Here is a 54,773-nt window from a genome sequence, read left to right as displayed (position 1 = left end):
GCGAACGAAAAGAACCCGATAACCTGAATAATGACGATCCCGCTGGTCTGCAGGGACTTGGCGCCCTCGGATACATTTTTTCCCATATCCGCTAAGTCACCGTCGGCCATGGCCACCGGCGAGATAAGGGCAAGCCAGGCGCAGAGTGCGCGTAAAGTCATGCGGCGCAGGGTTTCAGACAGCATCAGGACGCGTGCGTATGCCGCGCAGTAAAAGCGAGTAATCATGGTGTTTTCCTTAATGAATAAGAGTGGCCGGATGGCCGGGTGAATCGTCCATGAGGACGGAAGTCTTTGAATCTGCCTCAGCGCATACCGAGGGTTTTCTGTAAGGCGTCGAGCAGGTAGGGGTTACAGATGAGCAACACCCCAAGGATAAATCTCACGGTACCTTTGTTGACGTCGTCGCCCGCCGTCAGGCCCGAGTGGCCATCTTTACGGGAACGGCGCCACAGCATCACGCCCGCCAGTGCGAACCAGACACCGACCATACGAAGCAGGCTCAGCAGGGCGTTGGCCGCGACCGCGCCCTGCCCGAACGTCCCCTGGTCCACATAGCTGATGGCGTCAAACGAAACCTGCCAGCCCACCTGTCGCGCCCCCGCGCCGATAAGCTGGTCCAGCCCCACCAGGCAGCCCGACAGCAGCAGACAGGCCACCATGGCCCCGCCGCTCGCCGACTGACCGGGCGACTTGCGGGCAAGCCACGACTGACGGATCAGAAAGCCGCCGGCACAGAGCACGCCGAACAGCGACCCCAGCGTCAGGGCCAGGGTGATGAACGAGCTCTGCAGCCCGGATGCCAGGTTAGACAGCATGGTGATGCCGTCAAGCGATCCTCCCATGACGCCTCCCTAGCGCAGCACGCCGGCGCTGGTTGTGACGCTGCGCTCCGGTGCGTTAATGTCGCGCACGGTGACGCCGCCAAGTGTGTCGCCCGCCTGCACCGCCCACGTCCTGCCCTGCCAGCTGACCCACGCCATCCCCTCCTGCAGGCTTTCCAGCCGCATGCCGGCGAGCGCCGATCGCGGCGCGCGTTTACCGGCGGCGTGTCCGCCTCCCTCGGGGTAAGGCCGCGCGGCCAGCACGGTCAGCTGATTACCCAGGCGGGCGTTTTCCTGCGCGATGCCGGTAAGCTGCTGCTGCAGGGTGGCCAGCGCCTTCGTCTGCGCGCGCACCGTGTCCGACAGGCGGGTGATCGCCTCGCGGTTGGCCGCCTCAAACTCGCGCCCCTCGCGGATGAGCTTCACCACGTCGTCCGGCACGCTGCCGGCCGGTTCCGCCACGCTGAGCGCGGCGGCAGGGACGCTGAGTCCGCCCGTCTGCAGCGGCGCCGGCGCGGATGCCGGAGAGGCGGGCTGTACCGCCTCAAGCCCGGCGTCCTGCCCGAACGCGCGCTGGCTGGCATCCTGTGAGGAGCCTGCGGGCCAGAACAGATACCAGCCGAGGAAGCCCATCACCAGCCCTATACCCGCCAGCCAGGGCAGGGAGTAGCCCAGCAGCAGCGGGCGCGTCAGAAAGCTCTGCTGCTGCGGGGCGGGCGGTGAAGCGGCGGGGGTGACCGGCGCGATGACCGCCGGCTGCGGATCGAATTCATTCACGGGGCATACCTCTCTGTTCGGCGGCGCGGATGCGCGCCTGGGTTTCTTCGCGCAGGTCCGCGGCGCTCGGGGTCGGGTTGCTGCTCAGTGCCGCCGGCGACGCGTTGCCACCGGTCGCCTGCGATACGCCCTGCGGCGACTCGGCGTCGGTGCTGTAGACGCCGCGCATAAACTGGATGGCCACTACCTCGCCGTTTTTCACCGTAACGGTGCGGTCCGGCAGGCGGGCCGCATCGCTGTTCAGCACCTGCGCCGCCTGCTCCGCCGTGCCGCCGGCAATCACCCCGGCCACCGCCGTGCCGTCAGGCGTGGACGGGCGAGTGGTGACGGTGTTGAAGCCATTGCTCAGCAGCTGCGTGTTGGCCTGCGCATAAAGCTGGCCCGCGCTGCCGATGCCCTTGAAGATGGACGGCAGCACGATGCGGCGGAAGTAGTGATGGTCGACGTCGGTGGCAATGTTGGCCACGAGCGTATCGTCCTGCAGCGCATAAGCGTCCACCTTGTAGTTCTGCCCGTTCAGCGCCATCGTGGTGAAGTGGATGATGACCCCGTCACCGGACAGCTTCGCCCCTTCAGGCGCCTGCAGTACGGCGCCCGCATACTGGCCCGTGGTGATGCGGCCCAGCACCGGCGTGGTGCCGTTATCCGAGTTCACGCCGGTGTAAATTTCACCCGGCCCGCGCCAGTAAGGCGCCACCACGACGGTGGCCGGCGGGGTATTCGCGGCGAGCTGACGGCTGCGCGCGGCGGCCTGCTGCACGTAGCTGCCCGGCTGCGAGTCGCGCCATGCGGCCCAGCCGCCGTCCTTTCCGCCCAGCAGCTGCGCGGCGGGAAGATCGGTCTGTGGCTCCGCCTGGATTTTTGCAAGCAGCGCGGTCAGCGACTTCTGCCGCGCCTCGCTGAGCGCCTTCTCCTGCTCCTGCGTGCGCCCGTTACCCTGCGGGCGGGGCAGCTCGCGCGGCGTCACGGCCGGGGCGACCTTTGGCGTTTCTTTTGGCGTGACCACGTCCTGCTGCAGCGGGATGCTGGCGATAAAGCTGCCGTTCGAGGCGGCGGCGGTCTGCGCGCCCCGGGCGTTGTTTTCGCGCAGGAGCTCGCGGTAGGCCGCCTGCTCCTGTGCGCTCACCTGCGTGCTGCCGCCTACCCGCGTCAGGTTCACGCGCGAGGGTTCAGGCGGCGGTGCGGCAAAGTAGCTGTACAGCGCGTAGCCGCCCCCCGCCACCACCACGATGCCGCCAAGGATAAGGCCCATCATCAGGCGGATGTTGCCGCCGCCGGTGTTCTGTTGATCGCTCATGATTACTCCAGGGCAATGCTGAGGGCTTCGGTGCGCCCGTCAACCGAGAAGGCCACGCGCGGCGTCACCGGCAGCTTCCACAGGTGGGTGCCGTCGGCCGACGAAAGCGTGGTGTCGAACTCGTCGCGGATGTCCGCGCGCGAGCGGATGTAGAGGTCGTCGCCCTGCTGCCACACCGCCGTGTCCGGCACGCTGCCGGTGGTCTTCAGGCGCTTCGCGCCCGACGGCGGCACGCCGTCCAGAAACGCCTGCAGCACGTCGTCATGCAGCCCGATGCGCGAAGGACCCGGTGCGTCAGGCGCCGTGCCCGGCCCACGGCGGGGAATGCGCAGGTCAAGGCGCGCGTCCACCGTCCAGGTCTTTTTCGCCGTGTCGGCCTCGCCGCTCATCACGCTTATCTGCAGCGGCACCGGCAGGCCCTCAAGCCCCACGGTCACCAGCGTGTTCACGAAGTCGCGCTTTGCGGTGATGACCATAAAGGACATGCCCGGGATCCACTTCACGTCGATGTCCGGGGAGCCGCTCACCGGGTCGCCGAGAATTTTCCAGGGCGCGCCGGTGCTGTCGATAAAGCTCACGGTCGCCGGCCAGTTCACCGCGGTACGCACCAGCGGCAGACTCGCGCCCGGCTGCAGGCTCACCGTCTGCGCGGTGATACGCGGTACCGCCGTAATACCCGGCGTGGCCAGCGCCCGGTTCTGCTCGGTCTGCTGCGCACGCAGCTGGCGGATTTCATCGGGCGTCAGCGGGGCAATGGTCGCCTGCGCCTGGTCATACGTGACCGAGGTGGGCGGCGGCAGCGCCTGCCCGGGAAGCGGGCCGGCCGCAGCCGGCGCGGCGGGCGTGCCCGTACCGCCACCGGTCTGGCCTGTCGCGGCAGCACCGCCGGCGGAAGCGGTCGAGCGCCAGCTGCCGTCGGTGCCGGGTGCCGGGGCGGTCCCCGTTGCCGTGGCGGCGCCCGCGCTGCCGCACAGCGCCAGCCACAGGGCCAGCGTGCGAAAGTTGCTCATAGCATTATCCTGCGTTGTTGGTGATGGTCTGCGTGACCTCAAGGCCGCGCGGTTTGAGGCGCGGATCGGCCTGCTGAATGCGCAGCGTGAAGATGTAGCGCAGCGGCGGCGTACTGGTGTTCTGGCCCTGCAGGCGCAGCGTTACGGGGTACTGGAACTCCCACGTGTAGCGCCCGCCCACCACGCCGCGGCGGGTGATGACGCCCGGCTCGACGGTGTTGGTCAGGTTCATGCGCTTATCCTTCACCAGCGACAGGGTGTTGGAGTCGGTGCTCAGCGCCCTGTTGTAGCCGGTGAAGCCCTCCTCCGAGAAGTCAGCGGCCGCGGCGGTCATCTGGTCGCGGTAGTGCACGAAGTCGAGCGTAAACGCCTTGCTGATGGTGTCCGCACCAAACTGCCGCACGTCGCTCTCGCTCCAGACCGGCTTATCCGTCGGGTAAAGCGGCGTGATGCGCCCCGCTTCGGTAGCAAAGTACTCGCGCGGGAGAAACACGATGTAAATGGCAAGGGCGCCGATGACGATGGCCTGAATGACGTTGACGCTGAGGCTCCAGCCCAGCCTCTTCAGGCAGGTGCGCGCAAACTCTGCGCCGAGCGTGCGCTCGTGCTGCGCGTGCAGGGCGTGTTCATAGGCGTCCGGGTCGGTCAGGACCACGGCCGCCTCCTGAGACGGCGCGACGTGTTGGGGGTTCTGCATGCTGTACTCCTTACATTCCGTAGGACTGCCACGGATCGATGCTGGTCGGCAGGTTGCTGTTGATTTTGTCCGTCAGCGCCCCGCAGACCTTCTCTGACGCCTGGTTCATGATGTCCTGCAGGCTCGGCAGGTTCGGCAGGCTGATAGAAATGTTGCGGATGCCGGAGAGGCAGTTCTGCAGCTGATCGGACGTCTGGCTTTCACGAGCCGCCCACGCATCGTTAGCCTTTTTGGCGGCGTTGTAGCCCGCCTCGCTGCCGGTCTGCGCGGCGCTGCCGGCGCGACAGGTCGCGGCGCCGGCGGCAAAGGCGGTGCAGCAGAAAAAGACCGCCACGAGGGCGGTCAGGTGTTGTTTCATGTCAGTTCTCCTGTCAGGAAGTGGCTTACACCGGGCGGGGTGGGGTGACCGGCGCTGCCTGTGGTGCCACCGCCGGCCGGTCCTTTGGGGCGGCAGCTTCTGCCTTGTAGCGCTCGTCGTAACCAAGACGGGCGTGCAGCGCGGCGGGCACGTCTGCCGGAGCGTCGAGCTTCGCGATGCGCGGCTCAGCGTCACCGGTGAGGCGCACCACCACGTGCTCGCGCGGCACGGGCTGACCGTTTGAGCGGTTGATACCGTTGCCGCTGCCGATGGGCTGCGCCCCTTCCGGCGTCAGCAGGTTGACCACCATCGGCGGTGCGTCAGCGCTGCCCGGCAGGCTTACCAGCACGTGCTGATAGGTGCCGCCCTGACGTACCACGCCCTGCAGGTAGTCCCCGTCGCCCTGCACCAGGTGCAGGTCGAGCCGGCCGTCATCGCCCCACGCGGACATCACCGGGATGCCGGCGCGATCGTTGTGCGCCGGGCGCGGCGCCGAGAGCGCATCGCCCGCCTGCGCGCTGCCCTGCCCGTCAGGCTTCAGCCAGTACAGGCCGTCGGCCGGCTTCGGCGGGGCGTCGACGTCCAGTCCGAGGCGACTCACCAGCGTGTGCTGGATCTGGGTGTAGCGGTTCACGTCCACGGCCGCGAGCGGCACCATATCGTCTGCTCCGGTCTGTACCCGGGCTCCACCCACCGGGGCCAGTGACCACTGATTGCGTCGGGTCTGAACCTTTTCGTACTGGCCGGTAAAGTTACCCTGCAGGTCCTTAACGGGCTTGTTAACGGTGACCGGCTGTTCGCCCTGCCACTGCAGCGTGACCATGCGCCCGGGCTTCAGGTTGGTTTCGCGCAGCAGGCCGGCAAGCTCCTTGCCCCAGAAGGTCTGCGGCCCCTCTTTAGTGCGCAGGGTAATAAAGGTGCTTTCGCTCTGATCCGCTTCGAAACGGAACGGGGCCTGCCCGCAGGCGGTGACCTTGCCGGTCACCGGCTCCCGCGCCTTTTCCGCTGGCGTATGAACCGCCGGTGACACCTTCGGCGCGGCGGGCTCAGGCGCCGGTGCAGAAGCGGGCTGCTGTGACGCTGTCACGGGCGCTGCGCTTTGTGCGTGAGCCTGCGCCTCCGGCGTTACGGGCGGCGTCTCAGTGGCCCGCGGTGCCTGCGGGTCTCCGCGTACAGCATCAGCTGGGGCGGCCGGCGCCACGGGCTGACCCGCTGCGCGGCGCGCGGCGTCCAGGTCCGCCTGCTGGCTGGCGTTTTTCATGCTCACGTCAAGCTTATTGGCCACGATGACGCCGATCGCAAACGCCTTAAACTCGTCGCTGCCGGTAAGCTCAATGCGCCCCTGATAGTGATTGGCAGCGGTCAGCAGCGCGGCGAGCACTTTCTCCTGATGCGCGCTGGCGCCCTCTGCCATGACCAGGCGATTACCGCGGTCAATGAAGGCCGCCTCGCCGTCCAGCTTGTACAGCACGCTTTTGCCGTCCGGGTGCTTCTCGTGCGTGACGCGGCTCAGCAGCTTATCGGCATCGATGCGTGCCTGTTTTGACCCTGATGAGGCTGGTGCATCTTCATCCTGCGCCGCCACGCGCGGTGCGCCGACCAGGATGGCATTTTCTGCACCAAATGCGGAGGTCCGCGGGTTGACCGGCGGCACGGCTGGCTGCGGAACAGCCTCCGCCATGGGTGCTGCTGCTTCATGCGCAGGCTCCGGCGCGCGGGCTACGGGTTCAGGTCGGGCGTCCGCTGCTGCCGTCTGCCAGGAGACATCCGGCACAGCAGAAGCAGCGGGAGCTGAGACCGATGGGGCCGGTGGTGTCTGCTCAGCTGCCGTGGCGGGCACCGCAGACGGTTGGGATGCCGTTGCAGCTGGCGCCGCATTAGCCGGCGGAGCCGTCACACTGGCGTCTGTCACCGGTGTCGCTGGTTCAGGCACGCCGGCCACGGGCGGTGTGGCAACGGGTGTGGCCGCAGCGGCTGGTAGCGGCGGTGCGCCCAGGTTCGCAAATGCCCCTTCTGCGGCTGACAGTGCCGCCGGCGTGACGTTGCCGGTCTCTGAGAGCCGCACGACCTCATTGCGCAGCACCGCCAGGTTATCCTCAAACTGAGCGCGCGTGACCTCACCGCGAACGAGCAGACCAATCTGCGCCTCAATGCGTGAAGGGACGCTGGCAACGTCGGGCGAGGCGGATCCGGGATTGCGGGAGAGGTAGTCTCCGCGGGGAGCCGGTGCGTCCGGCGAGGGCATACCCGCAAGTCCACCCTGCGTGACGCGGTCAAACGCGCCCTGCACTTCTTTCAGGTGGCCGCCAGCATAGACGCCCAGCGCCTTTGCATCATCAAGCTGCGCCTGCAGTCGCGTCACGTTTTCCATCAGCGCCGGCGCCGCCGTTTCACCGCGGGCCAGCGACACAAATTCATCGCGCAGGGCCGTCTGAATACGATCAAGCGCCGTGGCGTTCGGGTCAGCGGCGGACGCCGGCGGCAACTGAGCCGCGAGCACCGCCGCGCCAGCCGAGTACTGCGCGGCGCGCTCAGGGCTCTCCAGTGATGCCATGCGATCAAAGACCGCGCGCGTTTCCGCCTGACGACCGGGCGTAAAGCTCCCCGGGTCGGCGCGGGTAAACTCGCCATAAAGCATCCGCACCTCACGATCAAACTGCGCTCGCGTCACGTCCCCGCGCGCCAGCAGCGCGTACTGCTGACCCACCCTGTCTGGCACGGTATTAATATCAAGCGTGCCGCCGGTCGGGTGCAGTGAACTCCAGGTATCGCGCTGCCCCAGCAGGCCACGCAGGCGGCTGAACCCGCCCACCTCCATGACGTTTGCCCCTGCCATTCCGCCCTGCGTCACCCGGTCGAAGACCTGCTGCATCTCCTTCACGTGCTCACGGGTGTACACGCCGGATATCGCCGCGCTCTCGACGCGTGAACGCAGCGTGCTGATGTCCTGCAGCAGCGCCGCCGGTGAGACCTGACCGCTGGCCAGCGCGGCCAGCCTGTCGCGCAGTTCGGCGCCGGTGCCGTAGAGCCCGGTGAATCCGTCATAGGTGCCCGGTGAAGCCGGCGCCGGCGTCACCGGTGCTTCGGGTGCTGGCTGCGCTGCCGCGACGTTATCAGCCGCCGGCGCGGTGGCAGGTTGCGCTTCGGCAGTCGATGTCACGCCGGCCGCCGGCAACGGGACATCAGGTTCGCTGACGTTAACGGCAGGCACCTCTGCAGGCACAGGGTTGTCTGCCGGGATAACCGGCTCGCTCACAGTGGCTGCAGACGGAGTGCTGTCCGCCGCCGGCGCGTCTGTCTGCTGCGCCTTCAGAATGCGATACACGCTGGTCTGCCCGATGCCGAGCTGCTCAGCAATCTTCGCGGGCGTCAGCCCTTCATCACGCAGCTTCAGGATTTCACCCGTTTTCTCTTTTGCCGCCCCGGGGCGACGGACAGGTGTGGATTCGGCTGCGGCGTCCGGGGACGCGGCGGGAAGAGTGTCCGGCGCTGGCTGTGCGTCGTCGGGTGTGGCCATGGCGATTTCCTTATAGTTAAGCCCCTCAAGGGCCCGGGTAATGTCAGGTAGCAGCGACTCGCGAAGGCGGTCGGCGCCGCGGGACTGGTGCAGATCGTTAAAGTCCTTGAGACCGCTCTCGATTTCAGCGGCACTCAGGTCTGGCAGCACAACGGTGCCGCCGGTGGCGGTGGCGGCACGTTCTGCCGAGAGCACGCCCTTATTGATGTCCTTCTTATGATCAACGTCGGCCATAAACAGGTGCGGGCTGCCGGGGTAGCGCGCCTTCAGCACGTTCCCCACCGCCTCCATGTTGCCGGCATCAATGGCCATAACCACTGGTCGGCCCGTCACCATGTTCAGGCTGCGCGCTGTGGCGTACCCCTCGGCGTACAACACGGGCTCGCCGTCCTTCAGTTCGCCGCCCACCACCAGAAAGTGGCCGGACTTGGGCGCATCCTTAAACAGGTATTTTTCACCGTCCGGCGGAATGTACTGCAGCGTGCGAAACTGCCCGCCGGCGTCATAAAAGGGTACGACCAGCGCACCGTTGCGGGTCTGACGCAGCTCCGGTGTGGCCGTGATGCCCTTACGCACCAGGTAGCCATGCGCCGGATCGACCGCCGGCAGCCGGTTGTACAGCGCCTGTGCGCTGGCGGTCCGGTTTGCGTATAGAGTGGCCTGTGCGCGGGCCGTATCGTCCTGCGACTGGCGCATGACGGCGCGGATGTGCACGCGTGCAACCGGGTCTGCTTCGCCTGAGCCACCGCTCGCCTTCCAACGCGTAATGTCTTTATCGTTGTCGGCACGGTGGTAGTTGATGAACCAGCCAGCGGGCTTAACGCCATCGAGAAATCCGCGATAGACGCCGTCTTTATTGCCCTTTTTCCCGTCAGCAACCGGAACCCTGTGACGACGGCCATCCATCACCGGCAGGCCGTCGAGCACCAGACCGCCGCTGGTCAGCGCGTCCAGAAACTCGGACTGCGGGTCACCGCCGCCGCTGCTGCGTATGCTGCGATCCGGCAGCCACTTCTGAATCAGGCTCAGGTCAGCCCCCGGGCGGGCGTACCAGAGCTGCGCCTCCTTATCCCATGCGATCGCGTTGCCACCGTCCGGATGTTTACCGGCGTCGGCGCGCGCGGCGTCGCGCTGGTCCGGCATGACGGCAAGCCACACCGGGTAGTCCGCTGTCTTCATAAAGCCTCCTGTGCTGCTGTGTCAGGACGGCTACTCGCCGTCGGTAAACCGGCGGTACCACCACGGGCGGCCGCTCAGGGATTTGCCGCGCGCCCAGCGAGCCAGGCGCGTAAGCAGTTCGGTGACGCCCCAGCCAAACATCCTCAGCACGCGGAACACGGCGATGATGCCGCTCACGACGTAAATCGTGTTCATGGCGGGAAAGCGGAACCAGAAGAGGTAGAGCAGGAACAGCCAGGCGGGGATGCCGACAAAGTTCAGGGCGCTGCCGGCCCGCCGCCAGAACCCCGGCGGATAGTTCTCTTTATTCAGCGTACTCACGCGGAACCCTCCTCAAACTCGCGGCGCTGGCGCGGCGACATCACCACGGCCAGCTCGGATTCGGCAATGCGGCGCTCCCGGTACAGCTGCCAGGCCTGGTCGACAATGCGCCGCTTTTCCAGCCGAATAAGGGTGTTAATGTGCTGGCCCCACTGCGACCACGGCATGCCGCCCAGCTTTTCGCGCAGGTAATAGTCAAAAAGGATGAACTCACGGACCGCGATGCGCTTACCGTCGGTCGTGCGCAGCAGCGTCTGCACCACCACGTACTGCAGCACGCCCAGCAGCGACCACGCCATGGCCTCACGGCTTTCGTGCGGAAACTCGTTAATCAGGCGCGGGAACACCTCGCCCGGCGAGTCGATGTGCGTGGTGGAGAGGCACAGGTGACCGAGTTGCCCCGCAAGAATGCCGGCAGCGATGGTCTCCCTGTCGCGCATCTCGCCAACACCAATCAGCGCAGGCGCGCGGCGTAAATCGGCGCGAATGCCGGTCGCAAAGTCAGGAATGTCTTTGCCCAACTGAGACTGCAGCGGCGGGAGCACATCGCCCGGACGGCCGAGGATGAACTCAATCGGGTCCTCTTTAGTGGTGACTTTGCGATCAGGATCGTTGTCCAGGCAGTAGCGATAGGTCGAGGCGAGCGAGGTGCTTTTGCCTGAGCCTGTGATACCACCCCACAGCCCCATCCCCTTTCCTGGCAGGAGGTTCGCCATCAGCTCCGGCTCCAGCCCCAGACTTTCCAGCGGCGGAATGTCGGAAGGAATGACGCGCATTGTCCAGCCAATAGTGCTGTCCTGACGCCCCGCCGTGCCCTGCAGGAGGTTCACGCGAAAACGGATGCGCTCCCCACGGTTCAGGCCCCAGCGGCCGGTCATGTCGCCGTCGAGCTGCATCGCCCGGTCAACCGACACGCCGCCGCGCACCTGCGGGCGGAGCTCCGGGGAAAACACCTCGTCCATCAGTTTGGCCATGGTGTCGTCCGCCACCGCAAACGGGCTTGCCCTGAGCAGGCGGCCGTAGCGGCCGACCACAAAGTGGTTGTCGCCCTGCAGGTGAATGTCGCTCACGTTGTTGCGCGCGCACCACACCATAAAGCCGCGCAGCGTATCGGCGCTGAGTCCGCCGCTGAAGTCATAAAGTTCCAGGTCTGAGGCTGCCATTAACGCTTCTCCGTATTGATGACCGGCTTCCACTTCGCCTTGTCGGTGACGAAGCCCGCGCGGGATTCAAGACGTCGCTCGCGGTCGCCGGTGGTGAGTTTGTTGTTGTCGCCGGTGACCGTCTGCTGGCGCTCGGTCACCACCGGCGCGGTGATAAGGTTCTGACGGCGCAGCAGCACGTACTGCAGCATGCCGTTGTAGTCGCGCGTCAGGCGGTTGACGTTGGCCTCCAGCGTCTCGTCGGCGCTCTGGCGCCCTTCCGCCCAGCCTTCGTTGACCGCCGCCTGCCAGATGTCGCGCTGCACGCCGTTCTCCGGGATGAGCCCGCCTGCCGGCTCGTCCGGCGGCACGGTGCTGAGCCCGGCCATCAGCCAGCCGCGCCACGTCGGCGGGTTGCTGACGAAGCGCTCGGGCTGGATGATTTCGTACACGTGGCTCGCGGTGCGTATCTGGTCGGGCGTGACGTGCGCCACGTCCACCGCCTCGGTGATAACCGGCGGCAGCCAGCCGCGGCTGCTGATGAGCGGGCGGAAGTCATAGGTGGCATCGAGCTGCTTAGCCCGCGCCTCCAGGTCGCGGCGCAGTTCCCACGCCCGCTGCGCCTTGCCGCCGCGAAAGCCGGTGGTGCGCCCGCCCTCGGTCAGCATCTGCCGGCGGTTGTCGGAAACGTCAGCGGTGTCGCGCTTTTGCGGTGACAGGTAGGCCTCCGGCCCCGGCGGCGGCGCGCCGTCAGGCCCGGGCGCAGGAGCCGCTCTCGTGAAGTGAAATCCCGCGCAGCCCGCCAGCAGCGCGGGCAGCAGCAGGACGCAGAGTCGGGCTTTCATCGGCGGCCTCCCTTATGGTTACGTCCCGGCTCAGCCGGCAGCGAGGGCATAAACTGCAGCACCATCTGCCCGGGGTACGTCACGAACGTGGCGCGCCAGGCGGTCTGCATCTCAATCATGCGCAGGACGTTTGCATAGGTGACGTCCTGCACCTCAATGTCCACGGGCAGTGGCAGGCGCACGCCTGTGTAGCTGAACTTCAGGCCGCGGGCGCGGGCCAGCGCGCTCAGCAGCTCCACCGCGTCGCCGTTCCAGCTGAAAGTGACGCGATCGCTGTCTGCGCGGATGACCGCCACGGGCAACGTCGTGTTGTCACGAAGGCCACCCTCCATCCACAGCTGCGTCAGCTGCTGCGACGCTTTTGGCTTTGAGGTGACAGCGTGTGCAGGCGCGGCGACGTGGGGTTGAGGATGCAGCTGACAGCCGCACAGCAGCAGCGCCGGCAGCGCGGTAAGAATGCGTTTTTTCATGGTGTCTCCGGGAGTTGCCGGTCTTCAGTAGGAATTAGCAGGCGGCGCCGTTCAGCGGCTGGCCAGCCAGATGGAATAGACTTTTCGTGCATACAGCATGCGGCGGGCCTGATTGCCGTCGGCAAAGCCGGCGTTGTAGCTGCCGAGACACTGCCAGGTCAGGCCACACACCTGCAGGTGCTGCGCGAGGATCCACGCGCCGGTCTGTACGTTCAGGCAGGGCTGCGTCAGGAGGTCGCGTTCATCGCTGATAACGCCCATGGCTTTGAGCTTTGCCAGATGCGTGGAGTTAATCTGCATAAGGCCAAAATCGCGGCTGATCACCCGGCCCTGTTTATCACGGTTGTAGCCGACTGCGTGCGGGTTCATGCCGCTTTCGACCTGGGCGATGGCCCGCAGCAGCTGCGGCGAGACGTGATAGCGTGCGCCGGCCTCACGAAAACAATAAGCCTGCGCAGATACGGAAAAAAACAGCGCGGCCGCCAGCAACAGCAGCGTGCGCCAGAAGTGTATGGTCAGCATGGGGAGAATCTCCGGCTCCGGGGACCCGGGCCTGTAAACAATCGGGGAGCTGCTCTGCGGGCTCAGTTACCCGTCAGTTCGATGTAGCGTGCGTACACCTTGCGGGCATAGCGCATGCGGAATGATTCGTTCGCATTTCTGAAACCGGCGTTGTAGGCCCCGACCGACGTCCAGTTCACGCCGTTCTGCGCGATATTTTTCGCCAGTATCCAGGCACCAACGTGAATGTTTTGGCAGGCGTTACCAAGCAGCACCTCGCGCGTAATACCCATGGGACGCAGCACCGGGAGCCAGGACGAGTTAATCTGCATCATGCCGAGGTCTTCGCTCAGTACCCGCCCGTTTTTTTTGTTCAGCCCGATGGCGCTGGGGTTAAGCCCGCTTTCAACTTCGGCGATGGCCTGCAGCAGACGCCAGTCGACGCTGAAACGCACGCCGGCTTCACGAAAACAGCGAGCGGTTTCCGGCGGCGCTTTCGCCGCGTAAGATGCGCCTGCCGCGACCAGCAGCAGGCAGATAATTACAGGGCGCCACATAGCGAGACCGCCACAAAGACCGGGTAAAGCACGGTGATGAACGGCACGCCGCGCACGAATCGTCCCGCAATTGCGGTCAGCATCAGGCTCAGGGCCAGACATGCCCCGGACCAGGTTGGCGTGAGCCAGGCCCCAATGGCCGGCAGCACGTACAAGTCGCCCGAGGCCAGCGCCGGCGGCTGCGATCGCAGCCAGGTGATAAGGTTCAGCAGCAGCGCCGGCAGCAGCATCACCGCTGCCCCGGTCAGGGCGGGTGTAGCGTCGGGCTCTCCCGGCAGAAGCGTGGTAAGCGCGAGCCAGGAAAGCAGAAAGATGAGCAGGTCTGGCACCCACTGCGTGACGCAGTCGATGTAAGCGGCGCTGCCAAGCAGGAGCACGAACAGTACGAACGCGGGATTGTGAGTCACTATCCACGCAGGGAAAACACCGCCACAGAGCATCACCGCCGCCAGCAGCGGCCGGATGGGCGCCACCTCCGGGTAAGTCTGTGTTTCAGTGGCGGAGGCCTCTGCGGCGAGTCTGGCGCCCGCATACAGCGCCGGAAGGTTAAAGGCCAGCATCGCGGAAAAAATCAGTACGGCGGGGATAATCAGCATCATGCTACCTCATGTAAACCACATAACCGGCCGGTATAAAATCGGGCCGGGCAATCCGCCCAGACGGCGTGTTAATACCTGCCGCATCGGACAAACCAAAGTGCGAACTGTTTTCCGTGTCGTCCATCAGCTGAGCGTACAGACCCGGAGAGGACGGGGTGAAAACGTAGCCTGTGCCACCGCTGATGCGCAGCTGAATTCCGGTATTTCGCGGAAGCCAGGAAGGCAGAGTGATCCGCGCTGCAGCGTCTCCGTCCGCCGGCGTGCTGCCGGTCCAGAGGTTGTTAAATGCAGCGACGTAATTCAGAAACTGCCCTGACATCTGCGCCTGCGTCACGCTCGCCACGCTCTCACGGCTGACGTCATTAACGCAGGACAGCAGAATGCTTACCGCAGCCAGCAGGACGGCGGCGAAGAAAACGGACGATCGCATAATTTATCCAGAGAGTGATGACAGAGCCTGCCCGCAGAGCGGACAGGAGGATGCCTGCAGGAGGACTTAATCCCCGCGCAGGTCAGAATCCATGAAAAGTTTCAGGCTTTCAGAGCGGCTGAATGAGTGTCCATCGTGTGTCGTTGGCCTGTACCGCTCCCGGCGGCGGAAGCCGTTTACCGGCGCAGGCTGCCTGTGCCTGTATTCGCAGTAAATCGGTCGATGCCCTGATAAGCGCCTCTTCCCGTGAAGGCGCTGGCAGCGTCAGATGATCAAGGTCGGCGAAATGCACCGTGACGGCTCCATTTTCTTCGCAAAACTCAGCGGGATACGGTACGAAGAGTGCGGCAAACTTCTGCGCCTGCCGGCGCCGGACGTCAAGCTTGCTGACCAGCTGCGTGGCGCGCAGGTGCGTGTAGCGTTTTAGCATGTTCAGACTTTTGTGCCCGGATATTGCGGCAACCTCCATTACGTTCAGGGTGCCCAGCTCAAACAACCGGCTGACCGCCTCATGCCGCAGATCGTGAAAATGCAAATCCTCTATGCCGAGCCCGGCAAGCGTCACGCGCCAGGCACTTTTGAAACCGTTGGAGGTATAGCTGAACACCGGACCGGAGAGAGCACTTCCAGACTCACGCAGCACCTGCCGGGCTTTAAAGGACAACGGCACATCGCGTGCCGTACCGTTTTTGGTCATGGGCAGATGAGCAATTCCCAGGTTCAAATCCACGTGCTCCCACCGCAGCGAAAGAATTTCTCCCTGACGCATGGCGGTTTCGATGGCCAGCGTAAATATCACCGCAAGCTCAGCGTTTCGGGCGAGCAGTGAGCGCCTGATCCTCCTCTCTTCAAGAGACGTCAGCCGACGAGTTCTGCCAGAGGATGCCTGCGGTTTACGGACGTGTTCGACCGGATTGTGCGTGCAGGTTCCCCACTCTATACGCGCCAGATTGTAGAGCGCAGAGAGCAGCGCCAGCTCAAGTCTCACCGTGTTAGCACTAATCGTTCTTCCCGTGCGTTCGCTGACTGTTCCCAGCCGGGCGTCGCGGTAAGAGGCGATATCCACTGAGGAGATCTCATCCATGTACTTCTCCGCCAGTGGCGACCGTTTCAGCACGTTGATGCGATAAAACTCCTGCAAATGACCACGCTTGTGTACTGATACCACCCGGCAGTATTTATCAAGCGCCTTCGATAAGGCCATTTTTCTTATACGTTGTCTGATTGCCATAACCCCCCCAAAAAAGGGGGTAGATATTACACAACGTCATGACATCACTGCCAATCCGGTATGTGGAAAAAACAGGGACCGACAGGTCTCGAGCGAACAACCTGGAGCATTCCTGGAGCCGTGGAAAATTATGGTGATGCCTGCCAGTCCTATCTGACCAGCTCAGGAATGGCAACACAGGGCTGGGTTGTTACGGGCTCGGATGCATGCACAGAGGATGGACAGTACTGCACTAATGACAACTTCCGGTGCTTTGCAGTACGCATTCAATGAGGTAGTTCAGTAATCAAGTATTATTTTGATACAGCTGCAGTATCCGTTGGGCGCTTGCCCGGGCTGAATAACCGGACAGTTATCATCGGTTCTCGGCGTATAACCTACGTAGTCATCAGAGCGGCCTTTATCAAAGGAAGTCCTGCGACAGTAATACCCGGTACGCCCCTGTGCAGATTTCGCCCACACACCGGATTGGCAGGAAAGTATGGCGCCAGCGCCGTCACGGCTTACCGCCCCCCATGTGTCGCAGTATGTGCCAACAGTATTGACCTGCTGAAGCTTAAGAATGCCGCCGATTACGGCATCATGCGCGCTTCGCAATGTGCCGTTTGCCAGCACGTCATTATTGGCCGTCACGTTACCGCCGGCCGTGATGCTGTTGTTTGCTGTAATATTTCCGTTCGCGACCATGCTGCTGTTCGTTGTGATGTTGCCAGCGGCCGCAATATTGCTGTTAGAAGTAATACTGCCGTTGGCATTGATAGTACCGTTTGACTGAATGCTCTGCGTGGCGGTCAGTCGCGCGGTATTCACGTTGGCAGATGCGTTCAGCGTTTGCGTGCCGATCGTCTTCGCGCTGCTGATGTCGTTGCTGCCCATGTTAAGCGTCGTGCCCATGGTGTTCAGCTCCGGGTGACCAGCCACGCTGTGGCGGTAGAGGTAGTCGTTGACCAGCGCGCCGTTGGAGTAGAAACCGGCAATCACCACGCTGCCGTCGCCCGGGTTATAGCCGCCGAACGCGGACAGGTTTTCCTGCCAGCTGCCGAGCGCGCCCTTCGCCACGCCGCTTTCAATGTATCCCCCCGCCGCGCCAATATGATTAGCGAGCTTGCGGGCGTCACTGAGCGACAGCGTCGAGCCGCCGGTGAGGAACGTCATGGTGTGAAATTTATTCGTCGACGGCTGAAAAATCAGCGTGCGATAGGTCGCCGTGTAGGCGTTAGTCGCCGAATAGCCGGTCGGCAGGTAACCCGCCGTAATGAGCATCGGCACCGTCAGCGTGTAACCCGCTGAGGGGCTGCTGTTGGCCGCGATAGTGGCCTGCTGATCGGCAATATAGCGGTTGACCGCTTTCTGCACCGTGTTGGCCTGACCGGCCGCCACGTTCATCCGGTATTCGTCCGCGGCCCACAGCGTGAGTGGTATCAGCAGCGTCACGATAATAACGGCAACAACCCCATAGGCCACAGTCGCATCGGTAATCTGCGCAATGCCCCGTTTCATCTTGTTCACGGTTTATTCCTTAAAGTCATAGGAGATAGAGGAGAACTGATCGTCAAAGTTGAACTGGCCCGCCATGATTTTGGCGCGGATGGTGTCAGCCGTTTTTGCGTGCCGCAGATTAAAGCCGGTAATGTCCACCTGACGCTGATTGTTCAAAGGGTTAACGCGCATCCTCTGGTGCGCCAGCACGTACAGCGTGCTCGCAATGTTGGCCTTGGCGGCCGGGCTTATTTCCTCGCAGAACATCACGTAGCGTTCCAGCGCTTCCTTAACGGACGCCGCGTGAATGGTCGACACGACGAACATGCTGAGCGAGGCTTTAAGCACCTCGTGTGCCGTGGCGCCGTCCCTGATTTCTCCCAGCAGAAACGCCGCAGCCCCCATGCGGTAGGCCTTTCGCGTCGCGCTGGCGTACCCTTCGTTCTCCCCGACCTCAAGCTGAATACAGCGCCCGTCGCCGTGACGGCCCTGCAGCAGGGTTTCCGCCGGGTCTTCAATGGAAACGCCGAGGTTGCCAGTCACAACGATGCGGCGGCTCAGTATGGCGGCGGCGGAGGTGGTTTTCCCCGCCCCCATTTCGCCGGAAATGAGCACCAGCCCTGTTGCGCTGGGCAGCTCTACAGAACGGCGCAGGGGCGTGCTGAGTGGAATATCATCAAAAGCCGGCAGAGTGGCCGGGGTCTGGCGCAGCACTAAACCGGTTCGCCCCAGTAAGTCGCGGGAGACCGTGGCACGATACAGACGCTCACCATAAAAGCAGGAGAACTCATTACGCCCGGTCTCCTGGTGCCTGCGTTCGCAGAGCGCGCGGAGCGCCTGCACGTCAGAAGCAATATTCTCAGGCACGGGCATCAGCAAACGGCTGGCTCCGACCAGTCCTTTGATTTCGGCATAGTCTTCGCCGAGGTAGAGATCGATAAAATCGGTCTCACTGAGCGCAGTGGCGGTCATAGTCAGTCGGTCCGGATAAGTGCCGCCGGCGTGCGGCGGCGTTGCGTTAAGACTTGGTGGTAAACGTCAGCGTGTTGTCACCGTCCACGCAGGCGGTCGCAGCATTGGCCGCGGTCACCTCGGAGGTAAACGTGGTGTTGTTAATTTTGGTGGATGCGAGGTCGGCGGTGCCGATGCTGCGCGCGACCTTCACGCAGTCACGCTGCGGCAGGCCCGCGTCGGTCACGATAAAGCCCACGCCGTTGCCCTTCACCGTGACCTGTCCGCCTGACTTGTTGTAAATCAGGTTGTTAGTGATGGTGTAACTTTTCGAAATGCTGCCACCCTTCACCAGCGCAGGCACGTAATCGTCCGTACCATAGCCGCTTGATGCGCGCAGGTTGCGCGTCTCGTTCATGACCGTCGTTACGAGCGTAACCTCGCTCGTGCTGTTCACGTAGAAATAGGCCAGCGCGCCCGCCGCCACGACCAGGCTGATAACCACGATCATGATGCCCAGCGAACTGATGGAGTCAGTAATGTTCGCAATACCCTTTTTTAACTTCTTCATTTCATCACCTTTGAGGAGACACACGGAAAGAAGCCGCGCGGCGACGGCCGGGCGGCTGACTGGAAAAAACATGGTGCGTTGAAGCGAACGGCCGTCCGCCTAGTTAAAGAAAAATGCCTTCTGGATGAGGCTGAACATGATGAGCATCAGCGAAGCAACCAGCACCCCGCACAGCAGCAGGCTGACGATGCGCATGCGATCGCCGGTACGCTCGACGCTGTTAACCGTGCGCTCAAGCCAGGTTGACGCAAAGCGCTTTAACGAGCCCTCGCTGTTTTTTGTCTCAAACAGGCTTTGTAGCTTGACGATGGCGCGTTCGTCAGGGAACTCGTAGCCGGTGGCGTCCAGCGCCTGACCAAGATTTTCCTCGCCGGCGGAAATAGCGTGTTCCAGCGCTTCAAGGCGCTCATACAGCCACGCCGAACGGGTGGATTCCTTCATGCTGGCAATGGCGCGCTCCATCGGTATCCCCGCCGCGTCCATGGCATTGACGTTCATGATGAACGCCGCGCCGTGAATGCGCCGGTAAATGGACCAGGGCGGAAAGCGGTCCAGGAAGAAGCGCAGGCGCCCGGTCAGCCGGGGCAGCGACCACACGACCAGGGTAATAAAGCCGGCGAACAGCATCAGCAGCGCCCACCACCAGTCGGAGAGCAGCAGATAAAAGTAATAAACCGCCGTCTGCACGCCGTTCCACTGGCTGAGCGGAACCGCCTGAATAATCACCGGAACCAGCATCATGCAGAACATGACCACCACACCGACCGTCAGCATCGTCAGGTACGCCGTCACGGCCACGGTGGACTTTACCGTGCCGCTGATGCGTCCGGTCCCGCTGGCAATATCAATTGCGTTGATAAAGCCGTCCTCAGGGCGCCCTGCCAGATCGCATGACTCAATGATGCTGAGCTCCTGATCCGGGATCCATTCTCTCAGGGAATCACCCAGCCCGAAGCCGGCGCCGAGGTTTTCAGCGCATTCTGTAAGTATCTGCGCGACGGCATCGCCGGGGTTCTTCCCGCGCCGGCTGTAATTATCAATCAGCTTCTGATAGGTCTCCTTAGCGGATCGCCCGTCCAGCAGGTACTGACGGAAGTCGTCATAAATTTCAATGCGGTCCTGCGCGCTGAACGTGGCCTGATAAATTGCGCGTGCGAGTCTGTTCACAGGTCGGCCCCCGCTTTGAGCCGGGCATCCCGGTCAAGGTTACAGATGCGGCGGTGAGCCCATACCGGATCCGTGACGCCGCTGTTAATCAGGCGCAGCAGGTTCTGACACAGCGTTACGCCACCGCGGTCTATCCAGTCGAGGTAGGCGTTCATTTTGCCCTTTTCGCTGTATAGACGCATAAAGCGGTTATCCGTCTCAATGACTTCAAAAATGCCGGTACGCCCGTGTATGCCAGTGTGACCGCAGCTGTCACAGCCACCCGGATTGCGCAGATAAGCGCGGGCGGAGCCCGCATGCGTCTCGACCATGTCCTGCATGACCGGGCTCACGCCATCGCGTCCCTGATGCCAGGGGAGCTTGCAGTTACCGCAGAGCAGTGGCACCAGTCGCAGGCCAATCAGGCCGGAAATGATGGTCGGATCAAACAGCAGGTCTTCATCCACGCCGAAGCGACGCAGGCGTTGAATAATGTCAGCCGGCGAGTTGGTGTGGATGGTAGTCAGTACCGGAGCGCCGGTCTGTATCGCCTCTACCACTCCGTTAGCCGAACCCGCGTCGCGGACCTCACCGTTGTATATGCGGTCCGGATCCATACGGAGCAGGTTCTTAATGGCTTCCGCAAAGGTCTGCTGGCCGAGCGGCGTCTGAAATACGCCCTCGATGGGGGACTCTATCGGGTCTTCTACCGAGAGGATGTTTTCACCTGAGTCTTCACGCGCCAGGAACTCGGCGGAGACCTGACAGACCGTGGACTTACCGTGGCCGGTAGGCCCGCTGTAGAAAGTCCCGCCTGAGCTGCTCAGCAGGCGGCGCAGCGTGGTCTCCTCCGGCGCGGTCAGGCCAAGCTGCTCAAAGTGCAGGCTCTGCTTGCGGCGGCTTACCAGACGCAGCGCCACCGCCAGACGCCCCTGCCCGCCCGGACGGCTGGCAAAGCGGATGGTGCTGAGGCCGTAGCCGTTCACGAATTCTTCGCGCACGCGCGCGTCACAGGGCTCGGTAAAGCTCAGCGTGGTTTTGCTGTGCTCCTCGCACATGGAGTTGTACAACGCGTTCACCAGTCGGGTGCCCCATTCCGCGGACTCGGTGCGCATCCTGCGCAGGTTGCCGTCAATACGGTAGAGCACGCGCGTAAATTTGTGCTCAATGCGGATGTGGATATCCGATCCGCGCATCTTCGTGGCTTCCGCTATTAGCGTCAGGTTCAGGTTTTGAAAGTCGCTGGTTCCTTCAACGCTCTCACCGCTGCCGTCGCTGAACTGCTGCGAAATTTTCTCCAGCTCCTCGCGGTTGCACCAGGTGACGCCTGGCTTAAGCCCCTGACCGCGCAGCTGCTCGCGCAGCTCAAAGAATTCCGTGCTGTCATCCAGCTCGTTCAGTACGTACAGGCAGTGATACTGACTTTGCTCGTCGCGGATGAAGCGGACGCTCTCTCTCAGTGTCGCAGAGAAAGGCCGGCCGCTGGCGGGCGGCGCGAGGGGAAGCAACGTGTGGGTTTTTTCACTCAGGTTCATCATGACGCCACCTCAGTTAAGGGTTAAGACGCGTCCGTCCAGCGTGCGTTTGATGACCACGCCGCGCATTGAAACGGACACCACTGTATAGCCGCCGTTCACGCTGTCGCCCGGACGCACCTGCGTGCTGCTGCCGTCCGTAAAGCTCAGCGTGGCCACCGTGCCCGCCACCTTTTCAAGCGTGGGCAGGGTCGTTACCGGGCCAGCCGCTGCCGGACCCGGTGAAGGTACCCCGGGGACAGGTACGGGACTCGCCTGCACCGCCACGGTGTCGGCCTGTCCCGCCGCCATTTTTGCTTTGTTATAAGCGGCCTGCGCGTCGTAAAACACGCGGCCGCTCTGCAGGCGGTCGAGGTCGCCTACAGTCCTGACGTCCGCTTCCGCGTGCGCAAGACCACAGGCCAGCAGCATCAGCGCTGCATACTTAACGTTTTCCATAGAGCGATCCTGAGAGTTTGTAGCGGACTGAGCCGTCGGAGGTGTTAATGGCCACGGTAATCTGTGAGAGGCGGATGCCGGTGAAGCCGGCGCCGGCAAAGATGTCGCGCGGCGGGACGTCGGTTTCGGCAGAGAACTGATACTCCTGCCAGTCCTGCACCGGCAGGTCTTCCCCTTCGCTGTTCTTCTTAACGTCCTTTATCGGCACCGCCGACACGGCCAGATCGATGTTCAGCGACTGAAAGCGCGAGATGAACTGCATCAGCCTCTCATCGGCCGGTACCATCGGGTCATCCCCTTCCGGCTTCTGCGTCTGTGGCAGCGTGAACGAGGTCTGACTGCTGTCGGCGAAGCTGAACACCGGCGTGACGCCGAACAGCTTCTTAACCGCAGCCACGTAGTCCGCGGTGGTGGCCGCCGAGTTAGTGCGCCGGATGGACTGTACGCTGACGTCGCCCTGCGCGCAGACCACCGTGACACTCATCCAGCCCTCAATTGAGAGCGGCACGCGGTCCAGTACACGCTGGCACTGCCCGACGAAAGAGCCCACCGAAGGCTGCTCCGTCCATGGGTGGCGGAAGCTGGCGAGCGCAGCCTTATAGCGTGCCTCTTTATTCAGCTCTGCCTGCCGCGCCATTTCACGCTGCAGCGCCGCCCGGGCGGCCGCTTCCCGTTCGCCTTCCACGTGAAGCCAGAACCCCAGCCCGGCGAACGCAAGCGCGGTCACTGCTGCGGCAGCCATCAGCTGCCCGCGCGTCATGCCCCACGTCAGCGGCCGCAGCCGGAAGTCCTTACTCAGCTGCTTTGGCGCCAGGACCGCCTCAAGGTCCAGGGGGGCGGTCACGCCGGCGACCGCCGGATCGCCGTACACCGGCACCTCAAGGTTGTCCTTGCTGCCGCGCAGCTCGCCGCGCAGATCAATGAGCGTCTGGCGCAGCAGCTCCGCCGCGTAGACCTTATCTGACCACGGGTGGATGCCACCGCGCTCCGTCTTGCCGACCAGCGTGTACTGCAGGGCGCCGTCCGGCCCTTCACCCAGCGGCACCACGGCGATGCAGCACCCTTCCAGCAGCGACGCCAGCGCCACCGTCAGCGAGTAAGTACCCCGCAGGCGAAGGCGCGTTTTAGGTGCAAAGCCGGCCTGAATGCTGTCGCTGCGGCGCACCGCCACAAGGTCCAGACCCTGGGCTTTTCCGACGCGGCGAATTTCTTTCATGGGGTTACGCTGCGCGCGGATCGTCTGCCAAGTCAGCCCTACCACAAAACGACGCTGGTTGATGGTCAGGAGGCGGATATCGCCGGCGTCCTGCGTGGGTGCCGGCGTCTTCCTGTTTTTCTTCATGGCAGTTACCTGATGTAAGGCGTGACGGTAATGACGAAGGACTGGCGCGTCCGGTCGCCCGAACGCTGGCCGCCGGTGACCTGATTATCCGGCGACAGCTGCCCCTGACGGTTTGAGGTCGCTACGTTCTGCTCCAGCCCGCTGATAACCACGGTCTGACCGGGTTTCAGCCAGACGCGCTGCGGAACGGAGCGGGAGTCAACCTCTGGCGCCTCCAGCTTCTCGGTGTCCGAGCTGATTTCACGCAGCTGAATCAGGCTGGAAATGTTCAGGAACATGTTCAGCATCATGCGATCGCCGCCGTCGAGGATTTTCGGGAAGATGGTGATATTGGTTCCGGTGGTGACCGAGCCCGGCGTCAGCGTCTGCGACGGCAGCGTGGTGCTGCCCGTGGAGTAAACGGTGGTTGAGACGCTTTTTAAGTACGCTATCTGACGCCCCACCACCACGGACGCAGAGGCCATGTTCGTGGTCATCAGCGGAATAGTGCGCACGTCCGCCACTTTCGCCTGCTTAGACAGCGCGTCAAACAGGAACGATGAACCGGCAAACTGCCGCGCCGCGCCGGTGGCCGTGTCCAGCACCGAGAAGCTGACCGAGCCCGCATCGGCTACGGTGCCTGAAGGCCCGGCGAGGTTAATGCCGTACTTACCGGCCAGCGTTTTGTAGATGACGTTCCAGTCGATGCCGACCGCATCGCTCGTTTCGGTATTGACGGTGTAAATCACCACCTTGAGGTTAACCTGACGGCTCAGCGCTTTGTTCTCAGAGGTCAGATACTCCCCGACGCGACGCACCACCTCCGGCACGTCGGTAATAACTACCGTGCCCGTGGTCTTGTTCATGTCGAGGCGGCCCACGCCAGGCGTCAGCATGCTCTCCGCCGTGGACTTCAGGTCGTCATACAGGTTGTTGCCCATGGCGACGTCGGACTTCAGGCTCGTCCCGCTCTCGCCGGATACGCCGCCGCTGGAGCTTGAGCCCGAGCTGCCGGAACCGGTGCCGCCGTCGGAGCTGCTGCTGTTAGACACGCCGCTGACCACCGAGCCGGTGAGCGCGTATTTGGCGTCAGAAGGCTCGATATCAAAGCGCGCCGTCTGCAGATAGAAGAACGTGACCATCCCGTCCTCGTACTTCCAGGAAATGCCCAGACGTGCCGTCACGATATCCAGCAGGCCACCCAGGTTGCCGGTGTAGGTTACGCCTGAAAACGTGCGTGACGTGCCAGCTGAGGGTGCCGCCGCGCTGGCCGTAGCACCGGTACCGAAAGAGTCCAGCGGCCGCATGTCGCCGCCGGTCGGAAGTGCAGGTGACGGTACGCTGGCCAGACGCTGGGTCGGCGATCCGTTCTGGCCTCCGCCACCGCCCAGCACGGCCGCCGCGTCCGGCGTCACGCGCGTACGGATGTGACAAACGGTCGCAATGTCCTGGCTGAACTGCCAGATATCCTGCGGCTTGACGGCCCGGTAAGGCATGTTGCAGTTCACAACCTCACGGGGCGCGTCGTACTTTGCGACCGGCAGCGGCACGGGGCTCACATACTGGCTGTTCTGAAACTGCACCACGGGGCGATTTTCCGCAGCCTGCCTGATAAGCGCTGAGGCCTCATCGGCGGTGGTGCCTGCAGAACGGTTTACATCATTAATGCGCTCCAGGGCGCAGCCCTGCAGCAGCGTGCTGCAGATCAGCACGGCAAGCGTGGATTTTTTAAACATGGTTATTCCTGTGGCGAAGACGAAGAAGGAGTGCCCGGAGGAGCGTCACTGACGACGACAAGGCACTGCTGACGGTAGCCGCTGACAAACAGCGGAACCTGCGCACGATGCCAGAGGTTAAACAGCTGGGCTGTAGCGTCCTCAAAGCTCGCGGCGTGGAATGTCAGCGTGTAATCGATCGGGTAGTTGGTGCCCGTATCCCAGCGGACCGTCCACTTTGGCTTATCTGACGGACAGACTTCCTGTGACGCCCATTGTTCATAGCCCTGCCGCAGCGTGGTGCCCCGCTCGATCTTCCATGTGCGTACCGCAGGCTGAGCCCTGACCACAGCCGTGGCCGGTTCTCTGGTCTGGCTGACTGCCGCAGATACTGCCTTATTCCCGCGGAACGGGTTACGGCCGGTGGTGGGTAACGGTGTGGCTTTCACTGTGCCCACTGGCGCGGCTTTTGCGGGCGCACCCGACGGCACCGGCGGCGAAACGGATGGGCTGGCAGCATGCGCCGTCTGCGCGCGCTGGGCAGGTTCGATCGTAACCGTGTGGGCCTTTTCATCCACGGTGGCCTTCAGTCCGTGCCCCGCCAGCATCCTCTGAGTGACGTACTGCCAGCGGTCGTTGCCCGTCCAGCGCCAGAGCTCCGGCGCATCGGCGGATACCGCCTTGCCGAATACCACCGTCTGCCCGGGAGGAATGATTTTTCGCAACGCCGCGCGCAACGTGGGCGCCGCGCCGTCCTGCCGGACAAAGCCGTCGGCTGGTCCCGCACCCGCCACTGAGACCGGCACCGTGGACGCAGGCTTACCTGTCAGTGCTGAAGCACTGGCAACGCCCGGAACCTGAGTGACAGGCTTCGCGGCAGGACCGGCCGGCCGCTGAGCCGAAGGCCCGGTCTGGTGCACCCGGTACTGCATGGCGCTGATGTCGGCCGCGCTGCGCGAGAGGATGCCGTCCACCACGCTGCCCGAGGGCGGCCCGGTGATGACCGCCTGCTGCGCGCAGCCAGTCAGAAACAGGACCGGTATCAGCCCTGCCCGTTCGGTAAATGACATAGAAAGAACTCCGGATAATTCAGGGCTGCACCGTCTCTGCGGCGGCCGGAGCCGGACCGGCAAAAACCGTGCGGGAAGGCAGGCGAAACCTGCCGGTCAGAAGGGGTGTTGCGGCGCCGGGTGCCTCCCGGTGCTCTGGCCAGACTGACAGACGCCAGAGCGGCATGACTTAGACTTGTAGCATCGCATTAATGAGTAATAAGACGATGTCAGTCTGACCGCGTGCGCTGGCCGCAGGTCCGCCACAACGAAAAGCGCACTGACCGGTCAGGGTGAGTGCGCTTTTCGTTGCAGGGAAAGAAATGGCCCGGACACGCCGGGCAGACGTCAGGCGGAGAACGTTGCGCCAATAAGCCACACAAGCCAGCCGTCCTGCACAGACCGAACCGACAACACTGTCTGGCCGTCTCTGAGCAGCACGCGGGCGCTTACCCGTGATTTTTCTTCAGAAACCCGACCCTCTGTAACAGGAATGCTGTCTGAAAGGATGAGTTTCACCACGCGGGATGATAGTTTGCGGGTCTGAGGGCCAGCCGTAATCTCGGCTGAAAATGCGCCTGAAGCATTGTTAACGCTTAACAGCTGGCTCTTGCCGGCGGCAGTCGTGCTCCATGCTTTGCCGATAAAAGTTGAGCGTCTGTTATGCTGCAATAGCTGCATGATGGCTTCAGCTCTGGCAGCATCAATGACCTTCATATCCCCAGAATTAAGCGATTCGGTTGAGGAGTCCTGAGCCGGAAAGAAGTCTGTCAGTCCGGCCTCACCGCCGCTGACATGCCAGACGCTGACGCTAAACGCATCACAGCTCTGACATGCGCCTGCGGGATAGGTCTGCGGCGCAACGCTTTTTTCATGGGGAAGGCAGGATGTCAAAGCAAGCGGAAAGACGAGCGTCAGCGCCAGGCAGGCGCGACGGAGAAGTATCTTGTTCATGATTTTATTCCTTCAGAGAACGCCACATCGGGACTTTTGTCAGCGGGCCCGGCTGCGGGACGGGAGGTCCTGACCGGCTGGGACGAAGCGCACGCCGGAGGGATGCACGCAGGAACACAGAGCGTTTCATAAATTATTTCCGGCGCCTTCGTTTAGCTTCAGACGCCGGTCTCTCAGAGAGCTACTACCTGTTTCATCCTGAGCTTTATCAGACTTCTGGGGGCGAATGCCGTCACAGCGCTGATACCAGAATTCAACCCGTTCAGCCCGCGGGCTCACCAGGCCGAAGCGCATCGCCGTACGGAAATTCACGCTGTGGCGCAGCGCTCTGTCGACCTGCTCTGCGAGCAGCGCCCTGAACTCGTCAGGAGTGGAATTTCCTTTGATCGTCCGACAGGTGGTGCAGACGGGAACAATACCCCCCTCAACGAACTCTTTACTGATAGCTTCTGCGTGCCAGCCCTGTGCGGGCAACACCTCACCACAGTAGGCGCAGCAGCCGTTAAACTGCCGCCGTAGCGCTTCGCGTTTTGATTTGGAAAGATGCATGATTTCACCCCATGAAATGCGCCCGCGTCCCCGGGCATCCGTTTAAATGAAACGATTAAAAGACTATCCGGGCAGACCCACTCGCAAGAGTGGGTATGCACAGAATGCTCTGTGTCACTGTGCGTTTTGCGAATTGAAACCGTCAGGGATGCCCGTTCACGACCGCACGAAAGTGCAGGGCTAATCTTCTCCAGATACAGGTTGTGTCCGGCGGATCGCGCCGGGGCCTGATGCAGTAAATGCACCGGTCGAACTGGATACATCGAATTTGTACGTAGGGGTATAACGGTTACGCTCCACAATTCCGACTTTGCGCGGTGCCCGTCAGCGAAATAAGCGACCTGAAATGCATGCCTCAGTCTCTTATTACCTGCCCCGTATTTCTGCGGGTTCCCCTGATGTGATTCTGGCCATGACATAGCCTCCGGACGTCTTCCGTGCATCGTTATAGCTTGCCGGCAAGAGAGGACCTTGAGATCAGGGTTTCGGGCACATTGTTAAAGAGCTGAGGCCGTTTTTGGGCAAAAAGAAGCCCTGCGCGAATGCGCATAATTCATCAGAAATGAGTGCCGGCAATTAATGAGCCGGCTCAGATACTCTATTAGTCTTTACTGCCGCTTCCGGCAGGAAAACGTTGCCCTGGTGTGGCAATCGATTCGAATAATTCAAGATGGTCTTCTAAACGAAACAGCGCTTCTGTGACTTTCGCACGGCCGGATTTCTTGGCTGACGCAGAAAGTTTTTCGTTCAGCTCCGTAGACATGTACAGCATGATTGCGATGCCTTTGTGGTTTTTGGGGGCTGCCATGTCAACTCCGTGTATGCGTTGTGTAAGCATTAAGTAAGTGGTCGCCATTAAATAGGAATGGTCCTAATTTGAAAACTATCCACATGGATAGTGGATAAACGCACAGTACTGGAGTTTTTCGTTAAGCTATTGATTACAGGTTATTTATTTATTTTTTGATTAAAAAAAAAGCGCAAAAAAAATGCGCTTTTTTTTACGAATGCCTCAATTGAGACATTAGAGTTACTTAACACAAATCTAGCAAGAGCCTGCTAGCTATGTAGGGTCTTAAAAGTGCTAGATTGGGAATGTCGAAAAAAATCATTACCGCCATCAGTTTTTCTTCGACAACAGTCAGGTCTATAGAGAAACTACTGGCTAAAACCGATGCAGAAAAACCTAAGGTATATAGGACGGCGAATTTAAAACTTTCTGATTTTAATTCGGGAATGATATGAGAGATCTTCTTGAGCGTGTTTAGGCCTTCGAGATTTAGAAGTGGATAGAAGTCCAGCCCATTATTTTGGCAAATTTGCTTTAGAGCGATCCTTGCCCAAAATACGGGCTTAAAATCATGTACAGACTCTAAGCCAACATTCTTTTGTGAGCTCTCAAGAGATTTTTTAATTGTTGATGGTGCCAGGCCAAGCAACAAAGATGCATCTTGGTGAACTGTCCCTAGCGCATAAAAACATAAATTTGTTACCTGCCTTTCAGTTAAGACAGGAAAAGGCTTGCACAATTGTGCATATACAATAGGATCCACGGCAGCCATGGCAGCCTCCCTAATAGGTTGTTATGGTTAGCTGGTTGTACAGGCTCCAACCCCTGTGCAATCAGCGACTAAATAATCACGTTTGGCTTATGTCTCTTCTGTTATCCTCCTCATGGTCGTGGTAAATCTCTGATAGTACGAGCAGGAAGATTTTCCGGCTCATTTGATTCGTAACGAGGCACCGCTTCCATATCAGCAGCATTGTTGCGGTACTTCTCGCGGAACCACGCCTCGGTGACATCAATTCGATCCTGCTGGGCTTTATTGCCAACACTTAACCGGTGGTCTGCATTATTGGCATTCAGTACCGCGCCGCTGTCAAGCAGGCGGGTCACAGATGCTTGTTCACCCTTAATCACTGCATTCTCGCCCGAACGACGTGCGGTTACTGCAGCTGCAAGCCACCAGGTTTCCTGATCAGCTTCGTCACGTGGATACACCTCCACTCTGTCACCATAATCAGCAACTTCAGTCTTTCCATTACGCTGGTATTCAACGCATCCGTTTTTGGTTAGTCTGAAATCATGTGTCGGATTGCGAAGAAGCGGTGCATCATCACCCGGGCCAAAATAAACCACTGCGTCAGGAGATGTATTGTGAGTGCCACGGTCCTTAGCATTACGTTTCTCACGGTAAGCCCAGCCGCGTATCTGACTCAGTGCAGCAACGTCGCCGTTCACTGCTTCACGTTCAACCCATGACTTCCAGCTCAGTGGACGGCCTTCTCCTGTCTCTTTAAGAGTCTGACGCTCCTCACGCAGTTGCAGACGCAGTTCAGCCATCGCCTTCATCTTTTCAAATTCGGCAACGCGGTACATAAGCTTGCGCATCAGCGGATCCCTGACAGTATCGCGAACATGTGCTTTAGCGACCACGCAGTGTGACGCAATCTGGCGGAAGCGCTCACCCGCACGCAGGTCAGGTTTCTCCCAGCCGGTACGATATGCATCATAGCGGGCACGCAGAATGTCGCGCGCAACGGCGCGTGCTTCACGACGTTCGCGACGGGCTTCCTGATCGCGCACGTGCAGCTGCGGCATGTAAAATTTATCAACGGTAAGAATCCCTGCCTCATGGTCATCCGGATCGGACGCTGGAGCTGCCGGTTGATAATCACCCCAGCGCTTAACCATGGCAACATGGCTGATAGCAGGATGTACGTCAGACGCTTTGACGCTGACGCCTTCCGGATTGAGCAGATCATAAATCGCGAGCCCGCCGTTTTGTTCGCGAAGCCCAAGCCCACATGTATAAAGCACGTTGTGGACTAGCGGCCAGTCCAGACAATCCTGCATAGAAAAATCGTTTAGCATCTGACGGGCTTCACGCACCGCATAACCGTGAAGACTTTCTTTATCAGAAAAAATCTCGCGTTTAGCAGCACCACGAGGAGCAGAAGGCATGTCGCGGCGGGTACGGTGGAGATCACCATACTGATCCATATGCCAGCTGCCGTTATCCACGTTAAAACCAAACTCACGCTCCAGCACCCGGCAGCACTTCTGCAGCGTGTCTGCGTCGTTCCACATGTTTTGTGCAGCATAGGTCTGCGGATGAACGCGGTTAGCCGATACGTGGCAGTGTACGTTGTCAGTGTCGCGGTGAATGGCGGCCACGTACTGATGCTCTTCCATGCCGAGCTGTTTGAGGCTGTAGCGAACGGAGCGGAAAATCGCGTCCGGTAACGGGTCTTCTTCGCCCTGCCATGAAAGAATGAAGTGATACACCGCATCCTTACAGTGGCGGTTTTGTGAAGCGACCAGGTTCATTTCTGACGCAGCGGTTTCAAGTGAGAAACAATTGGTCTCACACAGCACTTCACCCGAGAGCACGCGCTGAATGCCCTCGGGTGAAATGCTGACGATTTCGCTTGCTGGTGCTGAACGCTTACGTCCGACGTAGTCAACCAGCTGACCAAATCCGGGCGTAGAAATGTACTCTGCACCCGGAGCCTGCTCTGCTGCATCAGGGGATACAACCTCAGCGCTTTTCTTTTCCTCGCGCGTGCTCACGTAGCTAACCAGCTTCTTAAAGCTGGTCTTCTTATCGCGGCGTTTTGGCGGGATGATCACGTTCATCAGTCTTTAATGTCCTCAACCGGCACCGGCGTCATGTCCAGCGCGTTAATGGCGTGCTTGATGCTCGTCAGAACTTCCGAGAACTGGTGGCTTAGCTCGGTTGTCATGTTTGCCTGCATCTGGGTATACAGGTGTTTCTGCAGGCCGCCTAGACGAAGCAGCTCGTTCATCATGCGAATGTCGGTGCGCACGGTAATGCGTCGGTTAAGTGCCGTACGGCGCAGGTACTCAGATGTCGTCAGGCCGGCGGCCAGTGCCTTCTTATTGATGGCCTCAAACTCTGCATCGGTGCAGCGGCATTTAACCAGTTTTTCTCTCTGACGCTTTTCACTTTTCGACATAACTCAACCTTGGCACATTACCCGGGTCTCGGGGCGGAGCCCTGAGCAGGTCGTTTTGGGAATCACTGCCAGCGTGCTGGCGGTGGTCACAAAACATTTCCTGTCCCGTTTTTCAATCGCGTTTTTCAATAAACTGTTCGAATTTTGCCACTTAACTGGTCAGAAGTAAACCGGCGTCATGTGGGGTGAGGTACTGGTAATTCCCACGAATCCGGCGCAGAATCACGGTTTTCAAATGATTTCTATTGGAGTGGTTATGGCTACGCAGCAATTTTTCACACAGCAGCAGATTGAAGAGGCAAAAACCAGGCTAGAAAACCTTCCGGATTTGTCGCCAACACGAATTACCAGAAACGATGCGCTGGAAAATCTTCGCTCCACCATTCTCATGCTGGCAAAAGAAAAGGGTTACACCGTAAAAGATATTAAGTCGGCACTGGATTCAATGAAGTTTGTTTTCAGTGAGCGGTCAATTTCTGAAATTCTCAAAGAAGATGAGAGCGGTAAAAAGCGTCAGGGTGGAAAGCTTCGAAGGAAAAGTGATTCAGTAAAAAATGCAGCTGAGTCCGTTCAGCAGCAAAAATGATAACCAAAAAAAGGGAGCCATTTTGGCTCCCTTATCGTTTGTCAGGACTTTAGTTCTTTCATTTTTTCAGCAAGTAACCAGAGAAAACGATTGGTTTTAATATCACCATCAATGCCGTTAATAGGGCGGGTTTTTGTAAGTCCACCTTTGGCCGTTCTCCCGCGTAAACCACCACGGATAACATTCTCCTGTGTACGCTGATAAACAGTCCGCAGGTCATCGGCGTTGTCTTCGCGACGGCGAACCTGTAACAGCGAATCGGCACTGATTGGAACGTGCTGCCCGTCATAACGAAACTCCAACGCCGTTTCTGCAAAAGCAGCCTGCTCGGCGCGATCGAGATGGATTCGCTTCATCTCTTCGCGTGAATGTTCGATTTCCCCGAACCGGTCCAGAATTTCATAGGCACCCTCAATCACCTTACCAACAATGTCACCCTTGTGCGGGACTCGGATTTGCCCGAACACCTCGCCGCAAACCATACCGTTCGCACAGATGTGACGGAACTGGCCGGGGATCATCTGATAGCTGCTGCTGCCATCGTGGCTGTTAAGAAGCAGAATCTCTGAAACTTCTGAACCCTTAATCTGGTCGTGACGACGAAGGCGCAGAAGGTGCTTTGCGTGGTCGATGCGGTCAGCATCGCGCACACGCTGCTGGCAGGCGTAAAACGGTTCGAAACCTTCCTGACGCAGACGGGTAAGCAGAGCGATTGTTGGAATATAGGTGTATCGCTCGCTTCGTGATCCGTGCTTGTCTTCTGAAAAGACGCTCGGCACAACCTGCTTCAGTTCGTCGTCTGTCAGCGGACGATCACGACGAATAGCACCCGCATTGCGAAAACCGGCAAACATACGTCCCATCATAATTAAATCCTCACATCAAAATTTTCAGAAGCCGCCCCGTGAAGGGCGGCGGGTTGTTGGTCAGGCTACGGCACGGCGTATTTCAAGAGAGCGAAGAAATTCGCCCCACTCGCTGCTGCGCATGGCAGGTACGCGAACGCTTTTACGCTTGCGCACGCAGTGCAACACGTGGCGGCTGCGCGCACGGATTTCCGGCGAAATCGCCTTCGTTTCCGGATCGCTGTGGCGATGACGCACATGCACCTTCTTAACGCCGGGCTTTACATAACCTGCAACCGATGTGATGATGCTGAGGTCGGCAGTTTTCATGATTAACTCCATTTTTTCTGTTGACGATCCGGACGGTCATTTGGTCGTGTCGTCCGGGGTGAAGGGGCGGAATTTCCGCCCTTTTTCTTTGCCGCCTGTCAGGACTCGCGGCGGAGAACCGTATAACCAATATCGAACTCGTAAACGGTAACTGGCCATCGGTTGCGCAGGTAAAGCTTCAGGGCTTCAGGCTCTTCAGTTGGCTCATCGATCACGTCCAGCCCTTCAAACGCATCACCGGTCAGACCCGACGGCCCCAGAAATTCACCGCATGACCAGACGTATTTGCAGACGTCCAGAAACTGATTTGCTGTCAGCTCCGGGCCTGTAACTTCAGTACCTTCCAAAACGTTTTTCATCAGTCAGCCCTCATGCTGTGTGATTCTGTTCTGCAGCGCGTTGCGTTATCGCAGGACGGCGGCTGAAGCCAGAAAAGACCTCCTCTGACGCGGATTTTTCTTTTCCGGGCTGGCCTTTCGCGGCGAGGGCCGAGTAGCAACGACGAAGAGAGGGCATAAAGGGGCGGAGGCAAAAAGTTTTTGTGGCCCTTCCGCAAAAAGTTTTTGACGGAGTGCATTTCACCCCTTTTTGAACGAACCGGCGGTGCTACGAAAAGCCCCTCCGCGTAAGGCACGACCGGAAAAACGGGAAAGACGTCAGAAGGGGGAATTGCAGCCCGCAACGCGGGATGACAACAGAGTTCCGGCGGCTTTATGCCGGAACGGTGAAAGCAGACGGCGCAGCCGTCAGCGGCCGTTGACCCTGGACATCAGCCCGAAACCGCTTGCGGCCGAAACCCGAAGGGGTTCGGTGGCGCTTAGCGGCTTGCCGCTTAGCGACGTAGGGCTCGACGACCCGGCTTGCCGGGGAGCCGAAGGGGGCCCATGCTGTTGCTGTTGCTGTTGCTGTTGCTGTTGAATTGAATTTAACGGTGATCGGCGGGCAGAACGGATGAACAGAAAAGGTAAACGCACAGCATCATCACACCACAACGCAAAGGCGTGTTCAGCAGGACGGGGATGGCCGGTGCGTCAGCACCGGCTTTTCCCTGTCCCCTGGTTCGGGGTAAATGCTCAGGCGCCAGGCCCCGACTCTTTAAGCTGCCTGACAGCATCGGCAACGGCGTTTTCAATAATGCTGCTGAGCCTCAGGATCTCATCGTCCTTCAGGCTGCGGTTGATACTGAATTCAACAGAATCTGTTACCAGCAGCGCATAGCCTTCCTGCGAACTTAGCATCGCGTCGGTAATGTCGGTCAGGGTCATCTGTTTACTCTCCCACGGATTCAGAACTGAAATGCATCCGGGCCGTTTCCAGCAGCGATTCAAACGAGGTGGCGCAGCCGTCCGGATAGCAGTGCGCGCACAGATGCATCAGGTTTGCCAGCAGGTCAGTGATGGCTGTTTCTGCCGGTTCGCCATCGCCGTCAATACCGGTCGCGGCAGCAAAAAAGAGCAGCGTGGACGCTGCAACGCCAGTGCGGCTGGTGTTATCCGCTTCATACGGCAGCACATCGGTGTCAGCCGCTAAAATGCGCAAATCATTGAGATCAGTTTCAGCGTCATAAGATGCGGCAGCTGTTAATGAATGGTTCATAGAGGTTTCCTGGTCAGGCAGTCAGCTCTGCGGAGTCATCCGGAGCGGGTAACGAAAAGGGGCGGGGGCAACCCCCTGCCCCTTTTCGCATCAGGCGCAGATTTTGCGGTTATAGATGACTTTAAAATCGCTGCATTCAGCGCAGTCGCGCAGCGGCACCAGGCGCACCACGTTTTGCGCCACGCCGTTTATGGTCAGCACGCGCTCGATACCCGCGTGCCAGTCCTCTGCCGGATTCAGCGGGAACCAGAGATTGCTGTTGATGCCGCTCAGCAGCGGATCGCTGCAGACATGTACCCCGCGACCGTAGCCCGTGTTTTCGCTACATGTCACGGTGAGCTCTCCGCGCACGTCCCGGGTGACCGCGCTGCGAGCCAGCTGCGTGACGATATCGTCCCAGCTCCAGTCACTGTCATCGGGCACCGGCAGATCAAAACAGCGCAGCGACTTACTACCCGCGCGCGCCATACGCTGGGCCAGCCCCATAATCGAGGCCTCGTGGCTCGCGGCGTCCGCGCCGGTTATCCAGTGGCCATTATGAAAAAACGCCTCATCGCCGTTATCCAGGCGGATAAAGCAGTATTCGCCCAGCACGCGTGTGATGTCAGCCTGGGTGACTGTCGGCAGTAAAACCGGGACGCTGAGGGTAATTTCGCTGCTCATGCTTTGTTCCCCGCCAGATTATTAATGGTGGCCACGAACTGGCGCAGACGTGAAACCGGCCAGGCGATTACGTGCGCCAGCTGGCTATAGCGCAGTGCGTTTACAAAAGTCAGCACCTGTGCGACGATTTGAGGGTCAAAAATCATAAAACTCTCCTGAGGGTTTGGTTTTGATAAGGCAGCCAGGTGGGACTGGCCGCCGTGGAAAAAGCAGGGGAAACCCTGCTTTTTTTACGCCTGTACGTTGCTGCCCTGCTCCAGCTCAGCGGTCAGCCACTGGCTGGCAGCGAAAAACGCTTTTTCACCCTGAAGCCCGAAATGCGCCAGCGCGATGCGCCCTGCTTCACCCCAGACTTCCGAAACATCTGCCGGAAGCACAACCGAATCCGCTGGCACGCGCTGCACCACGGCACTGGCCAGATTTTCCAGAATGTGAGCCATAGAGCTCCGGCGCTGCCCCAGCGTCATCGCGACATCATTCAGATCGGTCAGTGCAGTCAGTTGCTCATTCAGGGTCTGAGGCACGCCGCGGCTGTTGATGTACTTGCGCAGCCAGTAGCCCGCATCATGTTCAAAGCTGAAAGCCCTCCAGATAAGAGCGCCCAACGGCTCACGCACGACCAGACGGAAATGACTGCCCTGATCGTCTTCAATGAAAACGTTGCTGAAGGCGGCAGCGACGTTTGCAGCCTGTTCGCGCGTAAATGCGCCGTCACCCAGCGCCGCTACGCAGCGCATTTCAGTGGTGGTGCTGTTCTGGGTTGAAGTCATGATGTGCTCCTGTCTGAAATTAATGATCCGGCTGACCGCCGCGCGGTGCCCGAAAAGCCCTTCTCTGACGCGGGTTTCTTCTTTCCGGTCTGGCCTTTCGCGGCAAAGGGCAAAGGAGCAACGACGAAGAGAAGGCATAAAGGGGCGACGACAAAAAGTTTTTGCGGCCCCTGGCGAAAAGTTTTTGGCGGCGTGCATTTCACCCCTTTCTGCCTGAACCGGCGGTGCTACGACCAGCCCTCCGCGCAAGGGCTGGCCGGAAAGCAGAGGAGCGTCAGAAGGGACGTTTCAGACCGCCCTGCGGGCTGGCCTTAAAGGCCCGGCGGGGGTTCGCCGGGACGGTGAAAGCGACGGCGAAGCCGGCAGCGGCTGTTGACCTTTGCCATCAGACCCTAGCCGTCAGGCCCGGAACGCGGTCCTTTGCGGTCCGGCGGAGCTAGCCGGCTTTGCCGGTTAGCGAAGTGGGGCTCGACGACCCGGCTTGCCGGGGAGCCGAAGGGGGCCATGGCCAGTGACGTGCGGGTGTGTATTATTTCAGGAAGGAAATGGCTGAAGCACAACAGCAGGAGCAAAGAGAGCAGGACAGAGCGACGTCTGTCTCCTATGAGTAAGCGCACGCGACGGAAGAAAGCCGGTGCGTCAGCACAGGTTTTTTACCGGCATAGCCGCGAATTTTATCTCTGCGCGCGCGATCTTATGCGGTACAGCGAAACCGCCAGGATGGCCGCACCCATTATCATGGACAAAAGCGGCAAAAGCTGCCCATGGGATGAAGAGTACAGCATGATGTCAGCGCCTTCCGGTTCGCCCGCCGCCGGGTCAGCCAGCAGGTTCATACCGCCCCAGGCGCACAGAAATACGCCCCCTGCAGGAACGGTCATCGCAAGAAGTTTCATCACTAACCAGTCACCCGCTGGCTGCGGGTGCTTTGAGGCCAGCAGGCGCGCCAGCACGAAGCACATCGCGTAGCCGCACCAGTATGTCAGGCTGCCTGTCTCGCCCGGCGCCAGGAACTGAAAAGCCAGCGCATAACCCAGGCTTAGCAGGGAACCCAGCATTAAAAAACTCATCATCGTCTCCTCTCGCGCCGCGCGGTCAGGCAGCGCCGATATCGTCTTATGCAGATGCCGGGAATATCGTATGGATCCGCGTTACAGCTGCGCGAGCGTCCGCAGCGTGTCCGGGTTCTGCTGAACCATGCGGATCAGCAGGACGGCCTGAGCGTTAGGCTTAGCTCTGCCCTGCTCCCAGTTCTGATAGGTGGTCTCGCCCGTATGCAGATAGTGTGCGAAAACCGCCTGTGACAGGTTAAGTTTTTCGCGCACGTCGCGCAGCTCCTGCGGCTCGATAGTGACGGGTGCGCGCTTGCTGACCTTGTAAGTCTTGAGCGTGATTTTCCCGTCCTGGTGATCTTTCAGCTCCTCCATGCCAGTCATCAGCTCACTGAAAATGTCACGTTCAGTCATGTCTCAGCCCCTTTTTAATCACGTTAAGCGCCTCCGCCAGGGCGTCGCGCTGCTGTTTGGTCAGATCGTCGCGTTGATCCTTATCGTAGATGGTAAACAGGATGAACTGGCCTTTTTCGTTCGTCCAGTAATAGATAACCCTGATCCCGCCTCGTGTGCCTTTGTTCCGGCGCTCGTCCCTGAACCGGACTTTACGCAGGCCACCCGTATCCGGGATCACGTCGCCCTTTTCGGGGTCAGCCAGCAACATGTTCTGAAACAACCTGAACTGATCGTCGTTCAGGTAGTCAGCCCGGTATTTCTGAAAGCTGGAAAGCTCAATAAATGTCGCGTGCATGGTTTTTCCCTGTCCCCAACTAAGGGATATTATATCCCTTAGTTGGGGACGATTCAACGATTATTCCTGATGAAACCCGGTTCAGATATTGCCGCCAGCTTGTTAGGAATGAGCCAGCGGTTCATGTCTTTCTGCGCCCTGTCCATGTGCAGGGACCGCAGGTGAATTTCGCCCGCCACCTCACAGGCAACGTCTCCGGCGTACGGCTGCAGGGTTTCCAGCCCGTTCAGTGACGGAAAGCGCCTCGCCCACGCGGCGATCATGTTCTTCAGGTCGTTTTCCGGGACGTCGTAACACCAGGCGGAAAACCAGCCGCGCAGCGTTTCCGGCGTACGGAAGGCGAGCTCTGTTTCAGCCTGCCTGATGCAGTTCTCCAGCTGGCGCTCCCGGTAGTCCTCTGCCTGCCTCTCGCGCCGCCCGGCATGTCCTGCGGTCTTCATAGCGGCGTGTTTTGCGCGCTCCGCGCGGCGAAAAGCGGCCTCCGGAAACAGGACCGCTGCCAGCTCGCCCGGCAGCGGCAGCGGGCAAACCTCGCCCGCCGTACTGAGGAAGATATCCAGCGCACCTTCCCACTCGGGCAGCGGCGCGCGTTTTTCGCGCGGACGGAGGTAAATGCCCCGTATGCGGTTCAGCGTCTGGACGCTGACGCGGCTCCTGCCGCTCAGTTGCTTCATAAACGCGGCGGCCCAGGGATGGCGGGCCAGCCGCGTCCCCCGCTGCTGTGCGTGCTCAACCGCCGCGATTGCCTGCAGCGCGGCCTGACGTTCCGGCAACAGGGTGACCAGTGAGTGTGATTTCGGGATCATGCGGCGTGCCCTCCCATCCGCAGCGCGGCGATCAGCTCACCGGCGCCGGTGAAGCCTGCCCGCGTGTACTCTGCGATTTTTTCAAGCTTTACGCACAGCGCCGCAGGGTCAAAGCGATAGCTGGCGCTGAGAGGAACACGCGACCGGGTGCGGACATCTGTCAGCACTGCGCACCACAGCGGCGAATCTTCCGACGGGCTGACCAGCTCAACGGCAAGCCCGGACAGATCGGCACGGGTCAGCCGCAGGTGAACCGGGTGTGCCCCGCCCCACTCGCCGCGCATTTCGCAGTCAGTCTGCCAGTTTTCGGGCACCTGCAGCGCGTTCATCACGGCACCGCTCATGCGCTGGCGAAACGCCTCGCCCCGGTGGCGGTAGGCTTCAAAATCGCAGCCGGTAAAGCTCTGCAGGGTGTTAAGCGTAAATTTTTCTTCTTGAGTCATGGGATTCAGCTCTGTCTCAGGGGCATGGATCCGGCCCGGGTATCGGGCCGGAAGAGGGGCTGGCAGGGCAAGCCTGCAAGCCTGGTTGCAACGGTTTACCCGTTGAGTTGTCCCCGCTCAGCCAGTGAAACAGTCTCGTTTCCTGCCACAATGATATGGTCAATGAATCGCACAGCGACCAGCTCAAGGACCTTTTGCAAGCGTCCGGTTATCGCAATGTCTGCCTTGGACGGCTCTTTGTTAAACGAGGGGTGATTGTGGCTCACCACAACCGCCGCCGCGTTCAGCTGCAGCGCCCTGTACACCACCTCCCGGGGATGAACCTCTACGCTTGAAACAGACCCCTTAAACATCTCTTCATAGGCAAGCAGCTGATGCTGGTTATTCAGAAAAGCGACTGCAAAAATTTCACGCTCGCGACCGGCAAGTTTTGCTCTGAAAAACGCTTCAGAGACCTCTGGTGAGGCAAAAAAGGTTCCGGTAGGGTAGCGATGATCGATAGCGCGCGCGGCTTCCTCCAGGATCTGGCTCTCCGTGGCCATTACGTAATTTCCCTGGGCATCACGAATCTGAAGGCGGGTGAAAAACCGGACGTTAACACTGACGCTTTCCAGGCGAGGCCCGGGTGCTTCAGGTGCGCTATTTTCAGGGTTTTGCGTGTTATGACAGGGCATCATTTCAACCGGCGCACGGTCGGCGGTTGAATCAGGGGTAACGCTGGCGAGTGTGTTTTGCATGGCATGGCTCCTTAAATCCGGCTGAGTAGGTGCAGCTCGCGCTGCGGACCCGAAAAAGACCTTCTCTGACGCGGGTTTTATCTTTCCGGTCTGGCCTTTCGCGGCGAGGGCCGAGTAGCAACGACGAAGAGAGGGCATAAAGGGGCGGAGGCAAAAAGTTTTTGTGTCCCTTCCGCAAAAAGTTTTTGACGGAGTGCATTTCACCCCTTTTTGAACGAACCGGCGGTGCTACGAAAAGCCCTCTGCGAAAGAACAGGACGGAATGCCGTAAAAGCCGTCAGGGATCGCCCCGGCGGTCTGCCCTGAAGCCCCGGAGGCCTTTTCCGGGGCGGTTAACGCACCGGCGCAAGCCGGTTGCAGCCGTTGACCTTCGCCATCAGACCGAAACCGCCTGCGGCCGAAACCCGCAGGGGTTCGGTGGCGCTTAGCGGCTTGCCGCTTAGCGACGTAGGGCTTGACGACCCGGCTTGCCGGGGAGCCGAAGGTGGAGCCATGCCCTTTAAGTGGATTTTTAATTTTTATAGCTGCCCGAAATCGCTCTCCGGCTCCGGCTGAAGGCATGCGTTTCTGTGCAGTTTCTGAGACTGACGGCGGTAAAAAAACGGCAGCTCAGGGTAATAAATATCGCTATCCTTCACACTGTAAAAACGAAAGTTAAAACCATTGAATTCAATAACTTTCTGTATAGTCCTGTCAGATTTCTGCTGGCTTCTATATCTCTGTGTCCACGCCTTATTTCTGTTTTCAGCAGCACGGGAAACGGCGCCGAAGGCGCCGCATAGCGGCCGCCGCCCTCAGGCGGCTGGGGTTTTCACGCGCCCTGATGTGGCACAGGGCTTCCCTGCCCTGCCACGCGCTACCCGCGCATGGCATCCTGTGCCTGATGGATAGCCTCCTCAGCGTCCGTACCCTCGCCCGTTTCGCCAGCCTTTCCGGCCAGCTCCAGCAGTACCTTCAGGCTCGCGGCCGGCAGGGTGACGTGCCGCGCTGCCTGCCTGTCGCGGCGAACCTGACTCGCCAGCTCACGCACGGTATCCCGGCCTATCCCGTAGCGCCGGTGATCATCAAGCTCGCCGATCTCATCCAGCACCGCGTGCGCCTCCTCCTCCGTCAGTGCCATTGAATCCGTAGAATCCTGAACGTCCTCCTCCGTCCATACCAGGATGGTGAACGGAGTGCCCGGCTGAAAGGTCTCCAGCAGCCAGGCGCAGATTTCATTTACGTTACCGTGCATCGTGTTATCTCCTTGTGGGCGGCTCTGCCGCCCCTGTTAGTGTTCAGTCAAGCGCGCGAAAAATGGCGGCGGCTTCGGGATGAGTTTCTGCCCAGACCATCAGCTGGCGGTGGCGGCGGCAAAACAGCGCACACAGCTCCTCCTCGTCGTGCCGGTCATACATCCAGCTGCGGTGGTTGAGAACCAGCGCGGTGATGATGATCCCCGCCGCGTCAGCGGAGACCTCTGCCACAGACCAGTTTTCGGGATTCTCAAACCGCCAGGTGCCATCCGGCGGGATCATGTATCCACCGCCCTGCTCCAGGTGAACAAAAGTCCACTCACCGCCGTTGTAGTTCGTCAGATAGCGCGCGGCGTACAGATAGACGTTGTTTTCGGCGCGCATAAAATCATCGCCGAACAGAGAAGGCAGAAAGCGCAGCTTTACGAAGCCGTCCAGAAAACGCGCCCCCTGGGGCGCGTGCAGTGCTGTGTTCATCAGAAACCTCCACAGGTAAAGGGGATACAGTTCCGGCCTGTGCCGTGCCTGAATGACAGCCCGACGGACAGCGGCGTGATCAAGAGCGACGACGAGGCCGCAGCGCAAGCGAACGGAGGCGTGATTACGCACGGCGGCGACGCGAAGCATGAGCGGAGACGCGACGGGAGTAAGCGCGCAGGAGTGAGTGCGAACGGGGGAGGAGGAGAGCCTGCGGCTCTTGAACACGCCGCCGTCGGGCTAAAGTGAAGGCACGGCACTGGCCGCAGACCGCACGGACGTTTATTCCCGCACGCCGCCGGCGTGCATAAACGGCGGAGCTCGCGACATCCTTGTATAGTTATCCCACACAGAACAGATTGGTTCTGTAGTTAACACCGGGGCAAAGCAGGCCGGCGACATCCTTGTATAGTTATCCCACACAGAACAGATTGGTTCTGTAGTTAACACCGGGGCAAAGCAGGCCGGCGACATCCTTTGGCCAGTGAGCCAGTCAAAAAGATAATTGCCGCTTTGCCTCTCTTTTCAGTGTATGACCGAAGGGTATCTGTGGCCCCGTAAACCGGTGAGCCTGAATTTGCAAGGTAGGTCAGCTGAACTAAAAGAGGAAAAGCTATGACTGTGTACATTGGAATTGATATTGCCAGTAAGAAGTTTGATGCAGCTGAACTCTATGACGGGGCTTACAGGTGTAAGACATTTGAAAACACCCCTGCTGGATTTACAGCACTGTACAAGTGGCTTAAAGCAGACAGCATTCCGGACATTCATGTATGCCTTGAAGCAACAGGCAGCTATGGTACAGCCCTCGCTACTTTTCTGTACGAAAAGAATCTGAAAGTGAGCGTAGTTAATCCCGCAAGAATCAAGGGATTCGCGGCTTCTGAACTTACCCGAACCAAAACCGACAAAGCAGACTCCAGACTGATTGCACGCTTTTGTAAAGCCGCGCAGCCAGACCCATGGAGACCTGTGCCCGCCCCCGTCAGAAAACTTCAGGCTCTAGTGAGACGTATCAGTGCGCTGAACGGTATGCTCAGAATGGAATGCAACCGTCGTGAAAATGCAGATATTGACGCTCAGGAATCTGTTGAACGCATGATCAATCATTTAAAGATGGAGCTTGAATCGGTGCGCCGGGCAATAAAAGACCATATCAGTAATGATCCTGAGCTGAAAAGACAGAACGACCTCCTGCAGTCTGTTCCGGGTATTGGCACTGTTTCAGCCAGCCTGATATTGTCCTTCATGGCCAGTAAAGAGTTCACAAAAGCTAAGGAAGTGACCGCTTTTCTGGGTCTCAATCCCCGCCATCACCAGTCCGGAACGTCGGTTCGGGGTAAAACTCGCATGTCAAAAATGGGAGATGCTAAGCTCCGGTGCGCGCTTTATATGCCTGCTCTGGTTGCGCTTAAACACAACCCGGACATCCGTGCATTCGGGCTGCGTCTTCTGAGTGCGGGTAAACCGAGAATGCTTGTCGTCGGGGCTGTTATGCGAAAACTAATCCATATAATTTTCGGGGTACTTAAATCGGGAACAGGTTTCAGCTCTCGCGTTGCAGTGAATGCGGGTATTAATCAGTGACTGAGAAAAGCTGACAGACATGCATTAGGCAAGGTTTAACCAACTTCAATTGGCAGACAGGCTGCTTTGTGCCAGAAGCGGAAGTAGCGCATGAACTGTTATGGTAAATTTGAATGTCAGGCTTAATCACTTGAGGATAAGCAGAATGCTTCTGGAGAAGCTCAGATTGCTTGAGTGCTGCCTTCACGGCGACAGGCGCAATGATCCGGAGTGGCTGGAACTGATTCTTCATCCTGAATTCCGTGAAATCACCCGGTCAGGTGTGACGGTCGACCGGTCAGAGACCATTGCGTCGCTGTTAAGTGAAAAGGCTGCACCGTATATTCTCAGCAGTGATTTCCGTCTTACGGATATGGGCTGCGGTTACGCTCTGCTTCACTATCGGACGTTTTACGATGATGGCAGCCATCATGCATTACGTTCCTCTTACTGGATTTGTTCGGATGAGGGCCAGTGGACTCTGTTTTTTCACCAGGGAACGCCGACTGCAGGCAATGCCGGGGTTCAGGGTTGAGTTGCACACGTAGGGCAGAGAGAATGTGTTTATGCGGAAGATTATTGTTGTGCCATACGATGATAGATGGCCTTGGATGTTTGAAGCTGAAAGTTTACTGATAAAAACATTGCTCGGTGGTGGAGTGACCCCGTTCCCGTAGACATTCACTGTCCTCACGACGAGGCCTTTTCGAAGGCCTCTGGACTGACGCCTCCCAGGTGGCTGTGGCGTCGTGTCCGGTTGTAGAACACTTCGATATAATCAAAGATATCAGCCCGGGCCATGTCCCGGGTTTTATAGATCCGCTTTCTGATACGCTCTTTTTTTAGCGAACTGAAGAAGGATTCTGCCACTGCATTATCCCAGCAGTTGCCGCGTCGGCTCATGCTGGGTGACAGGTTATTAGCTTGGCAGAACCGTCGCCAGTCATCGCTGCCATACTGGCTTCCCTGGTCGCTGTGTACGATAACGGTTTCCTCAGGCCTTCGTCGCCAGACGGCCATCAGGAGAGCATCTAGCGCCAGTTCGCGCGACAGTGAGGGTTTCATTGACCAACCCACCACATTGCGGGCAAACAGGTCTATCACCACGGCCAGATACAGCCAGCCCTGCCAGGTCCGTATGTAGGTAATATCCGTTACCCAGACCTGGTTCGGTTTAACGACTGTGAACTCCCGCTGTACCCGGTTAGGAGCAATGACTGACGGACGTCCCCGTGCTCCTCGCGGGATTTTATAGCCATGTACGGCCTTGATTCTGTTCTGCCGCATAATTTTCGCTACCCTGTTTTTACTGCATACCTCTCCGATTTCTCGCAGGTCACTGTGGACCCGTCGGTATCCATAAACGCCGCCACTCAGGGTATAAGAGTCGCGGATAAGCGTCAGCAGCCGCTGATTATCCTCCTCTCCGGCTGATACCGGGCAGTGGAGCCAGACGTAAAAACCGGAACGGGCAACCTTCAGAACCCGACACATTAGTGTGATCGACCAGACCTGACGGTGATCGTTAATGAAGCGGTACTTTAGTCGGGCTCCCTTGCAAAGTACCGCGCCGCCTTTTTCAGGATATCCCGCTCCTCCTCAGTTCGCTTGAGCTGCGCTTTCAACCGGAGGATCTCCGTCCGGGCATCCAGCAGATCCTGCGCCTGGTGCCCGCTAGCATCAGGTTTTATAGAGCGGATCCATTTATAAAGGCTGTGTTGCGAGACGCCCAAGCGTTCAGAAACGTCGGCGACGGAATAGCCCCGCTCCGTGATCTGGCGGACGGCTTCTTCTTTAAACTCAGGGGTAAATCGTGGTGTGCCCATAGACTCCTCCTATGCTCAAAATATAGGGCAGATTTGTCTATGGGCTCGGGGTCACTCCAGTCATCAAGTCCATGCGTTTGCAGTCGGAGATATGCAGGTATTGAGACATCTCGCTTTCCGTGATTATCTTCGAAGAAACAAGGGCATTGCAGAAGAGTATGCTGAGATAAAACTCGCAGCTGTATTACTCAGCAGGAACGACGCTCATCGCTATAGCGCCCTCAAAGCGAAATTTATAGAGCGTCATCAACAACTAGCGCTAGCTGTCTGAGTTCGTTGCCGGAATGTTATGTATAAAACGATGTAAATATTTAGTAGTCCTCAGTAAACGTCTGTTGTTTGCTCACAGCGGTCTTCTGAGCTGCACCTAAACCAGCCAGCTAAAGGGAGCGGCAGTCAGCCTCAGGCACCGGAGAGGGGGCATTCCAGCGCTTCAAGTGAGAGGCCAAAAGTTTGAGTAAGGTACACATATTTTCAACTGAGAAAATGGAAAACGTCTTTTGAAAAACTTGCCGTTATCGATCCAGCCACATAAAGCCATGCCATTTTCACATTCGAGCACAACCATTGTTTTCCTTCTTTTTCGACGCCTAACAATTGTGCCCACTTCCGTCATGTTGATGCCCCTCTGGAGAGGTCTTTCCCATCAACAATTCTGTTTGAGAGCACCGATCTTACAATGAATTCGTTACACCTTTTAAGATCGTCAATGTCTGGTTGAATTTTTCCATAGACTCGCATCCCTTCCAGCATCATAAAAATGCTCACGGCCATTGTTCGTGGACTTTCATCGCACCGAAACAGCTGCTGCGTCTGACCTTTGCATAATATACCTTCTAACTGATTGATTATTGAATTGAATTTAATATTAACCTTACTTTTTATATCTGCATCACCTGGGAGCAGTTCACTGGCTGCGGCAATAGTAAAACATCCTTTTTCTCCATCAGGTGAAGATGATAAAAGGGCCACGAATTCCAGCGTTTCGCGCAATGCAATTTCTGGAGACAATTCCGCACCGCGCTCTTCTCCCCTCGAAACACCTTCATCCATGTATTGTTGTAACGCCGCGAGATAGATTGCGCGTTTATCAGGGTAGAGCTTATAAATACTGGCGCTTGCGAGACCAGATGCTTTCATGAGGTCTGACATTGATGTTGCCCGATATCCTTTCTGCCAGAAGCATTCAAGCGCCGTATTGAGAAAGATCTCAGGTTCAAATTCTCTGGGTCTGCCAACAGATGCTTTCATATAACCCTCCCAAGAATGAGAATTAATTGTAGATCGATCAATCTACAATTAAAAGTACCTTTATCCATTTCACGCAAGAAGCTCATCTAAGCAGACAATGGGTCTGCTTTTCGCTCATATAGGACAATCAATACAACCCTGTTAGAAATATGCCTTTTGGTTGAGAAACAGGTTGTAGGTTAAGAGGGTATCTTTTTGTCTTGTCCACATCCGGGGTGCATATCCGCCCCGGAACCCTGTGGATACATTTGTGCAGGCCAGGCAACGGGGGGAATATCCGGGGGCGGTTGCTTTTTAACCGCCCCGCAGAATCCCGTCATCTGCGCAGACACCCCCGCAGCTGCTCCGCGCGCCGGCCTGCATCCCTCAGGGAATCGCAGATATCGTCAACTGCCAGCAGCGTCAGCCGCACCGCTGGGACGTCGCTGTCCCGCGGCCAGCGCTGGCGCATCGCGTGGATCCGCAGGAAAAGCTCGCTCAGGGTCTCGTCGATATCGGCCACATCGTCAGCCAGACGATCGGCCGCGTGTTGTTCTGTCAGATTAAGCATTTATCGGTCTCCGTTATGCCGCGCGTGCGGCGCGATGTGCGTAAAGGCGGCGCAGGCCGGCGGCGTGGTACTCCTCAAGGAGCTCGATGCCAATCCAGCGGCGGCCGCACTCCTGTGCGGCAACGCAGGTTGAACCGCTGCCCGCAAACGGGTCCAGTACGATCGCGCCGGGCTGGGTGAAGGTTTCAATCAGCGGCCGCAGCACGCTGACCGGTTTTTCAGTCGGATGATGGCGGTTGCCGGTGTACTGCCAGGGCATGACGTCAGGAAGCGGCTTTGCCGGCAGCCGCGGGCGGCCTTTGGCCAGAAGGTACGCGCTCTCGTGCTGGTAGCCGACGAACGCCGACTTAGAGGCATAGGGTTTGGTAAAGACAAGATGCCCGACGACGCGAAAACCTGCGGCTTTCCACGCCTGCATAAAAATGTCCACGCGGTTCCAGCCGTAGAAGCTCACCGCCAGGCTGTCATCTTTAAGCACCCGGTACATCTGCTGGCTTGCCGGCAGCACCCACTCGCTGTTTACATCGTTCGCAATCGAGCGGCCTGAACGATCCTTAAAGCCGACCAGGTACGGCGGATCGGTGAGGATGAAATCAATGCTCTTGTCCGGAAAGCCGCCCATAACCTGTACGCTGTCGCCGTGCATGAATCGAGACATAGTGATGCTCCTGTGTATGAAGGGGCACCGGTAGTGGTGCCGTGACCTCCACACAGACGGGCGACAAGCAGAGCAAACAAGGGCGGACGCGGAAGCCGCACGCGCCGCCGGAGCGGACTGAATGTCCCGCGCACGGCGGGGAACGGGTGAGCAGGACGGCGCCAGCTTACCTTGTTTGCGAAGCAGCCCGGCTACCGTGAGGGCACGGCACTTTATACCCGCCGTTTTCCGGCCGCAGGACGGGATACGGCATGAAGGTGGAGCGCAGCGACGTCTCTCTCCTTTCCGTAAAGAGCGCCGCCCGCGGGCGGCCGCCTTAGTTACTTCAGCAACCTGCGCGCCAGCACCGTGTCGGCACAGTGGCGCAGGAAATACCAGCTGAGGCTGTTCTCAGCGTCGAGCGTGTTGTCAGCGAGCGCCAAGGTGGCCACCACTTCCTCCGGCGTGAGCTCCGGGGCCACGTCTATTAGGTCGTCAGCTATCCAGAAGTGACCCACGCAGGGCGTGTCGGGGGCAAACCTCTGCAGATGCTCGATCAGTTTTTCAATGGTCAGGGATGCATTCATTTTCTGTCCGGCGGGCCTGCGCCCGCCGCCTCCTGTTCAGCCGCCGTAGCTGGCCACGTTGTCAATGATCCATGCCGGGCCCGTCACCTCACTGAACCCGAACTCGTCTTCCTCATCGCCCCACTCCAGCGAGTCGCAGCATTCCCCGGTCTGACAGCCCGCTTCATAAACAGCCCATCCGCAGTAGCTGCTGCCGGACTCGGCATACCAGTGCTCAACGGTGACGCCGTAACGCTCGCTCAGCGCTGACAGCACGTCCGGCGAGGGAGGCGACCAGGGCGTATCAAAATCAGCGTCAAAAGTGATGAGCCCGGAGTGCGACACGTCAAGATTGTGCGCGTGTGGCCACTTTGTGCCGCAGCGCTCAACTACGTCGCTAAACCCGTCCGGCACACCGTGGAGCAGGCGTCCGTTATATCCGTTTATCTCCGCATCAAGACGCGGCGGGATCAGCTGCAGCATGTCGAACGGAAGTGCCTGCAGCGGCAGCGCGTCTTCGCGGCACTGGCAGTCCCACGACTCGCTGAGGCCGTTATTACCCCGCATCCAGTACCAGTCACCGTGCTTTATCTGCCACAGCCCGGCGATCACCGTCTGCTGCTCTGCAGAGAGCGATGACCACGTCATGCGCTGCAGACCGCTGGCCAGCCACAGTTCGTGCAGCTTGTTGCAGATTTCTGGCGTCAGTTCTGCGCCGTCACGCAGATGCGCCACCCACTGTGTAAAAGCACGGTTCTGCGGAGTATCGTTTCCTGTCACCTTCACCAGAGCGGGATACGGGGCATAGTCCATCGCTTCCACCGGGCGCAGCAGCCCGGCACAGCCCGCCAGAAAGAGCTGGATCCCTTCTGCAGCCGCCCGCGCGTAAAGCGGAACGCCCTCCCCGCCTTCAATCAGCGCCAGCGCATTTTTTACGTGATATTCCGGGCCTGAAACCCGCAGCCTGTTGGCACACCAGTTTGGCATGTTGACTCCTCCGTTAAGGGTTGCACGGCACCATCTGCACCGTGCCGCCACGGAAGCCGGGCGCAAAGCGGAGCAGGCAACGGGCGAGGGAGGAAGCCGCACGCGCCGCCGGAGCGGACTGAATGTCCCGCGTACGGCGGGGAACGGGTGACGACAGACCCCTTGCCGGCGCAGCGGCCCGGCTAAGGTGAAGGCACGGTGCAGGCCCGATGGCACAGAGGGAGCTTGCATGGCATTTTTAGGAACGGGCGCCGGAGCCTGCTCTGGAGCCGTGACAGGGCTGCCGAAGAGCTCGGGGTGAGCCTTCGCACGTACAAAGACTACGAGAACGCAGAACGCGTTAAGCGATCGGTGGCGATGGCCACTGTTACGCTGTCGCTTATCAACTTTACGCCAGCGCTGAAATCCGACCAGCTCAGCAAAGACCTCCTGCTGCAGATGCTCCAGAAAATGACGGCCGAGGTCTCAGGAAAAGAAAACTGGAAGCGATTTTGGCAGGTGAGTGGGCAACGATGCTGTTTGTATTAAGCCGACAAAGCGGACTGACGTCAGGCGAATGTCCGCTATGAGCGAAAAGCGGACATCCGTAGCTGTCATTACTCGTAGAGAATTTGCTTGCTTAGTCGTGTATTCATTAAAAAGGATCAGGTCTAAACACGACCATCGATGGTCAGTAAATAACAGAAACCTATACATCTGAGCCTTGTCTGCGGGCTTCAATGCAAAGATACTGACGTCTTTAAACTCAGCCAGTATTGATAATTCTATGGAATCTTTCTTTTCATCCACTGCAAATTGTCTCGTCCGCTGGCAGGATCTGCCCGGCAGCGGAACACCCCTGATATTTGTGCACGGACTAGGGTGTGCTTCTTCGTACGAATATCCACTTATCGCCACAGACCCTCGTTTAAATAAAAGACGTGCGATTCTTATAGATTTGCCAGGGTGTGGCTATAGTGAAAAACCTCGTGATTACAGCTATTCAATCACTGACCAGGCCAGTGTGGTGGCAGAGTTAGTACGGTATTTAGGGTTGAATAAATGTTTTATTTACGGGCACAGTATGGGGGGGAGTATCAGTATTGAAGCGGCAGGCTTAATCACAAATCGCATGGAGGGACTTGTGGTATCTGAACCTAATTTTAGGCCCGGGGGCGGTTTTTTCAGTCGGCAGATATGCAGTCACAGTGAAGAAGAGTTCATAAACAAACACTGGAAACAAATGATTGAAAACGAATCAGGCCCCTGGGCGGGAAGCCTCGCAGTTGATGCCCCTTGGGCGGTCTGGCGAGGTGCTTCAAGTCTGATAGCAGGCGGTGACTGGCTTGAGCGATTTATTAAATTGCCAGTGCGTAAACAGCTGATCTTCGGTGAATGGTCGTTACCAGACGACGATGTCGATTATTTAGTCAAGTCAGGGATTTCAACGGTAATCCTTGATGATTGTGGGCATTGCATGTCATGGGAACAACCGGGTTATCTTTCTCTTGCACTTTCAAATTTTGTCGGTGAGTAGCAGTAAAATTCAGCACTCAATTGAGTTTCGCGGCTTGGTGCCCAACACCATACTCAGAGCCGGACGATAACGGAGGGCTGGCTGTTCATGGCACGAAGCGGACGCGCGCCGCAGGTCCGCTATGAGCGAACAGCGGACATTGACTGATAACGACTAAAGTTTCATCACATTAAACATAACATCCCTTACCCGCTGGGCATGAAAAAAGCCCGCGTAGCGGGCTTCATTCGCAGGTATCTCGTCGGTGTTCATACACGAAAAGTATCTACCATTCCACGAAGAGCGTGAGCCTGCTCAGAAAGTGACTGCGAAGCAGAAGAGGATTCCTCAACCAGCGCGGCATTATTCTGAGTGACGCCGTCCATCTGGCTGACAGCAATGCTGACCTGAGAAATACCCTGCATCTGCTCTGAAGAGGCGAGCGAAATGTTATCCATAGCCTCAGCCAGCTCGCCCACCATTCCGACAATTCTCAGAATGCTTTGTCCGGTGCCTGCCGCCACCTCAACGCCACTTTCTACCTGTTCTACGGCCTGTTCAATCAGCTGCTTGATGTCCCGTGCGGCGGTGGCGCTGCGCTGGGCAAGGGTTCTGACCTCTCCTGCCACAACGGCAAAACCACGTCCATCTTCGCCTGCACGAGCGGCTTCCACCGCTGCGTTGAGCGCCAGGATATTGGTCTGAAAGGCGATACTCTCGATGACCGATGTGATATCCCGTACCTTAGCCGCACTGAGTGAAATGTTGTTCATGGTTTCAGACATACGCTGCATATCGGTTTCCCCCGCACGGGCAAAAGATGCAGTTTCGCGCGCAGACTCAGCTGTCTGCTGTGCGCCCACTGAGTTGCTTTTCACCGTAGCGGTCAGCTGCTCCATACTGGCGGCCGTTTCCTGCAGAGCAGCGGCCTGCTGCTCCGTACGGGAGGAGAGCTCCGTATTGCCCTGCGATATCTCATCCGCCGCCATAGCCACAGAAGCAGCCGAGTCTTTTATCTGCGATACCAGACCCCGCAGGTTTGCCTGCATGCCATCCAGTGACGCCATAAGGCTGCTCGTGTCGTTGCGACGCAGCGTCACAAACGTTGTCAGGTCGCCAGAGGCAATGGTAGCCGCCAGTGACTGAGCCTGCGCAGGCTCCCCTCCAAGCTGGCGCATAAGCATGCGAATGGTTAAAGTGCAAGTTACGAGCGCAATCACTACGGACACAGCAGCGAGCAGAACGAGTGTCAGTGATGCGCGATCAGCCGCGGCGCTGTTCTGCTCAACGGCGGACTGCGTATTTTTCAGCTGGATCTGCGTCATGTCGTTTAAGGCGTTCAGCAACATAGTCTGAGCCGGGCGCGTGACATTCATCAGATAAGCAGTCGCCTCCTGAGCACGATTATCCAGTCCGAGCTGGCCGGCCTGCTTCAGCGCAGAGATTGCTGGCCCTTCTGCATCACTAATGCGGCGAATGACCTCACGGTCTTCCGGGGTTGATTCACTTTTCATAACCTCAACCAATGCCCGATGATTGACTTCATACAGAGACCCCTGTTTCTGTAATCGCTCCCATTCTGGCTTCATCGCCTGAGGGTCAGTGAGCAGGGCTATGTTGCGTACCGCAATGCCCATATCCCTGATGCCACCGCGCATATCCAGGACAAGCTGATATTTTTTCATTTTGACGTTAACGGCATCGTCCATACCGTCGCTGGCTCTGGCGAGCGCCATGAGCGCAATCGTAGTGCAGAGGATAAACAGGAAAATAAGCAGGCCAAAGCCTGATATAAGTCGTGTCGATATTTTCATAAAGGTTCTCGTTATCAGGAGTGAATATGATGGGTGTCATTTTTGTTATCGGCACATGAGGCTGAATATGTAATCTCCTGATAACACCCTGCCGCGGGATGCTATGACGCTTTATCACTGTCCCGACGTCCAGAAGTAAGCCCGACAGAATCCTAAGATTCTGCAGTTTCGTCACCTCCAGAAAAAATTGTCCCTCAGGGGCAGGAGGAACCTGAAATATACATAACGTTTACTAATTAGTTTGTGTTTCTGGGGAGGCAAGGACATAAGCACAGCCAGCATCATTTTTCTTCAGACCTGCAATGTATCGCGCGTTTCACATAAAACTACTATGGCACCTTTCCGGGCACCTCAGCGAGTTTCTGCTGAAGAGTGGAGTTGTCGGCGTCTTTTCCTGAACATATTGAAAAAACGCCTGTGATGATTTCGGTGCGATTTCGTTGCTATGTACTGTGCTCCGCGCGCCGCATCCCGATGTCAGTAACCTCCGCTTTTGGCACGAAGCGGACGCGCGCCGCAGGTCCGCTATGAGCGAATAACGGACATATCATGTACAGATACTGGTGGTTTTAAAATTACGCAATCATGCAAGATGATTAATTCCGATCTGACTGACTTTGTTACTAGACATTCTTTCCGAATATGCTCTTTCGTCCATATAGAAAAGCACGATTTGTACGATGCGAAAGCTATCAACACTGTAGAGACCGGCACAGGGGGTCCAAGTGTGTTTTTTCACAGAAGTGGGAGGATAAAGGCGGGATTACTGGACAGAATGACGGGTATGTCCAGCAGCAATCGTAAAGCGATGACACGGCTGTCAGACGGCGCTATCAGTTTGCTATACGTTTCGCTATACGCTATATGAATAGCACTGTTGCTATACATAACGAGGCGCAATCATGACAACCACGCAGGCAAACTTTCGCATCGATGCCGACATAAAAGAACAGGCCGAGCAGGCTTTTATCCTTCTTGGCATCACCCCGTCTCAGGCGGTGAACCACTTCTATCAGTACGTGGCAGATAAAGGCAGGCTGCCGTTCTCCGTCCAGGCCACCATCACCCTGGAAAATGACGAAGATATTTACCTGCGCCTGTTGCGGGAGCTCAGAATCTGCAATATACACCTGCGCTATGCGGAGCTGCTAAGTGAAAAAGGTGACAAGCCCGCGTCGCTGAAGAAGGCGCTGTCACTTGCAAAAAGCGAAGCCAGCCGGGCATATGACACCCTCGACGAGCACATGAGCAGCGTTGCGCAGTACGCGCACTCCCTGCCGGAGTTTGGCGCGAATCACGAAACGGGCGGGGTCGATCAGTTCCTGGAGCAGCTGCAAGGCCGCCTGCGCGATATTCGCTTGTGCCTGACCTCTGACTCCGCTCAGATAGTTTCAATGCAGCGGGATCTGTACACCAGTGCACTCATACTGACCTTTTCACATCCAGCTGTGTGGGATGAAGACATGCTTGAATGCCCGCATTCAGTGCCGGATTCGTACATGGTGGGCGGGCAGTAACGGGAAATTTTGCAGTAATGGACAGAATTACGGTCCTGTCCAGTATGGAGAGAAAAGCATACGAAGTATCAAGGGGCTTTAGGCTCAAGCCAGGCGGTAACGTCACCGGCACTGTTGATGAAGTCGAAAAGGATGATCATCTGCTCCACCGCGTAACAGGCGTGGTCTAACTCACGCTCAAACGGGCGAATAAGCGCGGCTCCATCCAGTAGCTGTTGCGTGATCGCAAAATTCGCCAGGAACTCGTGTGCCATCGTGTTTCGCTGTTTCGTAAAGGATTTCAGGCAAGCGTTATAGTCCGTGCGCAGCCCCAGCTTTTCTAGCTCAACGCGGGTCTGTCCTAATGTCAGTCTCTCTAATTTTTCTTCATCAAGGTTGTATCCAGGAAGAGATACGAGGATTTTTTTCAGGCCAAACTCCAGCAACTGCGCCTTGCCCATAAACAGCCCGAACCGCTCTATGAAGGGTTTACCCTCGTAAATTACAAGTCCTGCAAAAATCTTGTCCTGAAGTTCCTGACCGCCCAGCGTATCGTTATTTATGCGCGTTTCCTTTTTCTGAAATTCATGGTCAGATATTTACTCTACTTCTCAGGGGCTGAAGATGGAACAAGACATCGAATTTAAGTATCCCAATATCATAGATTTTTTTGGTACAACTCTCTGTCATATCTGTCACTTTACAACTCATGACCTGCTGAATTACGCGGATTATGATAAGTATGCGGAAGGTAATATACAGAAGAGTAATTCTGACGTTGATAACCAGATCAGTCTCCTGCTTGAAAAAAACGATGAAAGTCATCATGAAGAGATCATTGGCAGCTTCAG

63 protein-coding genes and 1 pseudogene (2 of these 64 running past the window's edge) are annotated in these 54,773 nt (G+C 58.7%); 8 read left to right on the top strand and 56 right to left on the bottom strand.

Annotated elements, in window-relative coordinates:
* The 32 genes from PO881_RS23945 to mobA all read right to left on the bottom strand — a co-directional run.
* A protein-coding gene (locus PO881_RS23945) for a DUF6750 family protein (RefSeq protein WP_280173394.1) crosses the window boundary here: on the bottom strand, positions 1-227 show its 5' portion. It extends 160 nt beyond the left edge of the window; only the first 227 of its 387 coding nucleotides appear in the window; it begins with the start codon at positions 225-227; its stop codon lies beyond the left edge, outside the window.
* 77 nt (positions 228-304) lie between these two features.
* Positions 305-844 carry a conjugal transfer protein TraQ gene (traQ, locus tag PO881_RS23940; protein ID WP_280173393.1) on the bottom strand — a complete coding sequence of 180 codons (540 nt, stop codon included), beginning with the start codon at positions 842-844 and terminating at the stop codon, positions 305-307.
* 9 nt (positions 845-853) lie between these two features.
* Complete coding sequence (traP, locus tag PO881_RS23935) at positions 854-1,600, bottom strand: conjugal transfer protein TraP (protein WP_280173392.1); 747 nt, start codon at positions 1,598-1,600, stop codon at positions 854-856.
* Positions 1,593-2,897 (bottom strand): conjugal transfer protein TraO, encoded by a 1,305-nt coding sequence (traO, locus tag PO881_RS23930; RefSeq protein WP_280173391.1) that lies wholly within the window; start codon positions 2,895-2,897, stop codon positions 1,593-1,595. The genes traP and traO overlap by 8 nt, the downstream gene beginning before the upstream one ends.
* A gap of 2 nt (positions 2,898-2,899) precedes the next feature.
* On the bottom strand, positions 2,900-3,907 hold the full coding sequence (locus PO881_RS23925) for a DotH/IcmK family type IV secretion protein (protein WP_280173390.1): 1,008 nt from the start codon (positions 3,905-3,907) through the stop codon (positions 2,900-2,902).
* Positions 3,908-3,911: 4 nt separating this feature from the next.
* Positions 3,912-4,604, bottom strand: coding sequence for a DotI/IcmL/TraM family protein (locus PO881_RS23920; RefSeq protein ID WP_280173389.1), 693 nt, complete (start codon positions 4,602-4,604; stop codon positions 3,912-3,914).
* Positions 4,605-4,614: 10 nt separating this feature from the next.
* Positions 4,615-4,962, bottom strand: a complete 348-nt coding sequence (locus PO881_RS23915) for a conjugal transfer protein (protein ID WP_280173388.1) — start codon at positions 4,960-4,962, stop codon at positions 4,615-4,617.
* Positions 4,963-4,987: 25 nt separating this feature from the next.
* Entirely contained in the window at positions 4,988-9,658 is a 4,671-nt protein-coding gene (locus PO881_RS23910) for an LPD7 domain-containing protein (RefSeq protein ID WP_280173387.1), read from the bottom strand.
* Positions 9,659-9,688: 30 nt separating this feature from the next.
* Positions 9,689-9,979, bottom strand: a complete 291-nt coding sequence (locus PO881_RS23905; RefSeq protein WP_280173386.1) for a conjugal transfer protein — start codon at positions 9,977-9,979, stop codon at positions 9,689-9,691.
* On the bottom strand, positions 9,976-11,142 hold the full coding sequence (traJ, locus tag PO881_RS23900) for a plasmid transfer ATPase TraJ (protein WP_280173385.1): 1,167 nt from the start codon (positions 11,140-11,142) through the stop codon (positions 9,976-9,978). Before traJ ends, PO881_RS23905 begins: the two co-directional genes overlap by 4 nt.
* On the bottom strand, positions 11,142-11,966 hold the full coding sequence (locus tag PO881_RS23895) for a type IV secretory system conjugative DNA transfer family protein (RefSeq protein ID WP_280173384.1): 825 nt from the start codon (positions 11,964-11,966) through the stop codon (positions 11,142-11,144). Before PO881_RS23895 ends, traJ begins: the two co-directional genes overlap by 1 nt.
* Positions 11,963-12,436 carry a DotD/TraH family lipoprotein gene (locus PO881_RS23890; RefSeq protein ID WP_280173383.1) on the bottom strand — a complete coding sequence of 158 codons (474 nt, stop codon included), beginning with the start codon at positions 12,434-12,436 and terminating at the stop codon, positions 11,963-11,965. The genes PO881_RS23895 and PO881_RS23890 overlap by 4 nt, the downstream gene beginning before the upstream one ends.
* 51 nt (positions 12,437-12,487) lie before the next feature.
* Entirely contained in the window at positions 12,488-12,958 is a 471-nt protein-coding gene (locus tag PO881_RS23885) for a lytic transglycosylase domain-containing protein (protein WP_280173382.1), read from the bottom strand.
* A 62-nt stretch (positions 12,959-13,020) separates the two neighbouring features.
* Positions 13,021-13,494 (bottom strand): lytic transglycosylase domain-containing protein, encoded by a 474-nt coding sequence (locus tag PO881_RS23880; protein ID WP_280173381.1) that lies wholly within the window; start codon positions 13,492-13,494, stop codon positions 13,021-13,023.
* On the bottom strand, positions 13,479-14,093 hold the full coding sequence (locus PO881_RS23875; RefSeq protein ID WP_280173380.1) for a prepilin peptidase: 615 nt from the start codon (positions 14,091-14,093) through the stop codon (positions 13,479-13,481). The genes PO881_RS23880 and PO881_RS23875 overlap by 16 nt, the downstream gene beginning before the upstream one ends.
* A 1-nt stretch (position 14,094) precedes the next feature.
* Positions 14,095-14,523, bottom strand: a complete 429-nt coding sequence (pilM, locus tag PO881_RS23870; protein WP_280173379.1) for a type IV pilus biogenesis protein PilM — start codon at positions 14,521-14,523, stop codon at positions 14,095-14,097.
* A gap of 109 nt (positions 14,524-14,632) precedes the next feature.
* Positions 14,633-15,754 carry a site-specific integrase gene (locus PO881_RS23865; RefSeq protein ID WP_280173378.1) on the bottom strand — a complete coding sequence of 374 codons (1,122 nt, stop codon included), beginning with the start codon at positions 15,752-15,754 and terminating at the stop codon, positions 14,633-14,635.
* A 279-nt stretch (positions 15,755-16,033) separates the two neighbouring features.
* On the bottom strand, positions 16,034-17,254 hold the full coding sequence (gene pilV, locus PO881_RS23860; RefSeq protein WP_280173490.1) for a shufflon system plasmid conjugative transfer pilus tip adhesin PilV: 1,221 nt from the start codon (positions 17,252-17,254) through the stop codon (positions 16,034-16,036).
* Between the two features lie 12 nt (positions 17,255-17,266).
* Positions 17,267-18,205 carry an ATPase, T2SS/T4P/T4SS family gene (locus PO881_RS23855; RefSeq protein ID WP_280173377.1) on the bottom strand — a complete coding sequence of 313 codons (939 nt, stop codon included), beginning with the start codon at positions 18,203-18,205 and terminating at the stop codon, positions 17,267-17,269.
* A gap of 46 nt (positions 18,206-18,251) precedes the next feature.
* Positions 18,252-18,755, bottom strand: a complete 504-nt coding sequence (locus tag PO881_RS23850; protein ID WP_222213928.1) for a type 4 pilus major pilin — start codon at positions 18,753-18,755, stop codon at positions 18,252-18,254.
* A gap of 99 nt (positions 18,756-18,854) precedes the next feature.
* Positions 18,855-19,922 (bottom strand): type II secretion system F family protein, encoded by a 1,068-nt coding sequence (locus tag PO881_RS23845; RefSeq protein WP_280173376.1) that lies wholly within the window; start codon positions 19,920-19,922, stop codon positions 18,855-18,857.
* On the bottom strand, positions 19,919-21,439 hold the full coding sequence (locus PO881_RS23840; protein WP_280173375.1) for an ATPase, T2SS/T4P/T4SS family: 1,521 nt from the start codon (positions 21,437-21,439) through the stop codon (positions 19,919-19,921). Before PO881_RS23840 ends, PO881_RS23845 begins: the two co-directional genes overlap by 4 nt.
* Positions 21,440-21,448: 9 nt before the next feature.
* Positions 21,449-21,874: a type IV pilus biogenesis protein PilP gene (gene pilP / locus PO881_RS23835; RefSeq protein WP_280173374.1), complete on the bottom strand. Its 426-nt coding sequence runs from the start codon at positions 21,872-21,874 to the stop codon at positions 21,449-21,451.
* Positions 21,861-23,216: a type 4b pilus protein PilO2 gene (gene pilO2, locus PO881_RS23830; protein ID WP_280173373.1), complete on the bottom strand. Its 1,356-nt coding sequence runs from the start codon at positions 23,214-23,216 to the stop codon at positions 21,861-21,863. Before pilO2 ends, pilP begins: the two co-directional genes overlap by 14 nt.
* A gap of 5 nt (positions 23,217-23,221) precedes the next feature.
* Entirely contained in the window at positions 23,222-24,931 is a 1,710-nt protein-coding gene (locus PO881_RS23825; RefSeq protein WP_280173372.1) for a PilN family type IVB pilus formation outer membrane protein, read from the bottom strand.
* A gap of 2 nt (positions 24,932-24,933) precedes the next feature.
* Complete coding sequence (locus PO881_RS23820; RefSeq protein WP_280173371.1) at positions 24,934-25,980, bottom strand: TcpQ domain-containing protein; 1,047 nt, start codon at positions 25,978-25,980, stop codon at positions 24,934-24,936.
* A 327-nt stretch (positions 25,981-26,307) separates the two neighbouring features.
* The gene (locus PO881_RS23815) at positions 26,308-26,913 is read right to left on the bottom strand and encodes a hypothetical protein (protein WP_280173370.1); all 606 of its coding nucleotides are present in this window, start codon (positions 26,911-26,913) and stop codon (positions 26,308-26,310) included.
* A 126-nt stretch (positions 26,914-27,039) separates the two neighbouring features.
* Positions 27,040-27,462, bottom strand: a complete 423-nt coding sequence (locus PO881_RS23810) for an HNH endonuclease (RefSeq protein ID WP_280173369.1) — start codon at positions 27,460-27,462, stop codon at positions 27,040-27,042.
* Between the two features lie 601 nt (positions 27,463-28,063).
* Complete coding sequence (locus PO881_RS23805; protein ID WP_280173368.1) at positions 28,064-28,270, bottom strand: TraY domain-containing protein; 207 nt, start codon at positions 28,268-28,270, stop codon at positions 28,064-28,066.
* Between the two features lie 226 nt (positions 28,271-28,496).
* The gene (locus PO881_RS23800; protein WP_280173367.1) at positions 28,497-29,024 is read right to left on the bottom strand and encodes a hypothetical protein; all 528 of its coding nucleotides are present in this window, start codon (positions 29,022-29,024) and stop codon (positions 28,497-28,499) included.
* Between the two features lie 110 nt (positions 29,025-29,134).
* Positions 29,135-31,102 (bottom strand): TraI/MobA(P) family conjugative relaxase, encoded by a 1,968-nt coding sequence (gene traI / locus PO881_RS23795; RefSeq protein ID WP_280173366.1) that lies wholly within the window; start codon positions 31,100-31,102, stop codon positions 29,135-29,137.
* Positions 31,102-31,443, bottom strand: a complete 342-nt coding sequence (gene mobA / locus PO881_RS23790; protein ID WP_280173365.1) for a plasmid mobilization protein MobA — start codon at positions 31,441-31,443, stop codon at positions 31,102-31,104. Before mobA ends, traI begins: the two co-directional genes overlap by 1 nt.
* 256 nt (positions 31,444-31,699) lie before the next feature.
* Between mobA and PO881_RS23785 the strand changes: the two genes are divergently transcribed.
* Positions 31,700-32,029: a hypothetical protein gene (locus PO881_RS23785; RefSeq protein WP_280173364.1), complete on the top strand. Its 330-nt coding sequence runs from the start codon at positions 31,700-31,702 to the stop codon at positions 32,027-32,029.
* A gap of 41 nt (positions 32,030-32,070) precedes the next feature.
* On the opposite strand, the gene PO881_RS23780 is transcribed toward PO881_RS23785, so the two are convergent.
* From PO881_RS23780 to PO881_RS23705, 16 genes and pseudogenes are all read right to left on the bottom strand, one after another.
* Complete coding sequence (locus PO881_RS23780) at positions 32,071-32,892, bottom strand: DUF932 domain-containing protein (protein ID WP_280173489.1); 822 nt, start codon at positions 32,890-32,892, stop codon at positions 32,071-32,073.
* Between the two features lie 63 nt (positions 32,893-32,955).
* Positions 32,956-33,204 carry a hypothetical protein gene (locus PO881_RS23775; protein ID WP_222235171.1) on the bottom strand — a complete coding sequence of 83 codons (249 nt, stop codon included), beginning with the start codon at positions 33,202-33,204 and terminating at the stop codon, positions 32,956-32,958.
* 98 nt (positions 33,205-33,302) lie between these two features.
* A complete protein-coding gene (locus PO881_RS23770) occupies positions 33,303-33,563 on the bottom strand; it encodes a hypothetical protein (RefSeq protein WP_280173363.1) in 261 nt (86 codons plus the stop codon).
* A 714-nt stretch (positions 33,564-34,277) separates the two neighbouring features.
* The gene (locus PO881_RS23765; protein WP_280173362.1) at positions 34,278-34,469 is read right to left on the bottom strand and encodes a hypothetical protein; all 192 of its coding nucleotides are present in this window, start codon (positions 34,467-34,469) and stop codon (positions 34,278-34,280) included.
* A 4-nt stretch (positions 34,470-34,473) separates the two neighbouring features.
* Positions 34,474-34,800: a hypothetical protein gene (locus PO881_RS23760; protein WP_280173361.1), complete on the bottom strand. Its 327-nt coding sequence runs from the start codon at positions 34,798-34,800 to the stop codon at positions 34,474-34,476.
* A gap of 90 nt (positions 34,801-34,890) precedes the next feature.
* On the bottom strand, positions 34,891-35,463 hold the full coding sequence (locus PO881_RS23755; RefSeq protein WP_280173360.1) for a hypothetical protein: 573 nt from the start codon (positions 35,461-35,463) through the stop codon (positions 34,891-34,893).
* Entirely contained in the window at positions 35,460-35,609 is a 150-nt protein-coding gene (locus PO881_RS23750) for a succinate dehydrogenase flavoprotein subunit (protein WP_280173359.1), read from the bottom strand. The genes PO881_RS23755 and PO881_RS23750 overlap by 4 nt, the downstream gene beginning before the upstream one ends.
* A 369-nt stretch (positions 35,610-35,978) precedes the next feature.
* Positions 35,979-36,200 (bottom strand): annotated as a pseudogene (locus PO881_RS24120) (DUF905 family protein); the annotation flags it as partial.
* Between the two features lie 707 nt (positions 36,201-36,907).
* Positions 36,908-37,306, bottom strand: coding sequence for a hypothetical protein (locus PO881_RS23740; RefSeq protein ID WP_280173357.1), 399 nt, complete (start codon positions 37,304-37,306; stop codon positions 36,908-36,910).
* Between the two features lie 78 nt (positions 37,307-37,384).
* Entirely contained in the window at positions 37,385-37,699 is a 315-nt protein-coding gene (locus tag PO881_RS23735) for a type II toxin-antitoxin system MqsA family antitoxin (RefSeq protein ID WP_280173356.1), read from the bottom strand.
* Positions 37,692-38,036, bottom strand: coding sequence for a toxin (locus PO881_RS23730; RefSeq protein ID WP_094111544.1), 345 nt, complete (start codon positions 38,034-38,036; stop codon positions 37,692-37,694). Before PO881_RS23730 ends, PO881_RS23735 begins: the two co-directional genes overlap by 8 nt.
* A 53-nt stretch (positions 38,037-38,089) precedes the next feature.
* Positions 38,090-38,842: a plasmid SOS inhibition protein A gene (locus tag PO881_RS23725; RefSeq protein ID WP_280173355.1), complete on the bottom strand. Its 753-nt coding sequence runs from the start codon at positions 38,840-38,842 to the stop codon at positions 38,090-38,092.
* Positions 38,839-39,285, bottom strand: coding sequence for a conjugation system SOS inhibitor PsiB family protein (locus PO881_RS23720; protein ID WP_280173354.1), 447 nt, complete (start codon positions 39,283-39,285; stop codon positions 38,839-38,841). Before PO881_RS23720 ends, PO881_RS23725 begins: the two co-directional genes overlap by 4 nt.
* 95 nt (positions 39,286-39,380) lie before the next feature.
* On the bottom strand, positions 39,381-39,899 hold the full coding sequence (locus PO881_RS23715; RefSeq protein ID WP_280173488.1) for a JAB domain-containing protein: 519 nt from the start codon (positions 39,897-39,899) through the stop codon (positions 39,381-39,383).
* Positions 39,900-40,878: 979 nt separating this feature from the next.
* Positions 40,879-41,256, bottom strand: a complete 378-nt coding sequence (locus PO881_RS23710) for a DUF1380 family protein (RefSeq protein WP_280173353.1) — start codon at positions 41,254-41,256, stop codon at positions 40,879-40,881.
* 43 nt (positions 41,257-41,299) lie between these two features.
* Positions 41,300-41,734, bottom strand: coding sequence for an antirestriction protein (locus PO881_RS23705; RefSeq protein ID WP_280173352.1), 435 nt, complete (start codon positions 41,732-41,734; stop codon positions 41,300-41,302).
* A gap of 615 nt (positions 41,735-42,349) precedes the next feature.
* Here PO881_RS23705 and PO881_RS23700 point away from each other — a divergent pair.
* Entirely contained in the window at positions 42,350-43,321 is a 972-nt protein-coding gene (locus tag PO881_RS23700; protein ID WP_280173351.1) for an IS110 family transposase, read from the top strand.
* Positions 43,322-43,466: 145 nt separating this feature from the next.
* A complete protein-coding gene (locus PO881_RS23695) occupies positions 43,467-43,835 on the top strand; it encodes a DUF4440 domain-containing protein (RefSeq protein ID WP_280173350.1) in 369 nt (122 codons plus the stop codon).
* Positions 43,836-43,990: 155 nt separating this feature from the next.
* Here PO881_RS23695 and PO881_RS23690 read toward each other — a convergent pair.
* Positions 43,991-45,126 (bottom strand): IS3 family transposase gene (locus PO881_RS23690; protein WP_277975161.1). Its coding sequence is split into 2 segments (ribosomal slippage): positions 43,991-44,871 and positions 44,871-45,126, totalling 1,137 coding nucleotides; the frame shifts between segments, so codons are not numbered across the junction.
* Here PO881_RS23690 and PO881_RS24115 point away from each other — a divergent pair.
* Entirely contained in the window at positions 45,071-45,397 is a 327-nt protein-coding gene (locus PO881_RS24115) for a GrpB family protein (RefSeq protein WP_348273505.1), read from the top strand. The two genes, PO881_RS23690 and PO881_RS24115, sit on opposite strands and share 56 nt — an antisense overlap.
* A gap of 341 nt (positions 45,398-45,738) precedes the next feature.
* Here PO881_RS24115 and PO881_RS23680 read toward each other — a convergent pair whose 3' ends face one another.
* From PO881_RS23680 to PO881_RS23660, 5 genes are all read right to left on the bottom strand, one after another.
* Positions 45,739-46,377, bottom strand: coding sequence for a TetR/AcrR family transcriptional regulator (locus PO881_RS23680; RefSeq protein ID WP_280173348.1), 639 nt, complete (start codon positions 46,375-46,377; stop codon positions 45,739-45,741).
* 316 nt (positions 46,378-46,693) lie between these two features.
* The gene (locus PO881_RS23675; protein ID WP_280173347.1) at positions 46,694-46,927 is read right to left on the bottom strand and encodes a hypothetical protein; all 234 of its coding nucleotides are present in this window, start codon (positions 46,925-46,927) and stop codon (positions 46,694-46,696) included.
* A 13-nt stretch (positions 46,928-46,940) separates the two neighbouring features.
* Positions 46,941-47,585 carry a DNA methyltransferase gene (locus tag PO881_RS23670; RefSeq protein WP_280173346.1) on the bottom strand — a complete coding sequence of 215 codons (645 nt, stop codon included), beginning with the start codon at positions 47,583-47,585 and terminating at the stop codon, positions 46,941-46,943.
* 320 nt (positions 47,586-47,905) lie between these two features.
* Positions 47,906-48,151, bottom strand: a complete 246-nt coding sequence (locus PO881_RS23665; RefSeq protein ID WP_280173345.1) for a hypothetical protein — start codon at positions 48,149-48,151, stop codon at positions 47,906-47,908.
* Positions 48,152-48,187: 36 nt separating this feature from the next.
* On the bottom strand, positions 48,188-49,117 hold the full coding sequence (locus PO881_RS23660) for a DUF1281 domain-containing protein (protein ID WP_280173344.1): 930 nt from the start codon (positions 49,115-49,117) through the stop codon (positions 48,188-48,190).
* 297 nt (positions 49,118-49,414) lie between these two features.
* Between PO881_RS23660 and PO881_RS23655 the strand changes: the two genes are divergently transcribed.
* The gene (locus PO881_RS23655) at positions 49,415-49,645 is read left to right on the top strand and encodes a hypothetical protein (protein ID WP_280173343.1); all 231 of its coding nucleotides are present in this window, start codon (positions 49,415-49,417) and stop codon (positions 49,643-49,645) included.
* 238 nt (positions 49,646-49,883) lie between these two features.
* A complete protein-coding gene (locus PO881_RS23650) occupies positions 49,884-50,633 on the top strand; it encodes an alpha/beta hydrolase (RefSeq protein ID WP_147199095.1) in 750 nt (249 codons plus the stop codon).
* Between the two features lie 248 nt (positions 50,634-50,881).
* Here the strand turns inward: PO881_RS23650 and PO881_RS23645 are convergent, their stop codons facing one another.
* Positions 50,882-52,426: a methyl-accepting chemotaxis protein gene (locus PO881_RS23645; RefSeq protein WP_280173342.1), complete on the bottom strand. Its 1,545-nt coding sequence runs from the start codon at positions 52,424-52,426 to the stop codon at positions 50,882-50,884.
* Between the two features lie 902 nt (positions 52,427-53,328).
* Between PO881_RS23645 and PO881_RS23640 the strand changes: the two genes are divergently transcribed.
* On the top strand, positions 53,329-53,943 hold the full coding sequence (locus tag PO881_RS23640; RefSeq protein ID WP_280173341.1) for a type II toxin-antitoxin system RelB/DinJ family antitoxin: 615 nt from the start codon (positions 53,329-53,331) through the stop codon (positions 53,941-53,943).
* Positions 53,944-54,011: 68 nt separating this feature from the next.
* Here the strand turns inward: PO881_RS23640 and PO881_RS23635 are convergent, their stop codons facing one another.
* Positions 54,012-54,383 carry a hypothetical protein gene (locus PO881_RS23635; RefSeq protein ID WP_280173340.1) on the bottom strand — a complete coding sequence of 124 codons (372 nt, stop codon included), beginning with the start codon at positions 54,381-54,383 and terminating at the stop codon, positions 54,012-54,014.
* Positions 54,384-54,546: 163 nt separating this feature from the next.
* Here PO881_RS23635 and PO881_RS23630 point away from each other — a divergent pair, with 163 nt between their 5' ends.
* Positions 54,547-54,773: the 5' portion of a hypothetical protein gene (locus PO881_RS23630; protein WP_280173339.1), read on the top strand. Its footprint extends 544 nt past the window's final position; only the first 227 of its 771 coding nucleotides appear in the window; the start codon lies at positions 54,547-54,549; the stop codon falls past the right edge of the window.

Source organism: Pantoea sp. SS70, from assembly GCF_029866845.1.
GTDB classification, from domain to species: Bacteria; Pseudomonadota; Gammaproteobacteria; order Enterobacterales; family Enterobacteriaceae; genus Pantoea; species Pantoea leporis.
Note: the sequence above shows the minus strand (reverse complement) of the source record. Positions and strands in the feature narration are given on the sequence as shown.

What these genes read in the sequence shown, in the direction of transcription:
- PO881_RS23765 (WP_280173362.1), bottom strand. Translation starts at nt 34,469, where the DNA reads ATGACCCTGACCGACATTACCGACGCGATGCTAAGTTCGCAGGAAGGC.
- PO881_RS23925 (WP_280173390.1), bottom strand. Translation starts at nt 3,907, where the DNA reads ATGAGCAACTTTCGCACGCTGGCCCTGTGGCTGGCGCTGTGCGGCAGC.
- PO881_RS23890 (WP_280173383.1), bottom strand. Translation starts at nt 12,436, where the DNA reads ATGAAAAAACGCATTCTTACCGCGCTGCCGGCGCTGCTGCTGTGCGGC.
- PO881_RS23740 (WP_280173357.1), bottom strand. Translation starts at nt 37,306, where the DNA reads ATGATGAGTTTTTTAATGCTGGGTTCCCTGCTAAGCCTGGGTTATGCG.
- PO881_RS23640 (WP_280173341.1), top strand. Translation starts at nt 53,329, where the DNA reads ATGACAACCACGCAGGCAAACTTTCGCATCGATGCCGACATAAAAGAA.
- PO881_RS23710 (WP_280173353.1), bottom strand. Translation starts at nt 41,256, where the DNA reads ATGCACGGTAACGTAAATGAAATCTGCGCCTGGCTGCTGGAGACCTTT.
- PO881_RS23895 (WP_280173384.1), bottom strand. Translation starts at nt 11,966, where the DNA reads ATGAAAGCCCGACTCTGCGTCCTGCTGCTGCCCGCGCTGCTGGCGGGC.
- PO881_RS23880 (WP_280173381.1), bottom strand. Translation starts at nt 13,494, where the DNA reads ATGTGGCGCCCTGTAATTATCTGCCTGCTGCTGGTCGCGGCAGGCGCA.
- PO881_RS23660 (WP_280173344.1), bottom strand. Translation starts at nt 49,117, where the DNA reads ATGCCAAACTGGTGTGCCAACAGGCTGCGGGTTTCAGGCCCGGAATAT.
- PO881_RS23915 (WP_280173388.1), bottom strand. Translation starts at nt 4,962, where the DNA reads ATGAAACAACACCTGACCGCCCTCGTGGCGGTCTTTTTCTGCTGCACC.
- PO881_RS23730 (WP_094111544.1), bottom strand. Translation starts at nt 38,036, where the DNA reads ATGCACGCGACATTTATTGAGCTTTCCAGCTTTCAGAAATACCGGGCT.
- pilM (WP_280173379.1), bottom strand. Translation starts at nt 14,523, where the DNA reads ATGCGATCGTCCGTTTTCTTCGCCGCCGTCCTGCTGGCTGCGGTAAGC.
- PO881_RS23800 (WP_280173367.1), bottom strand. Translation starts at nt 29,024, where the DNA reads ATGGCTGCCGTGGATCCTATTGTATATGCACAATTGTGCAAGCCTTTT.
- PO881_RS23700 (WP_280173351.1), top strand. Translation starts at nt 42,350, where the DNA reads ATGACTGTGTACATTGGAATTGATATTGCCAGTAAGAAGTTTGATGCA.
- mobA (WP_280173365.1), bottom strand. Translation starts at nt 31,443, where the DNA reads ATGTCGAAAAGTGAAAAGCGTCAGAGAGAAAAACTGGTTAAATGCCGC.
- PO881_RS23670 (WP_280173346.1), bottom strand. Translation starts at nt 47,585, where the DNA reads ATGTCTCGATTCATGCACGGCGACAGCGTACAGGTTATGGGCGGCTTT.
- PO881_RS23805 (WP_280173368.1), bottom strand. Translation starts at nt 28,270, where the DNA reads ATGGCAGCCCCCAAAAACCACAAAGGCATCGCAATCATGCTGTACATG.
- PO881_RS23635 (WP_280173340.1), bottom strand. Translation starts at nt 54,383, where the DNA reads ATGGGCAAGGCGCAGTTGCTGGAGTTTGGCCTGAAAAAAATCCTCGTA.
- PO881_RS23645 (WP_280173342.1), bottom strand. Translation starts at nt 52,426, where the DNA reads ATGAAAATATCGACACGACTTATATCAGGCTTTGGCCTGCTTATTTTC.
- PO881_RS23785 (WP_280173364.1), top strand. Translation starts at nt 31,700, where the DNA reads ATGGCTACGCAGCAATTTTTCACACAGCAGCAGATTGAAGAGGCAAAA.
- PO881_RS23665 (WP_280173345.1), bottom strand. Translation starts at nt 48,151, where the DNA reads ATGAATGCATCCCTGACCATTGAAAAACTGATCGAGCATCTGCAGAGG.
- traQ (WP_280173393.1), bottom strand. Translation starts at nt 844, where the DNA reads ATGGGAGGATCGCTTGACGGCATCACCATGCTGTCTAACCTGGCATCC.
- PO881_RS23695 (WP_280173350.1), top strand. Translation starts at nt 43,467, where the DNA reads ATGCTTCTGGAGAAGCTCAGATTGCTTGAGTGCTGCCTTCACGGCGAC.
- PO881_RS23705 (WP_280173352.1), bottom strand. Translation starts at nt 41,734, where the DNA reads ATGAACACAGCACTGCACGCGCCCCAGGGGGCGCGTTTTCTGGACGGC.
- PO881_RS23775 (WP_222235171.1), bottom strand. Translation starts at nt 33,204, where the DNA reads ATGAAAACTGCCGACCTCAGCATCATCACATCGGTTGCAGGTTATGTA.
- PO881_RS23910 (WP_280173387.1), bottom strand. Translation starts at nt 9,658, where the DNA reads ATGAAGACAGCGGACTACCCGGTGTGGCTTGCCGTCATGCCGGACCAG.
- PO881_RS23680 (WP_280173348.1), bottom strand. Translation starts at nt 46,377, where the DNA reads ATGAAAGCATCTGTTGGCAGACCCAGAGAATTTGAACCTGAGATCTTT.
- PO881_RS23675 (WP_280173347.1), bottom strand. Translation starts at nt 46,927, where the DNA reads ATGCTTAATCTGACAGAACAACACGCGGCCGATCGTCTGGCTGACGAT.
- traO (WP_280173391.1), bottom strand. Translation starts at nt 2,897, where the DNA reads ATGAGCGATCAACAGAACACCGGCGGCGGCAACATCCGCCTGATGATG.
- PO881_RS23750 (WP_280173359.1), bottom strand. Translation starts at nt 35,609, where the DNA reads ATGATTTTTGACCCTCAAATCGTCGCACAGGTGCTGACTTTTGTAAAC.
- pilO2 (WP_280173373.1), bottom strand. Translation starts at nt 23,216, where the DNA reads ATGAAGAAAAACAGGAAGACGCCGGCACCCACGCAGGACGCCGGCGAT.
- PO881_RS23885 (WP_280173382.1), bottom strand. Translation starts at nt 12,958, where the DNA reads ATGCTGACCATACACTTCTGGCGCACGCTGCTGTTGCTGGCGGCCGCG.
- PO881_RS23770 (WP_280173363.1), bottom strand. Translation starts at nt 33,563, where the DNA reads ATGAAAAACGTTTTGGAAGGTACTGAAGTTACAGGCCCGGAGCTGACA.
- pilP (WP_280173374.1), bottom strand. Translation starts at nt 21,874, where the DNA reads ATGGAAAACGTTAAGTATGCAGCGCTGATGCTGCTGGCCTGTGGTCTT.
- traI (WP_280173366.1), bottom strand. Translation starts at nt 31,102, where the DNA reads ATGAACGTGATCATCCCGCCAAAACGCCGCGATAAGAAGACCAGCTTT.
- PO881_RS23780 (WP_280173489.1), bottom strand. Translation starts at nt 32,892, where the DNA reads ATGGGACGTATGTTTGCCGGTTTTCGCAATGCGGGTGCTATTCGTCGT.
- PO881_RS23920 (WP_280173389.1), bottom strand. Translation starts at nt 4,604, where the DNA reads ATGCAGAACCCCCAACACGTCGCGCCGTCTCAGGAGGCGGCCGTGGTC.
- PO881_RS23735 (WP_280173356.1), bottom strand. Translation starts at nt 37,699, where the DNA reads ATGACTGAACGTGACATTTTCAGTGAGCTGATGACTGGCATGGAGGAG.
- PO881_RS23815 (WP_280173370.1), bottom strand. Translation starts at nt 26,913, where the DNA reads ATGAACAAGATACTTCTCCGTCGCGCCTGCCTGGCGCTGACGCTCGTC.
- PO881_RS23850 (WP_222213928.1), bottom strand. Translation starts at nt 18,755, where the DNA reads ATGAAGAAGTTAAAAAAGGGTATTGCGAACATTACTGACTCCATCAGT.
- PO881_RS23755 (WP_280173360.1), bottom strand. Translation starts at nt 35,463, where the DNA reads ATGAGCAGCGAAATTACCCTCAGCGTCCCGGTTTTACTGCCGACAGTC.
- PO881_RS23725 (WP_280173355.1), bottom strand. Translation starts at nt 38,842, where the DNA reads ATGATCCCGAAATCACACTCACTGGTCACCCTGTTGCCGGAACGTCAG.
- pilV (WP_280173490.1), bottom strand. Translation starts at nt 17,254, where the DNA reads ATGAAACGGGGCATTGCGCAGATTACCGATGCGACTGTGGCCTATGGG.
- PO881_RS23810 (WP_280173369.1), bottom strand. Translation starts at nt 27,462, where the DNA reads ATGCATCTTTCCAAATCAAAACGCGAAGCGCTACGGCGGCAGTTTAAC.
- traJ (WP_280173385.1), bottom strand. Translation starts at nt 11,142, where the DNA reads ATGGCAGCCTCAGACCTGGAACTTTATGACTTCAGCGGCGGACTCAGC.
- PO881_RS23855 (WP_280173377.1), bottom strand. Translation starts at nt 18,205, where the DNA reads ATGACCGCCACTGCGCTCAGTGAGACCGATTTTATCGATCTCTACCTC.
- PO881_RS23820 (WP_280173371.1), bottom strand. Translation starts at nt 25,980, where the DNA reads ATGTCATTTACCGAACGGGCAGGGCTGATACCGGTCCTGTTTCTGACT.
- PO881_RS23760 (WP_280173361.1), bottom strand. Translation starts at nt 34,800, where the DNA reads ATGAACCATTCATTAACAGCTGCCGCATCTTATGACGCTGAAACTGAT.
- PO881_RS23840 (WP_280173375.1), bottom strand. Translation starts at nt 21,439, where the DNA reads ATGATGAACCTGAGTGAAAAAACCCACACGTTGCTTCCCCTCGCGCCG.
- PO881_RS23720 (WP_280173354.1), bottom strand. Translation starts at nt 39,285, where the DNA reads ATGACTCAAGAAGAAAAATTTACGCTTAACACCCTGCAGAGCTTTACC.
- PO881_RS23875 (WP_280173380.1), bottom strand. Translation starts at nt 14,093, where the DNA reads ATGATGCTGATTATCCCCGCCGTACTGATTTTTTCCGCGATGCTGGCC.
- PO881_RS23865 (WP_280173378.1), bottom strand. Translation starts at nt 15,754, where the DNA reads ATGGCAATCAGACAACGTATAAGAAAAATGGCCTTATCGAAGGCGCTT.
- PO881_RS23650 (WP_147199095.1), top strand. Translation starts at nt 49,884, where the DNA reads ATGGAATCTTTCTTTTCATCCACTGCAAATTGTCTCGTCCGCTGGCAG.
- PO881_RS23825 (WP_280173372.1), bottom strand. Translation starts at nt 24,931, where the DNA reads ATGTTTAAAAAATCCACGCTTGCCGTGCTGATCTGCAGCACGCTGCTG.